Origin of the sequence: Mesorhizobium sp. AA22 (assembly GCF_001672375.2) — a bacterium.
In the GTDB taxonomy this organism is placed as follows: Bacteria; Pseudomonadota; Alphaproteobacteria; order Rhizobiales; family Rhizobiaceae; genus Mesorhizobium; species Mesorhizobium wenxiniae.
In genome coordinates, this window is the sequence record NZ_CP048406.1 from 4,327,270 (window position 1) to 4,383,572 (window position 56,303).

The 56,303-nt window shown below is 62.2% G+C and carries 56 protein-coding genes and 1 tRNA gene (2 of these 57 only partly in view); 24 read left to right on the plus strand and 33 right to left on the minus strand.

Annotation, left to right across the window (positions count from 1 at the left end; translation table 11 throughout):
• The 3 genes from A9K68_RS20950 to A9K68_RS20960 all read left to right on the plus strand — a co-directional run.
• Positions 1–1,653, plus strand: the 3' portion of a protein-coding gene (locus A9K68_RS20950) for a sugar ABC transporter substrate-binding protein (RefSeq protein WP_065008100.1). The gene continues 24 nt to the left of window position 1, outside the view; only the last 1,653 of its 1,677 coding nucleotides appear in the window; its start codon lies beyond the left edge, outside the window; it ends in the stop codon at positions 1,651–1,653.
• A gap of 100 nt (positions 1,654–1,753) precedes the next feature.
• Positions 1,754–2,875, plus strand: coding sequence for a sugar ABC transporter permease (locus A9K68_RS20955; RefSeq protein WP_065008281.1), 1,122 nt, complete (start codon positions 1,754–1,756; stop codon positions 2,873–2,875).
• A 13-nt stretch (positions 2,876–2,888) separates the two neighbouring features.
• Positions 2,889–3,806, plus strand: coding sequence for a carbohydrate ABC transporter permease (locus A9K68_RS20960; RefSeq protein ID WP_065008099.1), 918 nt, complete (start codon positions 2,889–2,891; stop codon positions 3,804–3,806).
• Positions 3,807–3,851: 45 nt separating this feature from the next.
• Here A9K68_RS20960 and A9K68_RS20965 read toward each other — a convergent pair whose 3' ends face one another.
• Positions 3,852–4,595, minus strand: a complete 744-nt coding sequence (locus tag A9K68_RS20965) for a creatininase family protein (protein ID WP_065008098.1) — start codon at positions 4,593–4,595, stop codon at positions 3,852–3,854.
• Between the two features lie 5 nt (positions 4,596–4,600).
• Positions 4,601–4,741, minus strand: coding sequence for a hypothetical protein (locus A9K68_RS20970; protein ID WP_156768305.1), 141 nt, complete (start codon positions 4,739–4,741; stop codon positions 4,601–4,603).
• A gap of 133 nt (positions 4,742–4,874) precedes the next feature.
• Between A9K68_RS20970 and A9K68_RS20975 the strand changes: the two genes are divergently transcribed.
• Positions 4,875–5,897, plus strand: coding sequence for an aldo/keto reductase (locus A9K68_RS20975; protein ID WP_065008097.1), 1,023 nt, complete (start codon positions 4,875–4,877; stop codon positions 5,895–5,897).
• Positions 5,898–5,984: 87 nt separating this feature from the next.
• On the opposite strand, the gene A9K68_RS20980 is transcribed toward A9K68_RS20975, so the two are convergent.
• From A9K68_RS20980 to clpP, 4 genes are all read right to left on the minus strand, one after another.
• Complete coding sequence (locus tag A9K68_RS20980) at positions 5,985–6,257, minus strand: HU family DNA-binding protein (RefSeq protein WP_023798342.1); 273 nt, start codon at positions 6,255–6,257, stop codon at positions 5,985–5,987.
• Between the two features lie 195 nt (positions 6,258–6,452).
• A complete protein-coding gene (gene lon, locus A9K68_RS20985) occupies positions 6,453–8,864 on the minus strand; it encodes an endopeptidase La (RefSeq protein WP_065008096.1) in 2,412 nt (803 codons plus the stop codon).
• A gap of 282 nt (positions 8,865–9,146) precedes the next feature.
• Entirely contained in the window at positions 9,147–10,421 is a 1,275-nt protein-coding gene (gene clpX, locus A9K68_RS20990) for an ATP-dependent Clp protease ATP-binding subunit ClpX (protein WP_029353486.1), read from the minus strand.
• Positions 10,422–10,716: 295 nt separating this feature from the next.
• Complete coding sequence (gene clpP / locus A9K68_RS20995) at positions 10,717–11,346, minus strand: ATP-dependent Clp endopeptidase proteolytic subunit ClpP (RefSeq protein ID WP_065008095.1); 630 nt, start codon at positions 11,344–11,346, stop codon at positions 10,717–10,719.
• Between the two features lie 329 nt (positions 11,347–11,675).
• Here clpP and A9K68_RS21000 point away from each other — a divergent pair, with 329 nt between their 5' ends.
• A complete protein-coding gene (locus A9K68_RS21000; protein WP_065008094.1) occupies positions 11,676–12,266 on the plus strand; it encodes a hypothetical protein in 591 nt (196 codons plus the stop codon).
• A 1-nt stretch (position 12,267) separates the two neighbouring features.
• Here A9K68_RS21000 and A9K68_RS21005 read toward each other — a convergent pair whose 3' ends face one another.
• Entirely contained in the window at positions 12,268–13,371 is a 1,104-nt protein-coding gene (locus A9K68_RS21005; RefSeq protein ID WP_065008280.1) for an FAD-dependent oxidoreductase, read from the minus strand.
• A gap of 243 nt (positions 13,372–13,614) precedes the next feature.
• Here A9K68_RS21005 and A9K68_RS21010 point away from each other — a divergent pair, with 243 nt between their 5' ends.
• The gene (locus A9K68_RS21010; RefSeq protein WP_065008093.1) at positions 13,615–14,883 is read left to right on the plus strand and encodes a cytochrome P450; all 1,269 of its coding nucleotides are present in this window, start codon (positions 13,615–13,617) and stop codon (positions 14,881–14,883) included.
• Here the strand turns inward: A9K68_RS21010 and A9K68_RS21015 are convergent.
• The 6 genes from A9K68_RS21015 to A9K68_RS21040 form a co-directional block, all read right to left on the minus strand.
• Positions 14,873–15,223, minus strand: coding sequence for a cupin domain-containing protein (locus tag A9K68_RS21015; RefSeq protein WP_065008092.1), 351 nt, complete (start codon positions 15,221–15,223; stop codon positions 14,873–14,875). The two genes, A9K68_RS21010 and A9K68_RS21015, sit on opposite strands and share 11 nt — an antisense overlap.
• Positions 15,224–15,244: 21 nt before the next feature.
• Complete coding sequence (locus A9K68_RS21020; protein ID WP_065008279.1) at positions 15,245–16,525, minus strand: O-acetylhomoserine aminocarboxypropyltransferase; 1,281 nt, start codon at positions 16,523–16,525, stop codon at positions 15,245–15,247.
• Positions 16,526–16,704: 179 nt separating this feature from the next.
• Complete coding sequence (locus A9K68_RS21025; RefSeq protein ID WP_065008091.1) at positions 16,705–17,226, minus strand: CoA-binding protein; 522 nt, start codon at positions 17,224–17,226, stop codon at positions 16,705–16,707.
• Positions 17,223–17,999: an AAA family ATPase gene (locus A9K68_RS21030; protein ID WP_065008090.1), complete on the minus strand. Its 777-nt coding sequence runs from the start codon at positions 17,997–17,999 to the stop codon at positions 17,223–17,225. The genes A9K68_RS21025 and A9K68_RS21030 overlap by 4 nt, the downstream gene beginning before the upstream one ends.
• Positions 18,000–18,009: 10 nt before the next feature.
• A complete protein-coding gene (locus A9K68_RS21035; protein WP_065008089.1) occupies positions 18,010–18,432 on the minus strand; it encodes a VOC family protein in 423 nt (140 codons plus the stop codon).
• 2 nt (positions 18,433–18,434) lie between these two features.
• Complete coding sequence (locus A9K68_RS21040; protein WP_065008278.1) at positions 18,435–19,256, minus strand: enoyl-CoA hydratase; 822 nt, start codon at positions 19,254–19,256, stop codon at positions 18,435–18,437.
• 170 nt (positions 19,257–19,426) lie between these two features.
• Here A9K68_RS21040 and A9K68_RS21045 point away from each other — a divergent pair, with 170 nt between their 5' ends.
• The 4 genes from A9K68_RS21045 to rpsI all read left to right on the plus strand — a co-directional run bounded on the left by A9K68_RS21045 (position 19,427) and on the right by rpsI (position 21,851).
• Positions 19,427–19,891, plus strand: coding sequence for a PaaI family thioesterase (locus A9K68_RS21045; RefSeq protein ID WP_065008088.1), 465 nt, complete (start codon positions 19,427–19,429; stop codon positions 19,889–19,891).
• 18 nt (positions 19,892–19,909) lie between these two features.
• A complete protein-coding gene (locus A9K68_RS21050) occupies positions 19,910–20,638 on the plus strand; it encodes a LysE family translocator (RefSeq protein ID WP_246811206.1) in 729 nt (242 codons plus the stop codon).
• Between the two features lie 264 nt (positions 20,639–20,902).
• On the plus strand, positions 20,903–21,367 hold the full coding sequence (gene rplM, locus A9K68_RS21055; protein ID WP_023798353.1) for a 50S ribosomal protein L13: 465 nt from the start codon (positions 20,903–20,905) through the stop codon (positions 21,365–21,367).
• 1 nt (position 21,368) lies between these two features.
• On the plus strand, positions 21,369–21,851 hold the full coding sequence (gene rpsI, locus A9K68_RS21060; protein ID WP_023717316.1) for a 30S ribosomal protein S9: 483 nt from the start codon (positions 21,369–21,371) through the stop codon (positions 21,849–21,851).
• Between the two features lie 20 nt (positions 21,852–21,871).
• On the opposite strand, the gene A9K68_RS21065 is transcribed toward rpsI, so the two are convergent.
• Positions 21,872–22,831 (minus strand): LysR family transcriptional regulator, encoded by a 960-nt coding sequence (locus A9K68_RS21065; protein ID WP_065008086.1) that lies wholly within the window; start codon positions 22,829–22,831, stop codon positions 21,872–21,874.
• Positions 22,832–22,925: 94 nt separating this feature from the next.
• On the opposite strand from A9K68_RS21065, the gene A9K68_RS21070 reads away from it, so the two are divergent.
• Positions 22,926–23,798 (plus strand): aldo/keto reductase family oxidoreductase, encoded by an 873-nt coding sequence (locus A9K68_RS21070; protein WP_065008085.1) that lies wholly within the window; start codon positions 22,926–22,928, stop codon positions 23,796–23,798.
• A gap of 55 nt (positions 23,799–23,853) precedes the next feature.
• Here the strand turns inward: A9K68_RS21070 and A9K68_RS21075 are convergent, their stop codons facing one another.
• Positions 23,854–24,912: a glycerophosphodiester phosphodiesterase family protein gene (locus A9K68_RS21075; protein WP_065008084.1), complete on the minus strand. Its 1,059-nt coding sequence runs from the start codon at positions 24,910–24,912 to the stop codon at positions 23,854–23,856.
• Between the two features lie 402 nt (positions 24,913–25,314).
• Between A9K68_RS21075 and speB the strand changes: the two genes are divergently transcribed.
• The 3 genes from speB to A9K68_RS21090 are packed head-to-tail and all read left to right on the plus strand — an operon-like array spanning position 25,315 to position 28,125.
• Positions 25,315–26,322, plus strand: a complete 1,008-nt coding sequence (speB, locus tag A9K68_RS21080; protein WP_065008083.1) for an agmatinase — start codon at positions 25,315–25,317, stop codon at positions 26,320–26,322.
• A gap of 30 nt (positions 26,323–26,352) precedes the next feature.
• Positions 26,353–27,285 (plus strand): N-acetyl-gamma-glutamyl-phosphate reductase, encoded by a 933-nt coding sequence (gene argC / locus A9K68_RS21085; RefSeq protein ID WP_065008082.1) that lies wholly within the window; start codon positions 26,353–26,355, stop codon positions 27,283–27,285.
• Positions 27,286–28,125, plus strand: coding sequence for an aminoglycoside phosphotransferase family protein (locus tag A9K68_RS21090; RefSeq protein ID WP_065008081.1), 840 nt, complete (start codon positions 27,286–27,288; stop codon positions 28,123–28,125). It abuts the gene before it with no gap.
• Here A9K68_RS21090 and A9K68_RS21095 read toward each other — a convergent pair.
• Complete coding sequence (locus A9K68_RS21095) at positions 28,115–29,206, minus strand: COX15/CtaA family protein (RefSeq protein ID WP_082982347.1); 1,092 nt, start codon at positions 29,204–29,206, stop codon at positions 28,115–28,117. The two genes, A9K68_RS21090 and A9K68_RS21095, sit on opposite strands and share 11 nt — an antisense overlap.
• 152 nt (positions 29,207–29,358) lie before the next feature.
• Here A9K68_RS21095 and A9K68_RS21100 point away from each other — a divergent pair, with 152 nt between their 5' ends.
• A complete protein-coding gene (locus A9K68_RS21100; protein ID WP_065008079.1) occupies positions 29,359–29,577 on the plus strand; it encodes a DUF2842 domain-containing protein in 219 nt (72 codons plus the stop codon).
• 523 nt (positions 29,578–30,100) lie between these two features.
• Positions 30,101–31,846 (plus strand): adenylate/guanylate cyclase domain-containing protein, encoded by a 1,746-nt coding sequence (locus A9K68_RS21105; RefSeq protein ID WP_065008277.1) that lies wholly within the window; start codon positions 30,101–30,103, stop codon positions 31,844–31,846.
• 295 nt (positions 31,847–32,141) lie between these two features.
• Here A9K68_RS21105 and A9K68_RS21110 read toward each other — a convergent pair whose 3' ends face one another.
• The gene (locus A9K68_RS21110) at positions 32,142–33,197 is read right to left on the minus strand and encodes a polysaccharide deacetylase family protein (protein ID WP_065008078.1); all 1,056 of its coding nucleotides are present in this window, start codon (positions 33,195–33,197) and stop codon (positions 32,142–32,144) included.
• An 89-nt stretch (positions 33,198–33,286) separates the two neighbouring features.
• On the opposite strand from A9K68_RS21110, the gene A9K68_RS21115 reads away from it, so the two are divergent.
• Positions 33,287–34,516 (plus strand): GNAT family N-acetyltransferase, encoded by a 1,230-nt coding sequence (locus tag A9K68_RS21115; RefSeq protein ID WP_065008077.1) that lies wholly within the window; start codon positions 33,287–33,289, stop codon positions 34,514–34,516.
• A gap of 48 nt (positions 34,517–34,564) precedes the next feature.
• On the opposite strand, the gene A9K68_RS21120 is transcribed toward A9K68_RS21115, so the two are convergent.
• Complete coding sequence (locus tag A9K68_RS21120; protein ID WP_065008076.1) at positions 34,565–36,754, minus strand: exopolysaccharide transport family protein; 2,190 nt, start codon at positions 36,752–36,754, stop codon at positions 34,565–34,567.
• A gap of 346 nt (positions 36,755–37,100) precedes the next feature.
• Here A9K68_RS21120 and A9K68_RS21125 point away from each other — a divergent pair, with 346 nt between their 5' ends.
• The 4 genes from A9K68_RS21125 to A9K68_RS21140 all read left to right on the plus strand — a co-directional run bounded on the left by A9K68_RS21125 (position 37,101) and on the right by A9K68_RS21140 (position 41,693).
• Positions 37,101–37,664: a polysaccharide biosynthesis/export family protein gene (locus A9K68_RS21125; RefSeq protein WP_029353441.1), complete on the plus strand. Its 564-nt coding sequence runs from the start codon at positions 37,101–37,103 to the stop codon at positions 37,662–37,664.
• Positions 37,665–37,669: 5 nt separating this feature from the next.
• Complete coding sequence (locus tag A9K68_RS21130) at positions 37,670–38,800, plus strand: glycosyltransferase family 4 protein (protein WP_065008075.1); 1,131 nt, start codon at positions 37,670–37,672, stop codon at positions 38,798–38,800.
• Positions 38,801–38,907: 107 nt separating this feature from the next.
• Positions 38,908–40,443 (plus strand): undecaprenyl-phosphate glucose phosphotransferase, encoded by a 1,536-nt coding sequence (locus A9K68_RS21135; protein ID WP_065008074.1) that lies wholly within the window; start codon positions 38,908–38,910, stop codon positions 40,441–40,443.
• Positions 40,440–41,693 carry an O-antigen ligase family protein gene (locus tag A9K68_RS21140; RefSeq protein WP_065008073.1) on the plus strand — a complete coding sequence of 418 codons (1,254 nt, stop codon included), beginning with the start codon at positions 40,440–40,442 and terminating at the stop codon, positions 41,691–41,693. The genes A9K68_RS21135 and A9K68_RS21140 overlap by 4 nt, the downstream gene beginning before the upstream one ends.
• A gap of 136 nt (positions 41,694–41,829) precedes the next feature.
• Here the strand turns inward: A9K68_RS21140 and A9K68_RS21145 are convergent, their stop codons facing one another.
• Positions 41,830–41,982 carry a hypothetical protein gene (locus A9K68_RS21145; RefSeq protein WP_156768304.1) on the minus strand — a complete coding sequence of 51 codons (153 nt, stop codon included), beginning with the start codon at positions 41,980–41,982 and terminating at the stop codon, positions 41,830–41,832.
• 469 nt (positions 41,983–42,451) lie between these two features.
• Positions 42,452–42,775 (minus strand): hypothetical protein, encoded by a 324-nt coding sequence (locus A9K68_RS21150; RefSeq protein ID WP_065008071.1) that lies wholly within the window; start codon positions 42,773–42,775, stop codon positions 42,452–42,454.
• A gap of 903 nt (positions 42,776–43,678) precedes the next feature.
• Between A9K68_RS21150 and A9K68_RS21155 the strand changes: the two genes are divergently transcribed.
• On the plus strand, positions 43,679–44,059 hold the full coding sequence (locus A9K68_RS21155; protein ID WP_246811207.1) for a hypothetical protein: 381 nt from the start codon (positions 43,679–43,681) through the stop codon (positions 44,057–44,059).
• A 39-nt stretch (positions 44,060–44,098) separates the two neighbouring features.
• Here the strand turns inward: A9K68_RS21155 and A9K68_RS21160 are convergent.
• Both A9K68_RS21160 and A9K68_RS21165 read right to left on the minus strand, forming a co-directional pair.
• Positions 44,099–44,175, minus strand: a tRNA-Pro gene (locus A9K68_RS21160).
• A gap of 177 nt (positions 44,176–44,352) precedes the next feature.
• Complete coding sequence (locus tag A9K68_RS21165; protein ID WP_065008068.1) at positions 44,353–44,640, minus strand: helix-turn-helix transcriptional regulator; 288 nt, start codon at positions 44,638–44,640, stop codon at positions 44,353–44,355.
• Positions 44,641–45,091: 451 nt separating this feature from the next.
• Between A9K68_RS21165 and A9K68_RS21170 the strand changes: the two genes are divergently transcribed.
• On the plus strand, positions 45,092–45,370 hold the full coding sequence (locus tag A9K68_RS21170; protein WP_065008067.1) for a hypothetical protein: 279 nt from the start codon (positions 45,092–45,094) through the stop codon (positions 45,368–45,370).
• A gap of 52 nt (positions 45,371–45,422) precedes the next feature.
• Here the strand turns inward: A9K68_RS21170 and A9K68_RS21175 are convergent, their stop codons facing one another.
• The 7 genes from A9K68_RS21175 to A9K68_RS21205 form a co-directional block, all read right to left on the minus strand.
• Positions 45,423–45,761, minus strand: coding sequence for a hypothetical protein (locus A9K68_RS21175; RefSeq protein ID WP_065008066.1), 339 nt, complete (start codon positions 45,759–45,761; stop codon positions 45,423–45,425).
• A gap of 305 nt (positions 45,762–46,066) precedes the next feature.
• A complete protein-coding gene (locus tag A9K68_RS21180; protein WP_065008065.1) occupies positions 46,067–46,609 on the minus strand; it encodes a MerR family transcriptional regulator in 543 nt (180 codons plus the stop codon).
• A 196-nt stretch (positions 46,610–46,805) separates the two neighbouring features.
• Entirely contained in the window at positions 46,806–47,129 is a 324-nt protein-coding gene (locus A9K68_RS21185) for an integration host factor subunit alpha (RefSeq protein ID WP_065008064.1), read from the minus strand.
• 106 nt (positions 47,130–47,235) lie between these two features.
• On the minus strand, positions 47,236–48,207 hold the full coding sequence (locus tag A9K68_RS21190) for a beta-ketoacyl-ACP synthase III (RefSeq protein ID WP_065008063.1): 972 nt from the start codon (positions 48,205–48,207) through the stop codon (positions 47,236–47,238).
• Positions 48,208–48,216: 9 nt separating this feature from the next.
• A complete protein-coding gene (gene plsX, locus A9K68_RS21195) occupies positions 48,217–49,287 on the minus strand; it encodes a phosphate acyltransferase PlsX (protein WP_065008062.1) in 1,071 nt (356 codons plus the stop codon).
• Between the two features lie 130 nt (positions 49,288–49,417).
• Positions 49,418–49,981: a DUF177 domain-containing protein gene (locus A9K68_RS21200; RefSeq protein ID WP_065008061.1), complete on the minus strand. Its 564-nt coding sequence runs from the start codon at positions 49,979–49,981 to the stop codon at positions 49,418–49,420.
• Positions 49,982–49,987: 6 nt separating this feature from the next.
• A complete protein-coding gene (locus A9K68_RS21205) occupies positions 49,988–50,530 on the minus strand; it encodes a ubiquinol-cytochrome C chaperone family protein (RefSeq protein ID WP_065008060.1) in 543 nt (180 codons plus the stop codon).
• Between the two features lie 115 nt (positions 50,531–50,645).
• Between A9K68_RS21205 and A9K68_RS21210 the strand changes: the two genes are divergently transcribed.
• Positions 50,646–51,194: an outer membrane protein assembly factor BamE gene (locus A9K68_RS21210; protein ID WP_065008059.1), complete on the plus strand. Its 549-nt coding sequence runs from the start codon at positions 50,646–50,648 to the stop codon at positions 51,192–51,194.
• A gap of 279 nt (positions 51,195–51,473) precedes the next feature.
• Here the strand turns inward: A9K68_RS21210 and A9K68_RS21215 are convergent, their stop codons facing one another.
• From A9K68_RS21215 to A9K68_RS21230, 4 genes are all read right to left on the minus strand, one after another.
• Positions 51,474–53,615: a sodium-translocating pyrophosphatase gene (locus A9K68_RS21215; RefSeq protein ID WP_065008058.1), complete on the minus strand. Its 2,142-nt coding sequence runs from the start codon at positions 53,613–53,615 to the stop codon at positions 51,474–51,476.
• 268 nt (positions 53,616–53,883) lie between these two features.
• The gene (locus A9K68_RS21220) at positions 53,884–54,648 is read right to left on the minus strand and encodes an ABC transporter permease (protein WP_065008057.1); all 765 of its coding nucleotides are present in this window, start codon (positions 54,646–54,648) and stop codon (positions 53,884–53,886) included.
• On the minus strand, positions 54,645–55,583 hold the full coding sequence (locus tag A9K68_RS21225; RefSeq protein WP_065008056.1) for an ABC transporter ATP-binding protein: 939 nt from the start codon (positions 55,581–55,583) through the stop codon (positions 54,645–54,647). The genes A9K68_RS21220 and A9K68_RS21225 overlap by 4 nt, the downstream gene beginning before the upstream one ends.
• A protein-coding gene (locus A9K68_RS21230; RefSeq protein WP_065008276.1) for an ABC transporter permease crosses the window boundary here: on the minus strand, positions 55,580–56,303 show its 3' portion. The gene runs 440 nt beyond the window's last position; 724 of the gene's 1,164 nt are visible here — the last part of the coding sequence; its start codon lies beyond the right edge, outside the window; it ends in the stop codon at positions 55,580–55,582. The genes A9K68_RS21225 and A9K68_RS21230 overlap by 4 nt, the downstream gene beginning before the upstream one ends.

Here is a 56,303-nt window from a genome sequence, read left to right on the forward strand (position 1 = left end):
TTTATGCGCGCGGGTGCCACTCGCCGCGATGTCCTCAAAGGTGCGGCCAGCATGGCCGCGATCGCAGCGGCGTCCGGCGCCGGGCTCGGCGCGCTGACGCGCCCGGCTTCCGCCGCAAGCGAATTGCGGGCGCAGATCCTGCAAATCCCCGGTGTCGGCAAGGGCCAGCCGACCGATGCCGACTTTCAGCAGGTCGGCGAGCTCTGCCTGGAGGCGACCAAGGCCAATGTCAAGGAGGGCGAGTTCGCCGGCGTTGAGCTCAGTTTCATGGGACTCAACAACCAGAACCTGCACAATGTGCTGTTCCGCGGCTTCCTGAAGCCGTGGGAGGCCTATACCGGCGCCAAGATCAACTGGATCGACCTGGCGCAGGCCGACTACAATCCGCGTCTGCAACAAGCGATCGCAACCAACACCATCGACTTTGATATAGTCGAGATGGGCGCACCGTTCGAGGGCGATGTCTGCGGCAAGGGCCTGACCTCGGAAATGCCTGATTGGGTCAAGAAACAAATCGATATGGACGACTTGGTGGGCTATCTGAAGCCGCCGGTTGGCACCTGGGACGGCAAGCAGTACCGCGTCACCGTCGACGGCGACGCGCACAACTTCAACTTCCGCACCGACGTGTTCGCCGATGCCGGGCTGGCAGAAGCCTGGAAAGCTGACAGCGGTGACAAGGCGGGCCTGACGGAATGGGGTGTGCCGAAGACCTGGCAGCAGGTTCAGGCGGTGACCAAATTCCTCAAGGGCAAGCAGTTCCAGGGGCAGGACGTCTTTGGTTATCTCGACGCGCCCAAGCCCTGGGGCGGTTTCGGTTTCTATTTCCTCGGCAGCCGCGCTTCCGCCTATGCCAAGCATCCCGACGACAAGGCCTGGCTGTTCGATCCGGATACGATGAAACCGCGCGTCAACAACCCAGCCTGGGTGCGTGCGATCCAGGACGTGATCGATGCGCTGCCTTCCGAACCACCGGACCAGATCAATGCCGATCCGAACCAGACCTGTTTCTCGCAATTCCTGGGCGGCACCGGCTCGATGCTGGCCTGGTGGGGAGACGCCGGCTCGAATGCGAAGACCAACGACAGTTCGGTGGTCGGCGACGTCACCGGCTTCTCGATCTTGCCCGGCTCTGACGATGTCTACAATTCGAAGACAGGCGCCTGGGACAAGCTCGCCAGCGGTCCGAACTATGCACCGAACTGCGCCTATCTCGGCTGGGGCGTCTATGTCATGGCCCGCGTCGATTCCGACGAAAAGAAGAAAAAGGCGGCATGGTCCGCCGCCGCCCATCTCGGCGGTAAGGACCTGTCGCTCTGGTGCGCAGCGTACCCATCGGGCTTTCAACCCTACCGCAACTCGCATTTCGACATTCCGGAATGGGTGGCGGCCGGTTACGACGAGGCGTTCATCACCTCGTATCTGAAGTCGGAGGCCGACAGCTACAACCATCCGAACGCGGCGATCGAACCGCGCATCCCCGGCATCTTCCAGTATTACAGCGCCGCCGAGGACATTCTGGCCAACACGTTCGCCGGCAAGATGACGGCGCAGGAAGGCGCCGATGCCATCGCAGCCGCCTGGGAGAAGCTGACCGACCAGATCGGCCGCGAAAACCAGATCAAGCTCTACAAGGCCTCCCTCGGCATGTAGGCTGATACTATGGTGAACCTTGGTCCGGCGACGCAAAGCCGCCGGACTGCACCTTGACCGGCCAGCCGGTCATGAAGCCTTCAGTGAACGGACGAGACGCGTGGCTGAACAGACCTTGCCCACCGATGCGTGGCCGGCAAACGCCGCTCCATCCGATCTGATATCGCCGGGCCGTAAGCGGCTCGGCCGGGCGTTGATGGCCGCTGCGACGCTCGGCCTGCTGGCAGTGATCGCAGTTCAGATCCTCTACAAGACAGAAGTCGACACGATCGGCTTCGAGACCTGGAGGCCGGTCGTCTATGCCTATGTGCTGTGGGGTATAGCACTCGGCGTCGGCCAGGTGCTGACGCGCGGCGAAGACGGTCAGCGCGCGCTGTTCCTGCTACCGGCGCTTTTGTTCACCATTGCCATGGTGATCTTCCCGACACTGTTCGGCTTCTACATCGCGCTGACCGACTGGAATCTCTCTTCGTTCGCCGGCCGCAAGTTCAACGGGCTCGACAATTTCTGGCAGATGCTGGCCGACCCCTACTACCGCAACGCGCTGTTCAACATGGTGCTCTATGTGCTCGCGGTCTTTGTCGAATATGTCATCGCCTTCGGGCTGGCGCTGCTGCTCAACGCGCAAATCCGGGCGCGCAAATTCTTCCGCGTCGTCTTCCTGCTGCCGCTGATGCTGTCGCCGGTCGCGGTGTCGTGGATGATCGGCAAATCGCTGATGGAATACCGCTTCGGCCCGGCCGCAACGCTGGCGCGCTATCTCGGCTGGGACAATCCGACCTTCTTCTCGAATCCGATCACCGCCCGCATCTCGATCATGGTGCTCGATGCCTGGACCTTCATCCCTTTCATGATGATCATGCTGCTCGCCGGCCTGCAGGCGATGTCGCGCGAGGTGCTCGAGGCCGCCAGGGTAGACGGCGCCAATGCCTGGCAGACCTTCTGGCAGGTCACCTTCCCGCTAATGCTGCCGGTTTCGGTGACGGCGGTCATCCTGCGCATCATCTTCAAGCTGAAGCTTGCCGACATCATCATCACCGTCACCTCGGGCGGCCCAGGCGGCGCGACCGATTCCGTCTCGAGCTTCATCTATCGCGAGTATCGCGACCGCTCGAATGTCGGGTACGGCACCATGCTGGCGATGGCCTACCTCATCATCATCATCGTGTTCGTGACGTGGCTGTTGAAATTCGCCAACCGCTTCGTGCGCAACGTCAATTGAATGGGGCGGTGACATGAGCGTCCAGACCACCGAGTATGCCGCTTCCGAAATCCGCTCGCCGGCGAGCTTTTTCGCGAACCGCGTCTTCATCTATGGGGCGCTGGTCTTCTGGGCCTTCATCTGCCTGTTCCCGATCTACTGGACAATAACCACCTCGTTCAAAACCGCGGTCGACGTCACCCAGGGCCATCTCATCCCGTTCGTCGACTTCCGGCCGGACTGGAAGGGTTGGCGCTCGCTCGGCCTGTCGCCCGACTCGATCTTCCGAACCTCGACAGTGCGCGACGAATTCATCAAGCGCTTCATGAATTCGGTCATCACCTCGGTCGGCGCGTCGAGCCTCGCCATCGTCATCGGCAGTCTCGCCGCATACGGCCTCACCCGCTACCGCTATCACTTCGCCTGGTTCAAAAACGAGGACATCTCCTTCTTTTTCCTGTCGCAGCTGATCCTGCCGCCGGTCGTGCTCGCCCTGCCCTTTCTCGTGCTGTACCGGGAAGTCGGCATGCTCGACACGCGCATCGGGCTGATCCTGCTCTACACGCTGATGGTGCTGCCGATCGTCATCTGGATCATGCGCGACCAGTTCAACTCGATCCCGGTCGAACTGGAGGAAGCAGCCCTCGTCGACGGCCTGTCGATCTGGGGCGCCTTCTTCCGCATCGTCATGCCGATTGCGCTGCCGGGCATGGTTGCCGCATTCATCCTGGCGATGGTGCTGTGCTGGAACGAGTATTTCTTCGCCGCACTTCTGACCTCGACCGACGCCAAGACCGTTCCCGTGATGGTGGCGAGCCAGACCGGTTCGCAAGGCATCAACTGGTGGTCGATGGCGGCGCTGGCCACCGCCGCAATCACGCCGCTTGCCGTCATCGGCATCGCGCTGGAGCGCTATCTGATCATGGGCATGACCGCGGGCGCGGTGAAGTAGCGGCGCCTTCTTCCCTTCTCCCCTTTGGGAGAAGGCAGGGCCGCGTTAGGCCGACAATATCGCCCGCAAATGCTTGAGGATCATCGCGGCGCCCTTTTGCCCCAGTTCCGCCGAGGCGTCCGGGGCGGTCGCCGTGTACCATCCCGTATTGTCGGCGAAGCGGCCGGCGTCCACCGCTTCCGGACATAGCGCCAGCATCAGCGACGTCTCGCCGATGCCGGCATGATCGAACGGATACTGGCCGTTCATTGCTGCCGGCATCAGCGGATGCACCTGTATCCAGTTGAAAAAATTGGCGCCTTCGGCATGTTCGGCATAATAGCCTGCCATCGGCTCGGAGCCCCACCAGCCCTCGCCGCGCTCCTTCTCCAGAAAACGGAAGATCGCCTCGCGGCCGGCGGTCTTGAAGGCGAGATCGGTCGGCATGCCGGCAACAAAATTCTCGGTCTGGTGATGGATGATGGCGTGGATGTTGCGAAAGCCGATGCGCAGCAGGCTGTAGAACAGTTCATCTGCGAACGGCGCCAACGCATTTCCGCCGACCTGAACCGAGCCATTGCCCTCCGGCGGCGCCACAGCGTAGCTCGCCGCGCCATAATAGAACGGCGGCAGGATGACGATGTCGGCTTCTTTTTCGAACAGCTCCAGCATCTTGACGACTGCCAGCGTATCCATGCCGACGGCCATGTGCTCACCGTGGTATTCGAGCACGCCGAGCGGGAGCACGACCGGCCAGTTTTCGGCGGTCGCCTTGCGGATCTGGTGCGGCAGCATCAGCTCGTAGCGCATGACGCCTATTCCATGTTGGTTTGGCCGTCGGCGTCGATGCGGCTCTCGCCGATCCGAGCCACCACAGTGCCAAGCTCGTCGAGCGCAGCCCCGAACAGGTTTTTGCCAGCATTGGAACCGGAGACCTGCCTGAATCTTTGGGCCACGTTTTTCCCCGAACAGGTTGTTTTTGCTCATGCTATCACCGTGAAAATCCGTGTCCAATGGCTCGGAGTGCTTTTGCAGTGCCCCAGGCGTGATAGTGTCATGGCAATTGCGTAGGTGAGGAAACGGCAGGACATGAAGACACGGCATTTCGACCGCATCGGCAATGGCGGCATCGCGTTCACGGAACTCGGCTTCGGCACGGCGCCGCTGGGAAACCTCTATCGCGCTGTCTCCGACGAGGATGCCAACGCCACCTTGGAGACCGCCTGGCGAGTCGGCTGCCGTTACTACGACACCGCGCCACTCTACGGGCTTGGCCTGTCGGAAACGCGACTCAATCCGTTCCTGCGTTCGAAAAAGCGCGACGACTTGGTGCTGTCGAGCAAAGTCGGCCGCATCATGCGCGCCTGCCCGCCGGACCAACGCACCGGCATCGGCAAGTTCTTCGACACGCCGTCGCGCCGCGAGGTCTACGACTACAGCTATGACGGCGTCATGCGCTCCTTCGAAGCCTCGCTCGAGCGCCTCGGCGTCGACCGCATCGACATCCTTTTCGTGCATGATCTCGACATCTTCACCCATGGCAGCAAGGAGGCCTCGGACCAACGCATCGAGGAGTTCATGCGCTCAGGCTATTACGGGCTGCTGGCCTTGCGTGACCAGGGCGTCATCAAGGCATTCGGCGGCGGCATCAACGAATGGCAGGTTGCCCAGACACTTGCCGAGCGTGGCGACTTCGACCTTTTCCTGCTTGCCGGGCGCTATACGCTGCTGGAGCAGGAGGCGCTGCAATCCTTCCTGCCGCTATGCCAGAAGCGCGGTATCGGCATCGTTCTCGGCGGGCCGTATAATTCGGGCATCCTGGCAACCGGACCGAAGCCCGGCGCCTATTACAATTATTCCGAGGCGCCGCAGGACATCCTCGACCGCGTCGCGCGCATCGAGGCCATTTGCAAACGCCACGGCGTGCCCCTGATCGGGGCGGCATTGCAATTTCCGCTGCTGCACCCTTCGGTCGTGTCGGTGATCCCCGGCGGCCAGCGGCCGAGCGAGGTCGAAAGCAACCGGTCGCTGCTCGACGCGAAACTGCCATCAGCACTCTGGGCCGATCTCAAAAAGGAAGGGCTGATGCGCGCGGATGCGCCGACGACATAGAGCCGTCCGCTAGCCGCCAAAGCGGGTGCTAAGGAAAAGCCGGGGAATGCCCGGCTTTTCTGGTCTCTGAAAAGGGTAAGAAGGCGCTTAGTTGACTGCGTCCTTGAGGCCCTTGCCTGCCGAAAACTTCGGCACGGTGCGCGCCGGAATCTGCACTTCCGCGCCGGTCTGCGGATTGCGGCCGGTCGAGGCAGCGCGTTTTGACACTGTGAAATTTCCGAAGCCGACAAGCCGGACATCGCCGCCCTTCTTCAGTTCGCCGGTGATGACGGAGAACACCGCATCAACCGCCGACTGCGCGTCACCCTTCGAAATACTCGCGGCATCGGCGACAGCGGACACCAGTTCGTTCTTGTTCATAAAAATTCCCTTCCATGAGAAACCGGAACGTACGACTCATCCGGCAGGAAACGGACTTTAGAAAGAAGCGCTTCCGCAACCAAGTCGAAAAGCGTCAAACGAGTCGAAAAAACCCCGGAATTCCGGGGTTTTTTCACATGAAAAAGCCGGGCGCTAGGCCCGGCTCTCTCTTGTGCATTGCAACTTTAGCAGTACCTAATGGGCGAGTGACTTGCCGGCGTCGTCCCCGGCATCCCCCGCAGCCGGCGCATTGGCTGGTTCGACCCAGTCGATCGGCTCCGGCATACGCACCAGCGCATGGCGCAAGACCTCACCAACCCGCGCGACCGGAACGATCTCCATACCGTTCTTTACGTTGTCCGGAATCTCCGCCAGATCCTTGGCGTTGTCTTCCGGGATCAGCACCTTCTTGATGCCGCCGCGCAGCGCTGCAAGCAGCTTCTCCTTGAGCCCGCCGATCGGCAGCACCCTGCCGCGCAGCGTGATCTCGCCGGTCATCGCCACATCGGCCCTGACCGGGATGCCGGTCAGCACCGAGACGATCGCCGTCGCCATCGCCACACCCGCCGACGGTCCGTCCTTGGGCGTTGCGCCCTCGGGGACGTGGACGTGGATGTCGCGCTTGTCGAACAGCGGCGGCTCGACGCCGAAATCGATAGCCCGCGAGCGGACGTAGGAGGCCGCCGCCGAGATCGATTCCTTCATCACGTCGCGCAGATTGCCGGTCACGGTCATGCGGCCCTTGCCGGGCATCATGACACCTTCGATCGTCAGCAACTCGCCGCCGACTTCCGTCCAGGCAAGCCCGGTGACGACGCCAACCTGATCGTCGGCCTCGACCTGACCGAAGCGGAAGCGCGGAACACCAAGGTAATCGGCGAGATTGTCCGCCCTGATGTCAACCGTCTTCTTCTTGGTCTTCAGGATCTCTGTCACCGCCTTGCGGCCGAGCTTCATCAGCTCGCGCTCCAGGCTCCTGACGCCTGCTTCACGGGTGTAGGTCTGGATGATGCCGCGAATCGCGTCCTCGCCGACGGAGAACTCCTTCGGCTGCAGGGCGTGATCGCGGATCACCTTGGGCATCAGGTGACGCTTGGCGATCTCGATCTTCTCGTCCTCGGTGTAGCCGGCGATACGGATGATCTCCATGCGATCCATCAAGGGCGCAGGAATGTTCAGCGTGTTCGCCGTCGTCACGAACATCACACTCGACAGGTCGTATTCGACCTCGAGGTAGTGGTCCATGAACGTCGAGTTCTGCTCGGGATCGAGCACCTCAAGCAAGGCCGACGACGGGTCGCCGCGGAAATCCTGGCCCATCTTGTCGATCTCGTCGAGCAGGAAGAGCGGGTTGGACTTCTTCGCCTTCTTCATCGACTGGATGACCTTGCCGGGCATCGAGCCGATATAGGTGCGCCGGTGACCGCGGATCTCGGCCTCGTCGCGAACGCCGCCCAGCGCCATGCGGATAAACTCGCGGCCGGTCGCCTTGGCGATCGACTTGCCGAGCGAGGTCTTGCCGACGCCGGGAGGTCCGACGAGGCACAGGATCGGCCCCTTCAGCTTCTTCTGGCGGCTCTGCACGGCGAGATATTCGACGATACGGTCCTTGACCTTGTCGAGGCCGAAATGGTCGGTGTCGAGCACGTTCTGCGCGAAGGCAAGATCCTGCTTGACCTTGGAGTTCTTGCCCCACGGTATCGACAGGATCCAGTCGAGATAATTGCGCACGACAGTCGATTCAGCCGACATCGGCGACATCGTCCGCAACTTCTTCAGTTCGGCTTCCGCTTTTTCGCGGGCCTCCTTGGAGAGCTTGGTCTTCTTGATGCGCGCCTCGATCTCGGCGGCCTCGTCGCGGCCGTCCTCGCCCTCGCCGAGCTCCTTCTGGATCGCCTTCATCTGCTCGTTGAGGTAGTATTCGCGCTGGGTCTTCTCCATCTGGCGCTTGACGCGCGAACGGATGCGCTTCTCCACCTGCAGGACGGAGATTTCGGCTTCCATGAAGCCCATCGCCTTTTCCAGCCGCTCCTTGACCGAAAGCGTGGCCAGCATCTCCTGCTTCTCGGGGATCTTGATGGCAAGATGCGAGGCAACCGTATCGGCGAGCTTGGAATAGTCGTCGATCTGGCTGGCGGCACCCACCACTTCGGGCGAGATCTTCTTGTTCAGCTTGACGTAGTTCTCGAAGTCGGTGACGACGGAACGGGCCAGCGCCTCGACCTCGACCTCTTCCTCATCCGGTTCGACCAGCGCCGTGGCGCGGGCCTCGTGGAAGTCGGGACGGTCGGTGAACGAAACGATTTTCGCGCGCGAAGCGCCTTCCACCAGCACCTTCACGGTGCCGTCCGGCAGCTTCAGCAATTGCAGCACATTGGCGAGCGTGCCGATGTCGAAGATGGCATCGGCCTCGGGATCGTCATCGGCGGCATTCATCTGGGTCGCAAGCAAGATTTGCTTTTCCTGACCCATCACCTCCTCCAGCGCCTTGATCGACTTTTCACGCCCGACGAAGAGCGGAACGATCATGTGCGGGAACACCACGATGTCGCGCAGTGGGAGGACTGCGAAGACGCCGTCGCTGGGAGCCCTGGATATTTTGGCCATTGTCCAACCTTTCTTGTCGCGACTGCCAATCGGCCAACCGCGAATCTCATATTAACGACCGAGGATCGTTCCGCCTACCACCGTTTGTGACGGGAGTTTTACAGCACAGAATTCGGCACCCCGGCCTTCCTCAGTTAGTTGGAGGCACGGGGGGCAAAGATCAAGGGTCAACACGAAACCGTTCATCCAATCTGTCACAATCCGTTCATCAAAAGTCGGCCCGTCCGCAAAGCAAAACGGCGCCTCACGGCGCCGTTTGAAATTCCACTGCAGGGGCTCACGTCAGGCGCTGACGTTGCCCTTTTTTTCCTTCTGCTCGGAATAGATGTAGAGCGGCCTGGCGTTACCGGACACCACCTCTTCCGAAATAACCACTTCGCGCACGCCTTCCAGCGCCGGCAGTTCGAACATCGTGTCGAGCAGGATCGCTTCCATGATCGAGCGCAGGCCGCGCGCGCCGGTCTTGCGCTCGATGGCGCGCTTGGCGATCGCCGACAGCGCATTCTCATGGAAGGTCAGGTCGACATTCTCCATCTCGAACAGCCGCTGGTACTGCTTGACCAGCGCGTTCTTCGGCTCGGTCAGGATCTGGATCAGCGCCGGCTCGTCGAGGTCCTCCAGCGTCGCCAGGACTGGCAGACGGCCGACGAACTCGGGAATGAGGCCGAACTTCAACAGATCCTCAGGCTCGACCAGGCGGAAAACGTCTCCGGTGCGGCGATCCTCGGGCGAAGCTACGGTGGCGCCGAAGCCGATCGACGTCTTGCGGCCGCGATCCGAGATGATCTTGTCGAGGCCGGCGAAGGCGCCGCCGCAGATGAACAGGATGTTGGCGGTGTCAACCTGCAGGAATTCCTGCTGAGGATGCTTCCTGCCGCCCTGCGGCGGTACGGAAGCGACCGTACCTTCCATGATCTTCAACAGCGCCTGCTGGACGCCCTCGCCCGACACATCGCGGGTGATCGAAGGATTGTCCGACTTGCGCGAGATCTTGTCGATCTCGTCGATATAGACGATGCCGCGCTGGGCTCGCTCGACATTGTAGTCGGCCGACTGCAAGAGCTTCAGGATGATGTTCTCGACATCCTCGCCGACATAGCCGGCCTCGGTCAGCGTCGTCGCATCGGCCATGGTGAACGGCACGTCGATGATGCGGGCCAGCGTCTGCGCAAGCAGCGTCTTGCCGCAACCGGTCGGGCCGATCAGCAAAATGTTGGACTTCGCCAGCTCGACGTCATTGTTCTTGCCGGCATGAGCGAGGCGCTTGTAGTGGTTGTGGACGGCTACCGACAGCACGCGCTTGGCGTAGGGCTGGCCGATGACGTAGTCGTCGAGAACCTTGAGGATCTCCTGCGGGGTCGGCACGCCCTCGCGTGACTTCACCATGGAGGTCTTGTTCTCCTCGCGGATGATGTCCATGCAGAGCTCGACGCATTCGTCGCAGATGAACACCGTCGGGCCGGCGATCAGCTTGCGCACTTCGTGCTGGCTTTTGCCGCAAAACGAGCAATAAAGCGTGTTCTTGGAATCACCGCCGTTGTTGCCGACCTTGCTCATTTTCATGTCCTTTCATAGCCGCCCGCCGATGGTCTGGTTGAAAGGGCGCATATCTCAATCTATCGCGGGAAATCGCCGCCGCCAGTATTCCGGCTCCCGCAACGCATTCCGTACGAAACACATATCAGAAAACGTCGCAATGATTCGCACCAACCCCGCACAAAGCTAAGCCGTCGAAAATCAACATAGGCTTAACGTAGGCAATTGCTCCCGTCGAGGGAACAGCCAATTGTGGCCGAAATGCCGCAAGCGGCATCAAAAAGCGGGTTTTCCCACCGGCCAACTGCCACCGGTCTTATGTGGCAATACCTTCGAGCGGCTCACGCGACGAAATGACCTTGTCGATGAGGCCGAAATCCTTGGCCTCGTCGGCGGTCATGAAGTGGTCACGGTCGAGCGTCTTTTCGATCTCGTCGTAGCTCTTGCCGGTGTGCTTGACGTAGACCTCGTTGAGACGACGCTTCAGCTTGATGATATCCTGGGCGTGGCGCTCGATGTCGGAAGCCTGGCCCTGGAAGCCACCGGAAGGCTGATGGACCATGATGCGGGCATTCGGCGTAGCGAAGCGCATGCCATTCTCGCCTGCGGTGAGGAGCAGCGAGCCCATCGAGGCGGCCTGGCCGATGCACAGCGTCGCCACCGCCGGCTTGATGAACTGCATGGTGTCGTAGATCGCCATGCCCGAGGTGACGACGCCACCGGGCGAATTGATGTAGAGGTTGATTTCCTTCTTCGGATTCTCCGCTTCGAGGAACAGAAGCTGCGCGCAGACCAGCGTCGCCATGCCGTCCTCGACCGGACCGGTGATGAAAATGATGCGCTCTTTCAGGAGCCGCGAGAAAATGTCGTAGGCCCGCTCGCCGCGATTGGTCTGCTCGACCACCATCGGAACGAGGTTCATGTAGGTTTCGACGGGGTTCTTCATGGATTATCCCTTATTGCGAGATGGGATTCCGGCGCCGGGAGATTAGCAAATCGGGCAGAATCGGTTTGGATCGTTATCCTGTAAATAGGATGTCGGCTCACCCTAGCGCAAGGCCGCCCCTCCTAGCCATCCGGTTAAGTCGAATCAAGGTTTCTGCACAGGATTCGCCCGAGGCTGCGTCGGCGCTAAAGCGGTGTGGCTGCGCTGCCGAGTAGCACTTTCTTAACCGCGTCGCTTAACGAAATATCTCGAAACTGCTTTCCCGCGATGGCGCTTCCCCTACAATTCAACGTTGAGCTTGCGCTGAAGGTTCAAACAGGGGGAGTGCCATGATCAGGAAAACTGCTTCCTCGGCCATCGCCAGCCTTGCTGTTTTCGGCATGGTGTCCGAAACGGCTGCCGGCGGACGCGCCGTCGAATGCTACGAGCCGGTCAACAGGCCGCCCGTTTACGACACCGTCCACGAAAAGGTGCTGGTCAGCCCCGGTGGCCAGATCGTCGACTACGATCCGCCAATCTACGGCACGCGCGAGAGCCTGGAGCAGATCGCTCCGGCCCGCGTCACTTACGAGGTGGTGCCGGCCGCCACGCGCACCGTCTACCACACGGTCAAGGTAGACGACGGCGGCTATGCCTGGGAATGGCGCATAATCCACGGCCGCAAAGTGCTGTGCAAGGTGTGGCGCAAGCCCCGATATGCGCGGGTCGCCGAAACAGTGGTGGTTGAACCCGAACGCACAAGGCGCGTGGTCATCCCTGCCGAGTATGAAAGCGTGGCCCGAGAGGTGCTGGTACGGCCCGAGCAGCGGCGTGTCATCGAAATCTCCCCGTCCTACCAGACGGTGGCACGGCGAGTGCTGGTCAGGGAAGGTTCGTCGGGCTGGCGGCGCGTTCATATGCCAAGGCATTGCCGGTATTAGGTCACACCGCCTCCGCCCGCAGCCAGGCCTTCAAGCCGGCGACGTCGTCATTGCCGACCGTCGCCGCCACGCGCCTGCCGACCGCCGCGCCGAACTTGTAGCCGTGGCCGGAGCAGGCCGAGACAACAAGGCATCTGCCTTTTTCATGAGCCAGAAATTTCTCGTCGGCGGTGAAGGTGTAGGCGCAGGTGACGACCTCGGTGATCTTGTATTCTTCGACACGGGCGATCGGCGGCGAAAACAGATCGCGGATCGCCTCACCCTCGCCCGGCACCGGCTGGCGGTTCCAGTCGGCGTCGCTGGTCGGCACCCTGTGCAGCCCTGAGCCGAATTTCATGCCGGCGCCGCCGGACGGCGGGATCACGTAGCCGTCGACAGCGCCGCCGACATTCAGGATTACGGGGGCTGCCTGCCATGCCGCTTTCAGATCCACCGGTGGTTCGACATAGGCGAGCGCCGTGCGCCAGGTCTTCAGTTCGCCGTCCAGTTCAGGAAACAGTTTCAGCACCCAGGCGCCGGCGGCGACGACGATGCGGTCGGCCTGCATCGTCTCGCCGCTTTCAAGCACGATGCGGCCGGCCTCGGCGTCAACTTCCACCACCTTGCTGTTTTCGTAGACATTGGCGTGGTTCACGCGCAGCCATCTAGCGAGGCAGGTCGCAATCTTGCGACAATGCAGCGCACCGCCGTCCGGTGAAAAATACGCGTAGCGGAACGAGCCGGGCTCCAGGAACGGCCAGCGTTTAGCCGCGGCGTCCGGCTCGAACAGTTCGAATGGATAGTTCCCAGCTTCCATGCCTTCGCGGTATTCCTCGGCTTCGTCTCCCGGCTCCCGCGAAATGCAGATGAAGCCGCGCGGATCGAGATGGTTTTCGCCGAGATCGGCCCACATCTCGTCCCAGGCCTCATAGGCTTCGGTGATCAGCCTGCCATAGCCCGCCGCTGCGCCATAGGCGCGGCGGATGATGCGATGATGATCGCCCGAGGCAGCAAGCGGATTGGGAATCGGTCCCTGCTCGACGATCGAGACCCGGTGCCCAGCTTTGGCCAGCGACCACGCCGTCGACAGCCCTGCAATGCCTGCGCCAACCACGATCACATTCATCAAGTCAGTCTTCCGCAGCCGCTTCGGCCGGCTCAACGCGCTTTTGTGCATGTCATTGTCCCAAAACCGCTTCACACTTTTGGGCGACATGCATCGGATTGTCGTGCGCCAACATACGGTCTGGCGCCAAGCTGGCAAGCCTTGGAGCGCCGCGCGTCGATGGACGCGCAACACTTTGAATCCGCGCATGATCCTTGCCGAAAACCGATTCCGGTTTTCGGGGTCATGCGCTAATGATCCAGAATGACCGATTTGGTACCACCAACTTACCTGGCCTTCGATCCAGCCACCCGCCATGTGCGGCTCGATCCGCACGAGCCGGCTTTCTTCCAGAATCCCTGTGAGGCCTATGCCTTTATGCACGGCCGATCGAATGTCATCTTCTGGGAAGAGTTCGGCTTCTGGTGCTTTGGCGGCTTCGACGACGTCAACCGGCTGCTGCGCGATCGCCGCTTCGGCCGCCAGAACCCGGCCGGCATCCCTGACCGCCGGAGCATAGACCAGGACCGCACGCATCTCAGCGCCTTCGACGGCATCGAGGCCAATTCGATGCTGGAACTGGAACCGCCCGTTCACACCAGGCTCAGAACGCTGGTCAACCGCGCCTTCGTCTCGCGTCAGGTCGAGCGGCTCAGGCCGCGCGTAGAGGCGCTGGCCAACGAGCTGATCGACCGTTTCGAACTCGGCCAGGTCGACCTGCTGCCGGCTTTCGCATCGCCTTTGCCGATCACCATCATTGCCGAAATGCTCGGCGTGCCGGTCGAGATCGGGCCGCAACTGCTCGACTGGTCGCATCAGATGGTCGCCATGTACATGCATGGCCGCACACGTGAGACGGAAGAGACGGCCAATCGCGCGGCGCGGGATTTTTCGGATTTCCTGCGCGGCTATGTTGCCGAGCGGCGCAAAAACCCCGGCGACGATCTGTTGTCGCTGCTGATCTCGGCGCAGGACGATGGCCAAAAACTCTCCGAGGACGAACTGGTGTCCTCGGCTGTCCTGCTGCTCAATGCCGGCCACGAGGCGACCGTCCACCAGACCGGCAATGCGGTGCACGCGATCCTCGCGCAAGGCGGCGACCCCCGCCGCTTCTTCACCTCGCCACAAACGACAGCCGCCACGGTCGAGGAATGCCTGCGCTTCGACGCGCCGCTGCACATGTTCACGCGCTATGCCTATGAAAAGATCGAGGTGGGTGCCGGTGTCATCGTGCGGCCGGGCGAGACGATCGGCCTGCTGCTCGGTATGGCCAACCACGACCCGGCGGCGTTTGCCGAACCCTTCGCCTTCAGGCCGGATCGTGCGGACCAGAAGAACGTCTCGTTCGGCGCCGGCATTCATTTCTGCATCGGCGCGCCGCTCGCCCGGCTCGAATTGCAGGTATCGCTGAAAACCCTGTTCGACCGGCTACCGCGGCTCTATCTCGCCGAACAGCCGCGCTTTCGCGACACCTATCATTTCCATGGGCTGGAAACGCTCGCCGTGCACACCGGACAGGTGATCAAAGCTTGATCACATACTCCTTGCGAGTCGTTTCAAGCACTTCCCAGCTGCCCTTAAAGCCCGGCCTGAGCACGAAACTGTCGCCGGCCCTGACGGTGCGCGCCTCCCCGCCCTCCTCAGCGACCACTGAAACGCCCGACAGGATGTGGCAGAACTCCCACTCGTCATACTCGATGCGCCATTTGCCCGGGGTCGCCTCCCAGATGCCGGCATAGAGCCCGCCGTCGCGCTCCTCGACATTCCAGGTGCGAAATTTCGGATCGCCTGAAATCAGACGATCCGGCGCCGGCGCGCCAAGTTCCGGTTCGATGCTGTCGACATTGACGGAAAGAAATTTCGGCGCGGTCATGGAAGCTCCTTCCAAGCAGAATCAAACGTTGGCGAGAGCCTGTTCCAAATCGGCGACGATGTCGTTGACATCCTCGATGCCAATCGAGAGCCTGACCGTATCCGGCCCAGCGCCTGCCGCGACCTTCTGCTCGTCGGACAGCTGCCGATGCGTGGTCGATGCCGGATGGATGACCAGCGACTTGGTGTCGCCGACATTGGCAAGGTGCGAGAACAGTTCGAGCGCCTCTACGAGTTTGATGCCTGCCGTATAGCCGCCCTTCAGGCCGAAGGTGAACACGGCACCGGCGCCAAGCGGCGAGTACTTCTTCTGCAGCGCATTGTTCTTGTCACTGGGCAGGCCAGGATAGGACACCCAGGCGACCTTTGGGTGGTTAGACAGCCACCCGGCGACGGTGACCGCATTGTCGCAATGGCGCTGCATCCTGAGCGGCAGGGTTTCCAGCCCGGTCAGGATCAGGAATGCATTAAAGGGCGAGATCGCCGGGCCCATGTCGCGCAGGCCAAGCACGCGCGCGGCAATGGCGAAAGCGAAATTGCCGAAGGTTTCGTGCAAGACGAGGCCACCATATTCGGGGCGCGGCTCCGACAGCATCGGATATTTGCCGGATTTCGACCAGTCGAAGGTGCCGCCGTCGACAATGGCGCCGCCGATCGAATTGCCGTGGCCGCCGATGAACTTGGTCAGCGAATGCACGACAATGTCGGCGCCATGCTCGATTGGCCGCACCAGATAGGGCGAGGCCAGCGTGTTGTCGACGATCAGCGGCAGGCCGTGCTTGCGGGCGATATCGCCGATCTTCTCGATGTCGACGAAGACACCGCCCGGATTGGCCAGGCTCTCGATGAAGATCGCCTTGGTCTTTTCGTCGATCTGGCTTTCGAAGGTCGAGATGTCGTTGGTGTCGGCCCAGCGCACCTGCCAGCCGAAATTCTTGAAGGCGTGGCCGAACTGGTTGATCGAGCCGCCGTAAAGCCTTGTCGCGGATACGAAATTGTTGCCGGGCTGCATCAGATTATGGAAGACGAGCACCTGCGCGGCATGGCCCGACGCCACGGCCAACCCCGCCGTGCCGCCTTCGAGTGCCGCGATACGCTCTTCCAGCACCGCCTGCGTCGGGTTCATGATGCGGGTGTAGATGTTGCCGAAGGCCTTTAGCCCGAACAGCGACGCGGCATGGTCGGCATCATCGAAGACAAAGGAGGTCGTCTGGTAGATCGGCGTGGCACGCGCGCCGGTCGCCGGATCGGGCTTGGCACCCGCATGGACGGCGAGTGTGTTGAAACCGGGCGTGCGGGTCATCGAATACCTCCCCTGAATGCTGAATACTGAATGCTGAATGCTGAATGGTGAATGGTGAATGGTGAATGGTGAATGGTGAATGGTGATGGCAAAGTCGGCCAGCCTCATCCTGATTGCAAGCGGCTCATATGCCGCTTTGCCCGCCTTCCAGAAAAATCCTTCTATTCACCATTCACTACCTATTTCTGGCGAACGCCGAAGCTCTGGAATCCCGGCCGCATCAGCGGCTTCTTCGACGACAGCACGCCGGAATTAACGCCGGTCCAGCCGATTTCGCCCGACAGCTTGCCATATTCGATCTTGGGGCAGCGGTTCATCACCACCTTGATGCCGGCGGCCTCTGCGCGCGCCGCCGCCTCGTCATGGCGCACGCCAAGCTGCATCCAGATGACTTTCGGCAACGGATCGAGCCGCAAGACCTCGTCGACGACGCCCGGCACTGCCGTGGAGCCGCGAAAAACGTCGACCATGTCGATCGGCTCGGGGACATCGGCGAGCCTGGCATAGGTCATCCGGCCAAGGATTTCCTTGCCGGCCTGGCCGGGGTTGATCGGGAACACCGAAAATCCCTTGCCCAGCAGGTATTTGAGCACGAAGTAGCTCGGCCGGACATCGTTGGCGGACGCGCCGACCATGGCGATGGTCTTCACCGAATTGAGGATGCCGGCGATATAGGCATTGTCGTAGGCGTCGTGGTTCATGCCTCGTCCTCATACAGAGCTTCGGCGAGAAAACCATCCGGGTCGTTGCAGAAACTGCGCATCATGCGGAAATGATCGGTATCGTGAAAATCGGTCGGGTCGAGGCCGAAGCGGCTAATGCGGAACAGCCGCGCGCCGGGACAGGCCATCAGCAGCGGCGAATGCGTCGCCATGATCACTTGCGCCGTGCCTGATAGATCCATCCGCCGCAGCATCCTGATCAGCTCGATCTGACGCGTCGGCGACAAAGCGCTTTCGGGCTCGTCGAGGATGTAGATGCCTTGCCGGCGGCAGCGCTCCTCGAAGAAGCGGATGAAGCCCTCGCCATGCGACCAGGACAGGAAATCGGGCGGCGCCGCACCAGAATCCAGCGCCGCTTGGTCGAGATAGCGCGCCACGGAGTAAAAAGATTCGGCGCGAAAGAACCAGCCGGCGGTGACCTTTGGCAGCCAGTGGCCGCGCATCGTTGCGGCGAGCGCCGCGCCGCTCTTGTCGATGGCGCGGGAGTGGTCGATGGGCATGTAGCCCTTGCCGCCGCCGGCTTCATCGTATCCGGCCAGCGCGCCGATCGCCTCGAGCAGCGTCGATTTGCCGGTGCCGTTCTCGCCGACGATGATGGTGATCGGCGTGGTGAATTCGAGTTCGAAATCGTGGCTGCGGAAGATCGGCAGATTCCAGGGATATTTTTCCCAATCTGCGACACGGCTGGGCTCGATCAGGATGCGCTTGAGATAGGGCGCATTCAGCCGCGTCAGTTGCTTACGAGGAGCCATGCGGCGGCGGTCAGCCCGGCAGCGAGATGCTGCCGTCTTCCGCGATCGGAAAAGCCGGATTGTGCGCCACTTCCCAGACATGCCCTTCCGTGTCGGCGAAATAGCCATACCAGCCGCCCCAGAAGGCGCGACCGGCCGGTTTGACGATACGACCGCCGGCCTTCTCGGCCATTGCCAGCATGTGATCGACTTCCGTGTCGGAGCGGGTGTTGTAAGCGAGGTAGATCGCCGACGGCGCCGTGCCGAAGGTGATGCCTGAATCCTCTTCGGCGCTTTCGCGCGGAAACAGCCCGAGAATGACGCCGCCCATCTGGAAGAAGGCGACGCCATCGGTGATTCCAGCATGGCGGGTCAGGCCCATCGCCTCGTAGAAGCGTGTGGCGCGCTCCAGATCGTCGACGGCGATGGTGATAATGGAGATGCGGGGCTCCATGTCTATTCCTCCGTCCATTCCGGCTTGCGTTTGCCGATGAAGGCGCCGATGCCCTCTTCCGCGTCGCGCGCCAGCATGTTGTCGACCATGACGCGGCCGGTATAGGCATAAGCCGCGGCAAGCCCCATCTCGGCCTGCGCGTAGAAGGCTTCCTTGCCGGTCTTCACGACCAAAGATGATTTGGCGGCAATGGTTTGCGCGTATTTGGTGACAATCTGATTCAGATATTCGCGCGGCACGACCCGGTTGACGAGGCCGAATTCCTTGGCCGTCGCAGCATCGATCGTCTCGCCGGTCAAAAGCATCTCCATAGCGTGCTTTCGCGAGACATTGCGCGACAGCGCCACCATCGGCGTCGAGCAGAACAGGCCGATATTGACGCCGGGCGTGCAGAAGGTCGCCTCATGCGAGGCGATCGCCAGATCACAGCTCGCGACCAGTTGCGCCCCCGCGGCCGTCGCCAGACCATCGACCTCGGCGATCACCGGCCTGGGATGGCGCACGATCGCCTGCATCAGCGCCGCGCAAGCGGTAAACGTCTCCTCGAAGAACGCCTTGCCGCGGTCGGGATCGCCACGGTGCGCGGTCATTTCCTTGAGATCGTGGCCGGCGCAGAACACCTTTCCGGCGGCCGCCAGGATGATGACGCGGACGGATCTGTCTGATTTCGCGCGGTCGAGTTCCGCCGTCAGCGCCGCCATGACCGCCAGCGACAGGGCATTGGCCGGCGGATTGGCGAGCGTGAGGCGCAGGACGCCCTTGTCCAGCCTCGCCACGACAGGACCTTCGGCAACAGCCGGCTTGATCGCGACGATTTCAGCCATTTCTCCAACCTTTTCATCGGCCAGCGGCATCGCATGCGCGAGCCATGGAACAAAAGAACTAGCACGCTGCCGATTGAAGAACAGTCGTCAGACGTGTTTTCTCATGAGTAACAATTGGCCCAGCCGCCTTATTCGGCAAGCCGAGATCAGCACGATCAACGAGGAACATAATGGCCGAGCAGAGCAACCTCAAACCGGTGCTAACCGCGGCCGAAGTCAATGCCTTGATGGAAAGCGTCTATCCCCAGCTCAACAACCAGTTCACCTTCTACGAGGCGATCGACGTGTTTCCCGGCGGCTGCACGGTGCGGCTGAATGCCGGCGAGCGGCATTTGCGCCCTGGCGGAACGGTGTCGGGCTCGTCGCTGTTCACACTGGCCGACATAGTAGGCTATGTCTGCGTGCTTTCGCATGCCGGGCCCGATGCGCTTTCTGTCACCACCAATCTCAATATCAATTTTGTCCGCAAGGCCGAGGCCGGGCCGATCGACGGCCATTGCCGCATCCTGAAGCTGGGCAAGAGCCTGATGGTGTTCGATATCGACATCGTCGCCGGACCGGACGGACATACAGTGGCCCACGCCACGGGAACCTATTCGATCCCGCCGAGGAAGAGCTTTCAATCGCAAGCCTGATTTGCCGGCGAATACGTTTTGCGCTCGTTCCAAGCGAACCCAACGGAACGAAACGTCCGACAAAACGTTCGCAGCACCAGTCAGACCCGCAAAAACATGCCCGAACTTCCCACCTATCTGGCGTTCCTGGTCGCAGTGCTTGGCTATCAGCTGTCCGGCCCCGGACCGGACATGCTTCTGGTGATCAGCCGCGGTATCGGACAGGGCCGGCGGGCGGCACTGGCAACGGCGACCGGCTGCGTTTTCGCAGGCGTGATCCAGATTCCGTTGCTGGCAATGGGACTTGCATCGCTAATCACGTCCTCGCCTATCGCGTATGGCCTGCTGCAAGTGCTCGGAGCGGCGTACCTCATTGCAATCGGGACAAAGTTCTTGCTCGTGCGCAACGAAGCGGAAACAAACAGCATCGTCGCGGCCAAGGAGGGAGGCCTGGCGGGCGCCTTTTGGCAAGGCATGATCTGCAACCTGACCAACCCTACCGCACTCGTTTTCATGCTCGCAGTGCTGCCGCAGTTCGTCCATGCCTCCACAGGATCGTCGGCGATGCAGTTTGTCGTACTCGGGACCACCATGAAGGCTACGGGCCTTCTGGTCCTGGGGGCTGTAGCCTTCGCCTCAGGTGCGGTCGGCGCCTGGCTGGCACGCAACTCCGGTTTTCTTGTCTGGCAAGAGCGCCTGGCCGGTGCGATCATGATCGCCGTCGGCATCAAACTGCTGCTGGCCGCAATTATTCCGGGCCGGCGCTAAACCAAGTTTGATGGATTCGAATGCGGTATAATGATACCTCAACTACAACCTGTTAATTTTACACAATAATCCTTTTATGATGACGGGAAAAGCAGCTTGACTGCATAACTCTCCTCCCCTATAAGCCTTCACGAAGCAGCGGCCCCGCAAGGCCGCCGTTTTGTTATTGGCGGCGGGCAAGCGCTCACGGTCAATCCAAGCAACAAGAAACGCCTTTCCTTGTCGTTCGTCGATGGGGAAGGTCCGAACCGAAAGCAACAATTCATGGCAACCTTTTCGCAGAAGCCTGCGGATGTGGTGAAGAAGTGGGTGCTGATCGACGCCGAGGGTCTCGTCGTCGGCCGTCTCGCCACTGTCATCGCCAATCATCTTCGCGGCAAACACAAGCCCACCTTCACCCCACATGTCGACGACGGCGACAACGTCATCGTCATCAATGCCGACAAGGTGGTGTTCACCGGCAAGAAATTCACCGACAAGGTCTATTACTGGCACACCGGCCATCCCGGCGGCATCAAGGAGCGCACCGCGCGCCAGCTGCTCGAGGGCCGTTTTCCCGAGCGTGTCGTCGAGAAGGCCGTCGAACGCATGATCCCGCGTGGCCCGCTCGGCCGTCGCCAGATGAAGAATCTCCGCGTCTATGCAGGCACGGAACATCCGCATGTCGCCCAGCAGCCCGTCACGCTCGACGTGGCCAAGCTGAACGCCAAGAACAAGAAGGTTTCGTAAAATGGCTGAGCTTTCCTCGCTCGCAGAACTCGGAACTGCCACCGGCAACACCAACACGCAGCCGGCTGCACCCGTCCATGTCCAGAAGCTCGACAAGTCGGGCCGCGCCTATGCCACCGGCAAGCGCAAGAACGCCATCGCGCGCGTCTGGGTGAAGCCCGGCTCCGGCAAGATCGTCGTCAACGACAAGGTGTTCGCTGAATATTTCGCGCGTCCGGTCCTGCAGATGATCCTTAACCAGCCGATCATCGCCGCCAACCGCGCCGGCCAGTACGACATCGTCGCCACGGTCATCGGCGGCGGGCTTTCCGGCCAGGCCGGTGCCGTGCGCCACGGCATCTCCAAGGCGCTGACCTATTACGAGCCGGCGCTGCGCGCCGTGCTCAAGAAGGGCGGCTTCCTGACCCGCGACAGCCGCGTCGTCGAGCGCAAGAAGTACGGCAAGGCGAAGGCCCGCCGCTCCTTCCAGTTCTCCAAGCGCTAGGCTCTACGCAGCCGCATAGGTCAAAGGCCGCCTTCGGGTGGCCTTTTTCTTTGTGCCGACTTCGCTGAATGTCGGGATCGATCGGCCGATGCCTTGATGAAGTCGATAAACGCGCGCAGTGGAGCCGGCACGAGACGTTGGCCGGGATAATAAAGGAACGGCCCCGAGAAGCTCTGCCACCAGGGTTCGAGGACGGGTTCGAGCACACCGCTTTCGAAATGCGGGCGAAGCCAGTCCTCGAAGAGGCTGACAATGCCGGTACCGGCAATGGCTGCATCGACGGCGAGATCGGCCGCCCCGCCCAGGGTCACGAGAAGCGGCCCCGCCGGATCGACCTGCACCACCTCGCCGTCTCGCTCGAATTCCCAAAGCGGCATCGCGCCGCTGGCGAATCGGCCGCGCAGGCAGGCGTGCCCGAGAAGATCGCGCGGGTGCTCAGGCCGGCCTTGGCGATCAAGGTAGGCGGGGCTGGCAGCGGTGGCGAAGCGCTGCACGCGCGGCCCGATCGGCACCGCGATCATGTCTTGTTCCAGCCGCTCATCGTAACGGATCCCGGCATCGCACCCCGCCGCCAGTACGTCGACAAAGCTCTCCTCGGCGATCACCTCCAGCCGGATGCCGGGATAGGCAGCGAGAAACCCCGGGACGATGCTGGGCAGCACCAGCCGCGCCGCGCTGACCGGCACGTTGAGGCGCAACGTACCTGCCGGCCTGTCGCGGAAGCCATTCACAACGTCGAGGGCCGATTCCACCTCGGTCAAGGCTGGGCCGAGCCGGGCCAGCAAGCTCGCGCCCGCTTCGGTCAAGACGACGCTGCGGGTCGTCCTGTTGAGCAGCCTGACGCCGAGCTGCGTCTCGAGGCGGCGCACCGCCTCGCTCAAGCCCGACGCACTGCCGCCGCTGGCGCGGGCGCCATCGCGAAAACCCTTGGCCCGCGCTACGGCCACGAAGGCGTTCAGGTCTCCGAGGTCGATCTTCATTGTTCGATATTCCGTACAACCCGTGCGGAATGTACCCAATTATCGTGAGATCGGATAGCGCCTATCTCAGCGTCATCCTGAACGGAGACAGACTATGTCCAGAATTGACCTTTCCGGCATGTTCACTCTCGGCGACCGCACCGTGAAGCGGCTCGGCTACGGCGCCATGCAACTCGCAGGACCCGGCGTATTTGGTCCCCCCAAGAACCATGGCGCGGCATTGGCCGTGCTGCGCGAAGCTGTTGCGCGCGGGGTCAATCACATAGACACCAGCGATTTCTACGGGCCGCACGTCACCAATCTGCTTATCTGTGAAGCGCTCGCGCCCTACCCGGACGACCTCGTCATTGTCACCAAGATCGGCGCCCGGCGCGGCGAAGACGGATCATGGCTGCCGGCCTTCTCGGCCGAAGAGCTGACCCAGGCGGTGCACGACAATCTGCGCAATCTCGGGCTCGACGTGCTGGACGTGGTCAATCTCAGGATCATGTTCGACGCGCATGGCCCTGCCGAAGGGTCGATCGAGGCGCCGCTCACTGTGCTGGCCGAGCTGCAGCGACGCGGTTTTGTGCGCCACATCGGGCTAAGCAATGTCACGTCAGGACAGATCGAAGAGGCGCGACGGATCGCCGAGATCGTCTGCGTGCAGAACCAGTACAATGTTGCGCACAGGGGCGACGATGCTTTGATCGACAAACTCGCCCGCGACGGCATCGCTTATGTGCCGTTCTTTCCGCTCGGCGGCTTCAACCCGCTGCAGTCGTCTACCCTATCCGGCGTCGCTCAGCGCCTCGGCGCCACACCGATGCAGGTCGCGCTCGCCTGGCTACTCGGGCGCGCGCCCAATATCCTGCTCATTCCCGGCACCTCATCGGTCGCACATCTCATTGAGAACCTTGCCGCAGCCGAACTCCGTCTGCCGGAGGATGCCGCCAGGGAATTGGACGGAGTAGCGATGGCCGCCTGACAGCGGGCTGGCGACCATCCAGGGAAGCGGCTCCCTTGCCCCGCTCCGATCCAGTCTAGTTGATGCTTGCGGTGTTCGCCGGCTCCGCCGGCCGCGTCTCATCAGAATAAGGCACGCGGTAGCCGTTCGCTGCCAGCCAGTCGATCGCCGCTTTCGGCTCGTCGGTCTGGATGATGGTGGCGCCGCGCTCGGCCCAGAAGCCGTACGTCTCGCGCGGTAGACTGGCGAGCACCGCCAACTCGTCGCCGCGACCGCCGGCAAGGAAGCCGCCCGGCTTATTGACGATAGCGTAGGTATTGGCCCAGATGTGCCAGTCGCCCCTTATCGCGGCCGCGCGCATACGGGGGCTGAACAGCGGACCGCCGGTGTCGGTCAGCGTCTCCGATCCCGCGCGCCAATTGATCATCTCGACCGCGCGCGGCGAAAAGATCCCGCTGACTTTCTCGGCGAAACCGGCGTCGCGAACCGCGTCATCGGCGATAATCGGCATGAACTGGAAACCACTGCCGATCGCGCCCATGGCGGCTTTGACAGTGGTGATTCTGGCCGGATTCCACAGGTTCTCCTTGACGATCACCTGTTCGGCCATGCCCAGATCGCGCGCGACTGCGATCATGCCGGCCAGGCTGTCGACATCGAGCTTGTTGTCGATGTTGATGAGTATCCTGTCCTTGGTCGCCATCAGCATTTCGCGCAGCGTCGAAACCGGCTCATCGGTGACAGCGCCGGTGCCTTCGATCACCAGTCTGCAGGTTTTGAGCTCGGCCAGCGTGCGCTTGATCACCTCGCCATTGCAATTCGTCGTGCGGTCGAGCCAGCTGTCATGCATGACGACGAACTGGCCGTCCTTCGAGCGCCTGACGTCGACCTCGACGATTTCGGCACCCAGCGCGATCGATGCCTCGACGGCGGCGATCGAGTTCTCCGCATAGAGCGTCTTGCGGGCCTGCATACTGCCGGCGCGATGTGCCGCCACCATGACATGGTCGCGCCACTGGTTGGCGTGTTCGAAACGGTCGAGAATTTGTCTGGCGCGTGTTTCGCCTGCCGATGCCGTGCCTGTGAAGAGCACCGAGGCGGCGGCAAGCAGAAGGTTCAGCCAGGTCGTTCGCATGAGAATCGCTCCGTACCGGATGCAAACCCGGTTAAGCGAGACACGTGACAGCCTGGTGAACAAAGCCGGCTTCGCAAATGCCGGAAGTCCGGCCAATGCCGGCTGGAGCGGCCGTTCTGAAACCTCGAACCGGCAATCAGCAGGTCGCCGGCCATCAGCTTGCCGAGATGCTTGGCGCGCCCATATCTGTTCCGCTCCGCGGCCGACACCATTCCGCGGACACGGCTATCTACTCAAGGTTGCATTCATGCCTACCTACGCAATTTCCGGGTTGGCCAATACGGGCTCACCTGGCAAGCAAGAATTTGTGACCGGGCTCGAATGGCCCAGGCCTCGGAAGGGGTCGCATTTCTGAGAATTATATCCAATAAGGTTGCGCCTCGACGCACAGGAGATCGCTTCATGCCGAACAGCAACATCGACCACGCCTTCACCGCCCGGGCCAGGACGGGTGCGTCCTTCGAGCCGACCTATGCCGGCGCGCTGTCGTTCATGCGACGCAAATACACGAAGGACGTGAAGGGCGCGGACGCGGTGGTGTGGGGCATCCCCTTCGACGCCGCCGTCACCAACCGGCCGGGCGCGCGCTTCGGGCCGCAGGCGATTCGCCGCGCCTCGACCATCCTCGACAACGATCCGCAGTATCCGTTTTCGCGCGATCTGTTCGAATATCTCGCCGTGGTCGACTATGGCGATTGCCTGCTCGACAGCGGCAATCACCAGAAGACTCCGGGGACGATCGAGCGCGAGGCAGCAAAGATCCTGAAATCCGGCGCCTTCCTGCTATCGCTCGGCGGCGACCATTTCGTCACCTGGCCGCTGCTCAAGGCGCATGCCGCCATCCACGGCCCACTTGCCCTCGTGCAGTTCGACGCCCACCAGGACACTTGGCCGGACGACGGCAAGCGCATCGACCACGGCTCCTTCGTCGGCCGCGCGGTCAAGGACGGCATTGTCGACCCCGACCGTTCGATCCAGATCGGCATCCGCACCCATGCGCCCGAAACCTTCGGCATCAAGATCCTGTACGGCCACGAAGTTGAGGAAATGCGTGCGTCCGATATCGCTTATGCCATCGTCGATCGTACCGGCGGCAAAAAAGCCTACGTCACCTTCGATATCGATTGCCTGGACCCGGCCTTCGCGCCCGGCACCGGCACCCCGGTCGCCGGCGGGCCGTCCTCGGCAAAAATCCTGTCGGTGCTGCGCCAGATCAATCAGGTCGATATCGTCGGCGCCGATGTCGTGGAGGTTGCGCCGGCCTATGATCACGCCGATATAACGGCAATTGCCGGGTCGACAGTCGCCATGCATTATCTCGGGCTCCTGGCGGAACGAAAGGCTCGACTCGAAGAGCTGAACAGCGGCAATCAGGCCGTCGCCGCATTGAATCAGGCAAGTGGCATATAACTTCGAAATATCAGGGAATTCAGGCAGGCAATGAAACCGAAAATCTTCATCGACGGCGAGCACGGCACCACCGGTCTGCAGATCAGGGCGCTGCTTGCCGAACGCGGCGACCTGGAGATCATCTCCATCCCGACCGAGCGCCGCAAGGAACCGGCAGCTAGAGCCGAGTTCCTCAACGCCGCCGACGTCGCGATCCTGTGCCTGCCGGATGCAGCCGCAAAAGAAAGCGTTTCGCTGATCACCAACGACACCACAAGGGTCATCGACGCCTCGACCGCGCATCGCGTCGCCGAAGGTTGGGAATACGGCTTCGCCGAAATGGACAAGGATCAGGCGCGGAAAATCGCTTCGGCGAAGCGCGTCGCCAATCCGGGCTGCTGGCCGCAAGGCCCGATCGCGACGCTCAGGCCGCTGGTGGCAGCCGGGCTGTTGCCGCCGGATTTTCCGGTCACCGTCAATGGCATTTCGGGCTATTCGGGCGGCGGCCGACCGATGATCGAGGACTATGTCGCCAAGGGCGAGGATGCCTCGGAATTCCTGCCCTACGGGCTGACCCTGCAGCACAAGCATGTGCCGGAGCTCAGGACCTATGCGAAGCTGTCGCATGACCCGATCATGCAGCCGGCGGTCGGCAATTTCGCGCAAGGCATGATCACGGTGGTGCCGTTGCAGCTCGGCGGCCTCGACTATGTACCGACGGGCGCCGAGCTTCATGCGGCGATTGCCGACCATTTCGCCGCGATAGATGGCGGCGTGGTCGAGGTGGCGCCCTATGTGCATCTTGAACGCGTGCCGGAGATCGATCCCGAAATCTACAACGGCACCAACCGGATGAAGCTCTATGTCTTCGCCAATGACGACAGGGCCCAGGCGCTGCTGTTCGCCGTCTACGACAACCTCGGCAAGGGCGCCTCGGGTGCTGCCGTGCAGAACATGGATCTGATGCTCGGCCTCAAGCCCTGAATGGACGCTCCGACATTTCCAGAACGCTGGAAGGTCAGCGCGCCAGAACTGATTGCCGAGACGTTCAGCAGCCGCATCTGGAAGGTTGTTCGCGCGGACGGCGCGCCGGCGATCGTCAAGGCCCTCAAACCCTTCGACGATGTCGAAGACGAGTTGCGCGGCGAGCATTTTCTCGCCTGGCGGCGTGGCGAAGGCGCAGTGCAGCTGCTCGGCAGCGACGGCCACTGCATGCTGCTCGAATATGCCGGTGACAGGATGCTGTCGCAGGTTCTCGCGGAGCAGGGAGACAATGCCGCCACAGCAATCGCGGCCGAGGTGATGGCAAACCTGTTCTCGCCATCCGACCACCCTGCCCCACCGGATCTGCAGCCGCTGCGGGTACGGTTTTCCAGTCTGTTCAAGAAGGCGAAGATCGATCGCGACGCCGGCGAAAAAAACCTCTACGTCGAAGCGGCTGCGACCACGGAACGGCTGTTGGCCGATCCTGTCGACGTGCTGCCGCTGCATGGCGACCTGCATCACGACAATATCATGCAGGGACCGCGCGGCTGGTTGGCGATCGACCCAAAGGGCGTTCTCGGCGATCCCGGCTTCGATGCGGCGAACATGTTCTACAACCCGCTCGACCGCGACGACCTTTGCAGCGATCCCCGGCGGATTGCCCACATGGCTGAGATCTTCGCCAGAACGCTCGGCCAAACGCCGCCAGCCATCCTGGATCATGCCATCGCCTATGGCTGCCTGTCGGCGTCGTGGCACCATGAGGACGGCAACGCGATCGAGGAAAGCCGCGAATTGTCCATTGCCACGGCGATCAGGACGGTGCGGCTCAGCCCCTGACGGCGATCTGGTTGGGCAGCGGATAAGCGCCCTTGGTGCCGCGCCAATGCGCTGCAGCAAACCCTAGCAGGACAAGCGCGAATGCCTGATGCGTCAGCGCCATGTGCAGCGGCACGTGCATCAGCAGCGTGCCGATGCCGATCAACCCCTGCGCCAGCACCAGGAGAAACAACAACGTCGCGCGGTGCGCATGCGTCGTGCCTGGCTGGCGGCGGTGTGTCGCGATCATGTGCCAAAGTGCTGCGGCGAAGATCGCGTAGGCGCCGAGCCGGTGGATGAACTGAACCGTCTTCGGGCTCTCGAAGAAGTTGCGCCATGCCGGCTCGAGGATCATCAGATCGCCGGGGATGAGCTTGCCGTCCATCAGCGGCCAGGTGTTGTAGCTCAGGCCGGCGTCGAGCCCGGCGACCAGCCCGCCGAGATAGATCTGGATCAGCGCCAAAAGCACCAGAAAGCCGGCCAGACGCTGCGTCGAACGGTCGGCGGCCGGTTCGGAATGAGGCGCGAGCCCGCGCGCCACCACCATGGTCGCGGTGAAGATCAGCGCGGCCAGCGTCAGATGCGTTGCCAGCCGGTATTGGCTGACGGAGACCCGGTCGACCAGTCCGGACGCCACCATCCACCAGCCGATCGCGCCCTGCAGGCCGCCGAGAAGAAGAATGCCTGATAGTTTCGGCCGAAGGCCGCGTTCGATGCGGCGCGTCGCCCAGAAAAACACCAGCGGCACGGCGAAAACCACGCCGACACCGCGCGCCAGGATCCGGTGCACCCATTCCCACCAGAAGATCGACTTGAACGCTTCGATGCTCATGCCCTTGTTGAGCTCGGCATATTGCGGGATCTGCTGGTAGCGCTGGAATTCCTCCTGCCATTCGGCGTCGTTGAGCGGCGGGATGATGCCGTGGATCGGCTTCCATTCGGTGATCGACAGGCCGGACTCGGTGAGCCTGGTGGCGCCGCCGACCAGCACCAGTACAAACAGCACCAGAAGCACGACGTAGAGCCAGCCACGCACCAGCGCCCGGTTGCGCAGGTCGCGGTCGCGGGCCACGAAAGGCGCGGCAGCTGATATGGCAGCCATAGGCTTGTCCCGGCAGGTTGCAGTCGCGGATTGGTGGACCATCGCAATCCCGCTGGCAAGACCGGACAGCGCGGCAAGCCGTCGCGCCGCTTCTTGCGGGTTGCGTGCCTCTTCCGTTGGGCCTAAGCGATAGGGATCAACGGGATCGCGAAATGCCAATTCGCCTGAAAAAGCTGATCGGAACCTTCCTGCTGGTGGCGCTGGTCATCGTCTACGCACTGGTCGCATCGATCGTGGCGGTTGCCCAGCTGGCAGAATCGGGACCGTTGGCGCATTTTCTGTTCTTCCTGCTCAGCGGCATGCTGTGGGTGCTGCCGGCTATGGGCATCATCAAGTGGCTGATCCTGGAGCCGCCGCGGCCGAAGAATTGAGGCTCGCCCGCCGCCGCTAGATGGTGAAAGCCTGACGCTTGCCACCCGACGTGTAGGGTAGCTCAGGGTGGTTTTCTGCCTTCCGTGTCGCCGATCGGAACGCGCAGGCAGCGCCGCTTTCCGACCTCAGCACCTCTAAGCGCGAACGTTCGTGTGATGTCCGATGCGCGCGTTCGTAGGGCATCTCGCTGTTACATCGCGGTGACAAAAGCACCGCCACGGTGGCGTCACCCGGTTACCAAGGGCAGCAAATATCTCCGGCCTTCTGGGAGTGCGTGTCAGGGTCCCCAGAGGCTGCGTGGGCGTGTCGCCGGTTGGCTGTTAGCGCGGCGACTGGATCGCTCCACGCCTCGCAAGCGGGATAGCGAAATCTCGTGAAGGCAAGGTCAAGCTGCGTTCTCCGTTCTGAATCGGCGACGGGCGGCGGCTGGGAAAGATGGATGCCATGCACGTTGAGCGTCTGGAAGTTGGCGGGGCATTGGCGCGAGGCAGCCCGCGTGCACGCGCCTGGCCGGGCGGTGCAATGACCGCGCAGCGCCGCCTCGCAGCGATCCTGGCTTGCGACGTGGTCGGCTATTCGCGCCTGATGGAGCGCGACGAGCGCGGCACGCTCGAGCGGCTCAAGACATACCGCAAAGACCTCCTCGAACCGCTGGTCTCCGAGCATCAGGGCCGGATCGTCAAGCTCACCGGCGACGGCATGCTGTGCGAGTTCGCGAGCATCGTCAACGCGGTGACCTCGGCGATGGCGATCCAGCAGGCTTTGGCAGAACACGAGGCGGAGACGCCCGAGGAAGAGCGGATTCGCTTCCGCATCGGCGTCAATCTCGGCGACGTGGTCTGCGAGGAGGATGGCGACCTCTACGGCGACGGTGTCAACATCGCCGCCCGCCTCGAAAGCATCGCCGATGCCGGCGCCGTGGTCGTCTCGGGCACCGCCTACGACCACCTTCAGGGCAAGCTCGACGGCGGCTTCACGCTGCTCGGCGACCTGCGCCTCAAGAACATCGAGCGGCCTGTGCGCGCCTATCGCGTCGAGACCGACCCCAGCGCCTCGGTGGCTGCACCGCCTCCCCTGCCCGCGAAACCCTCGATCGCGGTTCTGCCTTTCACCAACATGAGCGGCGACCCCGACCAGGAATACTTCGCCGACGGACTGGTGGAGGACATCATCACGGGATTGAGCCGGGTGAACTCCTTCTTCGTGATCGCCCGCAACTCGTCCTTCACCTACAAGGGCCGAGCGGTGGACCTGCGCCAGGTCGGGCGCGAACTGGGCGTCCGCTACGTGCTCGAAGGCAGCATCCGCAGAGCAGGATCGCGCGTGCGCATCAGTGGGCAGTTGGTGGACGCGATCAGCGGACACCATGTCTGGGCCGACCGCTTCGAGGGCGACGTGAGCGACATCTTCGACCTGCAGGACAAGGTAACCGAGAGCGTCGTGGGCGCCGTCGAGCCGAGCATCCGGCTGGAGGAGATCAAGCAGGCGCGCATGAAGCCGACCGTCTACATCGGTGCCTACGACCTCTACCTTCGCGCGCTGCCGCGCTTCTACAGCATGACGCGCGAAGGCTTTGCCGACGTGCGCCGGCTCACCAACGAGGCGCTCAGCATCGACCCAGGCTTCACCCTGGCGAAGGCACTCGGTGCCTATATCCGCAGCCTGTCCGTGAGTCAGTGCTGGCACGAGCCCGACGATATTCGCGTCGCCGTGCGCATGGCCCGCGAGGTGCTGGCGGACGCGCGAGACGACCCGACAAGCTTGCGTTTCGCTTCGCAGGTGATCGCCTACAGCGCCAAGGATTACGAGACGGCGCTGGACACGATCGAACGGTCCCTGCTCCTCAACCCCAATTCGGCGCAGGGCTATACGGGCAGCGGCTGGGTGAACGCCCATTCCGGCCGCCCACTCGTCGCGATCGAGCACTTCCACAGGGCAATGCGGCTGAGCCCGGTCGACCCAGAGAAGGGCATCGCGCTCTCCGGCATCGGGATGAGCTACCTGATGCTCGAACGCTACGAGGAAGCGCTGGCTTGGGGAGAACGAGCGCTGCGCGAGATGCCGAATTACGGCTCCTCGCACCGGGTGGTGATCATGGCGCTGGTCAAACTCAATCGGCCGGACGAAGCGCAGGCGGCGGCGCGGCGGCTGATGGAGGCGTTCCCGACCTACACGCTCGGCCTGCAGAGGCAGATCAACCCGTGGCGGGACAAGGTGTTCGCCGAGCGCTACGTCGAGGCGTTGGGTATTGCCGGCGTGCCGGAGTGATCGTCGCGTTTGCAAAGATGCCCTCTCCTGCGCGTCACGTCCGGCCAGGCGACGTCCCTTGCTCCCGCGTCGCTTCTGGAAGGATAGTTCTCTGGCCGGGTTGTCCGAGGACTGTGCGCGTAGAGCAGCTGTGAACAGCCGGCGAGCTCTCTGTTGGGTTCGCGTCGAACTTCCGGTTTCACCCTGACGAGACCTACCGACGGTCCAGACATATGTCGCCTTCGGGTCACGACGTTCCCTTGACCTCCCATCAGAGATGGTCCTCAAGGGGTCGGTTCTTGCCGGACTTTCACCACTAGATGGTGACAAGCATCTTGCCGGCATTGGCCAGCGGCGTCGTCACACCCGACAGCATCGTGCGGATATGGGCAACGCTCTGATAGCGACCGTTGACCGAAATGCGCGGCAGCGCTTGCAGGAAATCGGCATGTTCGGCGCGCAGCACGCCGTGGCGTGTCGTCACCGCCGAGGCATAGCCGGCGTCGCGGGCAATGCCGACTTCGCGGTCGCCAACGGCACTGGGATAGCCATAAGGATAGGCGAAATGGCGCGGCGCCTCGCCGAGTTCGGCCTGCAATATGCGCCTGACGTCCTCGACCTCGTGCCGCGCATCGGCTTCGGAAAGCCGCTTCAGATTGCGATGATTGACGGTGTGCGCGCCGATCGTCACCAGCGAATGCCCTGCCATGGCGCGGATCTCGTCCCAGTTCATCAACATGCTCTGGCGCGCGCCCAACTCGATACCGTTCGACCGCGTCAATTCGCGCAGCACCGCGCGCTGGTCCTCCTCGCGGACGTCCAGCGTCAGATAGTCGTGCAGGCGCGCGAAGGCCTGCAGTTTCCTGCCCGGGGTCGAGCAGTCGATCGTCACCGGACCGTTCGGTGTTGTCAGAATCAACCGGTCCCGCGCGCTGACGATGTCCTCGACCACCTCCCACCATAGATCGGCGGCGCCGTTTATCAGCCCTGGCGCGACATAGATTGTGACCGGCGCCCCGTGCTTTTCCAGCACCGGCAGCGCCTCGGTCATGTTGTCGCGGTAGGCGTCGTCGGCGGTGATCGCCGCGAACTGGCCACCCTTGCCGCCGGCCTTGATGCGCTCGATCGCCTCGTCCAGCGTGACGAACGTATAGCCGTGCGCCTTCATGTCGGCGATCACGGCGTCGAGGAACTCAGGCGCGATGTTGAGATGCCGGTTGACGCCATCAGGCTTTTCCGGCGTGGCGGTGACCCGATGCAGCATCAGGATGGCGCCGATGCCGCCGACGAACGGCTTGGCCAGCGGAGCAAGACCGGTATAACGGACGACGTTGAGCGCCAGTTTCCGGATTGCCTCGCCCCCGTCGATCATTCATTCACCTTTTGCGCCTAGGCTCATCCAAGCACGGAATGCCTATGCGAGCCCCCAATCGCGGTGAATACGCCCTAAAGGATTGAGGTATGGTTGACGCCACCGCGTCATTTGACGGCAATCGGCTCGAAGCAATGGAGGCGGCGCCGCGCGCGTTGCCAGCGGATCATCCTGGCCTGTCGGTCTCGGTCGCCGACGGTGCGGCACTTGCGGCCTATGCCGAGTTCTGCCGTTCGGCGCTGTTCGCGCCGGCACAGAGCCCGGCCTGGATCCTGAACTGGGCCAAATATGCCGAAGCGGATACTGTTTTGGCGACGCTGAACGCTGAAGGCCGACCGGTTTTTTCGTTGGCGCTGGAAGTCACCAGCAGCGGCCGGTTCCGCGTCGCCCGTTTCATGGGCGGTCGCCATGCCAACGGCAATTTCGCCGCCGCCGACCCGCATTGGCTGACCAGGGCGGATGGCGCGGCAATCCGCTCGATGCTGGCGGCGCTCGCCAGGGCGCGGCCGGACATCGACCTCGTCGCACTGGAACGGCTGCTGCCCGATCTCGACGGCGTTGCCAATCCGCTTGTCTCGCTTCCGCATTTTCCAAGCCCCAACCTGTCGCTGGCCGTCGACTTGGCGGGAGGCTTTGATGCACTGCTCTCCCGCGCGAGCGGCAAGCGCAGGCGTAAGAGGCACCGCTCGCAGGCGCGCAAGTTAGAAGCCGTCGGCAGCCACCGCCGCATCGAGGCCCAGACAGCGGACGAGGCGAACAGACTGCTTGATGCGTTTTTCGAGATGAAGGAGTTCCGCTTCCGCAAGATGGGCATCGCCAACGTCTTCGGTGAGCCGGAGGTTCGTGCTTTCTTCAGCGCGTTGTTCGTCGAAGCGCTTTCCGACGACAAGCCGTCCTTCGTGTTGCACGGGCTCGAAGTCGCCGGCAAGCTTCGCGCCGTCACCGGATCGAGCCGCTCGGGAAAACGCCTGATCTGCGAGTTCGGAGCGATCGCCGACGACGACCTCGCCCATGCCAGCCCCGGCGACTTTCTGTTCTTCGACAACATCGAGGAAGCCTGCGAGACGGGATTCGATGTCTATGATTTCTCGGTCGGCGACGAACCCTACAAGCGACTGTGGTGCGATATCGAGACCCAGCATTTCGAGGTCCTGATTCCGCTGACGATGAAGGGCCGCGCGCTGGTGTTTGTCCTGCGGCAAGGCGCGCGCCTGAAAGCCTTCGTCAAGAACAGCCCGACGATCTGGAAGCTGACCAAGATGCTGCGCCGCAAGACGGCCGGACAGGCAGCACGTGCCGCGGGCGAAGACGACAGCTGACCGCTGCCGAGATTTCCGGAGCGTTCGAGCAGAATTATCCAACCCGTCTCAGGCGGCGGAGCGTCGCCCGGGTACCGGCGTCCCTGGCGTTTCATAGCCGACCGGCGTCACCAGCGTCAGGTCGGGATAGCCGCTCTCGATCAGCTCGACTGCGGCCTGCGCCACCTCGTCGTTCGGCTCCAGCAGCGACAGGAAGACCTCGGTGCCCTCGCCGACAAGGCGGTTGATGCCTTGCGCGTCGGCGGGTCCGCATTCGACCACGACCAGATCGTAGGCGGTGGTCAGGGACTGCATGATGATCGGCAGCCGGTCGGCGGCGCGCATGGCGCGGACCGGATCGGCAGTGCCGACGGGAATGACGTGGCAGTCCGAATAGAGATCGGGGTGGATCACGTCGCTGAACTGCGCTTCGGAGGCGAGCAGATTGGTAATGCCCGGGAACAGCCCGCTGTCCAGCATCGGCCGTGAGGCGGCGCCCGAGGCGGTGAGATCGAGCAGGAGCACACGCAGACCGGCGTCGGAGACCTCACGCGCCACTAGCACCGACGAGGCGGCCGCTTCGTCGCCTTCCGGCGACACGAATATGGCTCGCGCCGCCCCGGTTGTGATCAGTTTTTCCACCGCCTTGTCGATTTCCACCTCGCCAAGGGTGGGGCGCGCCCGCTCGACGTCCTCGCCAGTTGCTGCGGCAGTTGCTTGCGCCGCGGCAGCCGCTTCCGGCTCTGCCTGCGCTTCCGCGGCCCGATCCTCGACGTCCTCGATATCGGCCGGTTCGTGATTGGAGGGTTCGTGGGCAACAGGCATCGCAACCTGTTCGATCCGTTCGAAACGGGCGCCGGCGGCCGGCCGCATGGCGCGACCCGAAAACAGCTCTTGCAGAAGGGTCACGATCGCCATGACCAGCAACGAACCGACGAAGGCAGCACCAATGATCGGCAGGATTTTTGGGAAATAGGGCTCGGACGGCGCCACCGCGCGGGAAAAGACACGGGCGTCGACCGGCAGATAATTGCTGTCCTTGCGCGAAGACGCCTCACGGTAACGGGTCAGGTAGGATTCGAGCAGCTGCCGCTGGGCGGTCGCTTCGCGCTGCAGCGCATCCAGTTCGACCTGCTGGTCGCCGGCGCGCGCCGATGCAGCCTTCAGCGTATTGACGTCGGCGACAAGCTGGTTTTCGCGGGCCTGGGCGGTCTGCGCCTGCGTCATCAGCCCTTTCATGATCTTTTCCGCCTCGTTGCGGATCTGGCGGTCGAGATCGGCAAGCTGCGATCTCAGCGCCCGGATGCGCGGATGATTGTCGAGCAAGGAGGTGGAAAGGTCGGCGATGTTGGTCTTGAGCTCGACCTGCCGCTCGCGCAGCCGCTGGATGAGTTCGGAAGACAGCACTTCTGGTACCGCATCCAGCGAGCCGCCATTCTGCAGCGCCCTGCGCACGCTGTCGGCCGTCGCTTCTGCCGATGCGCGATTGGCCCGCACCCGCGACAGTTCGCTGGACAGTTCGGAAAGCTGTTGGGTGGCGAGCACCGAATTGTTGCCGCCCATCAAAAGATCGGACTGGGCGCGGTAGCTTGCTACCTTGGCCTCGGCGTCCTTAACCCGCTTCGACAGGTCGGCGATCTCAGGCGCCAGCCAGTCGGTTGCGGCGGAATTCGATTCGATGTTGGCATTGCCCTGGACGGAGATGTAGGCGTCGGCGATGGCGTTCGGAATTTCGGCGGCGAGCCTGGGATTTTCCGAGGAGAATTCGATGACGATTACCCGTGATTTTTCAACGCGATAAACGTTGAGTTTCTCGCGCATCTTCGTCAGCACGCGTTCTTCAGGCGGAATCTCGTTGGGGTCGCTTTTCAGGCCGGCGATGACGAGCAGACGGCTCAACATCGGCATGTCCGCCGTCTCGTCGAATTCGGGAAGCTGAGACAGATTGAGCTTCTGCGCCACCTGCTTGAGGATGTCGGTCGAAGACACAACCTCGACCTGGCTGGTCACGCCTTCCTCGTCGAGAATCGGCTTGTCGTTGTCATTGGTGCCGTCGGGGCGCGTGTAAACCGATTCGCGCGTCTCGATCAAAAGCCGTGTTTCGGCCCTGTAATGCGGCGTCGCAAGCCAGGTGAGCGCGAACGCCAGGCCGGTTATGACCAGCGCCACGACAAGAATGCGCAGCCAATTCCTCGCAAGGCTTGCGAAGAGCTGCCTGAGATCGACGTCGACATCTGCGGCCACGGATTTAACGGACATGCATCCTGCTCCGGTACTTAAAGCACGTCGCGTTTGAACAGATTCATACGACCCGCTTTAAGCTCTTGTTTTCATGCATGTCGGTGTCCCAAAACCGCTGCGCACTTTTGGGCGACATGCATTGGTCAGAATGCACCGTAAACAACTATGGTAACTCAGCCGTTAATATCGCGGTAAGTATCTGTTAGGTTTTACTCGCAAGCGGCAACAAAAGCATTAAACCGGCCGTGTTTTGTCGGTTGCCGCCGCCTTTACCGGCCATTAACCCTAACGGGATGATAACGGGCCTCGATCCCCAGAGTTTGCCGCGGTGTAACAGCGGCCAATCGAAGGTACGTGTCCGGCCATGAAAAGCACTGCTTCCCTCTTCCGCGCGCTGCTCGCCGTGTCGTTGCTTGCCGGCTGCTCCAGCTACCGGCCGGCGCCGGCCGCCTTCCATAAAATGCTCGACCAGCCCTATCGCCTCGGTGCCGGCGACCGGGTCCGCGTCACCGTGTTCGAGCAGGAAGGATTGACCAACGTCTACAGCGTCGACCAATCCGGTTACCTGTCCATCCCGCTCGTCGGCGCCGTACCGGCGCGCGGCCACACCGCACAGCAACTCGAAGGCGAGATCGCCGACAAATTGCGCCAGGGCTACCTGCGCGATCCGGACGTTTCGGTCGAGATAGACCGCTACCGGCCGATCTTCATCATGGGCGAAGTCGGCGCCGCGGGCCAGTACTCCTATGTTCCCGGCCTGACCGTGCAAAAGGCGATTGCCATCGCCGGCGGTTTCAGCCCGCGCGCCAACCAGGAAAGCGTCGACATCACCCGCGACATCAATGGCAAGGTCATGACCGGTCGCGTGGCCACCTCCGATCCACTCCTGCCCGGCGACACGGTCTACGTTCGCGAACGCCTGTTCTAGACCACGTGGCGGACACACTCAGGATCGTCCACTGCTTTCGCTCACCTGTCGGAGGGATTTTTCGTCACGTGCGCGACCTGACCGAGGCGCAGGTCGCCGCCGGGCATGCCGTCGGCATCGTCTGCGATTCGACGACGGGTGGCGATTTTGAGGAACATTTGTTCGAACAAATGAAGGGCAAAATGGCGCTCGGCATCCATCGGACGCCAATGCAGCGGCATGTCGGACCGGGCGATCTCGCCTCGGCCTGGCGCACCTTCGGGCTTATCAAGGGATTGCGGCCGGACGTGCTCCACGGGCACGGCGCCAAGGGTGGCGCCTATGCCCGCCTGTTCGGCTCGTTGTTGCGGGTATCAAGCTCTCGCGTAGCCCGCCTTTATTCGCCTCACGGCGGCTCTCTTCACTATGACGAGACTACCGCCACGGGGAAGCTGTTTTTCGCGCTCGAACGGTTCATGGCGCGCTTCACCGACTATCTTCTGTTTGTCTCCGATTATGAAAGGCAGACATATCACAGGAAGGTCGGCGAACCGCCCATCCCGAACAACCTTGTCTACAACGGCTTGAGCGCCGCCGAGTTCGAGCCGGTGCGAACCGAGCAGAATGCGGCCGATGTCCTCTATATCGGCATGATGCGCGACCTCAAGGGACCGGACATCTTCATCGATGCGCTCGTCCTTGCCGGAACGCGGCTCGGCCGCCCGGTGAAAGCGGTGATGGTCGGCGACGGCGACGACCTGCCGCGCTACCATGCGCAAGTGAAGCGCCTCGGTCTCGAAGGCCATACGCGCTTCCTGCCGCCGATGCCGGCGCGCAAAGCCTTCGCGCTGGCCGAACTGGTTATCGTTCCCTCGCGTGCGGAAGCCATGCCTTACATCGTTCTGGAAACGCTCGCCGCCGGCAAATCGATGATCGCCACCGCCGTCGGCGGCATCCCGGAAATCATTGGCGCCGGCTCCCCTGCCCTGATCCGGCCTGACCCGCGCGAACTCAGCAACAAGATGAGCGCGGCGCTGGCCGACCTCAATGCCTACGGCAGCCTGATGCCCGACAGCGCCGACCTCAAGACGCGATTCGGCGCCGACGTGATGGCCGCCGCGATCGAGACGGCCTATTTCGCCGCGCTCAAGCGGTAACCCCAAAAGGGCGCTAACCCCAAAGCTTCTCTAAAGCCACCTGTTGTTTCAAGGGTTTCTTAGCTCTCTTTTGCTATTCACCTGAGGGAAGCTTTGCGGATGCACCCATGAACGAGATCGATCCCGCACGCCGCTTTTCGATAGACGCGGTGCGTAAATTCGACGGCCCGGCCAGCGGCGATAACCTTGGCGGGATGAACGACGTCGCCCGTCAGGTCGCGTCGCAATACCGGCGCGATACCATGTCGCCGATCATGGTCAGCGGCGTCTTGCGCATGGTCGAATTCGCGCTGCTGTTCCTGTCGGGCCTCTGCGTCTATTTCTACTATGTCGGCTTCTTCAGCCATCTCGCCTGGCAATACCCGCTGACGATTGCCGCCGCCTCGTTCCTCGCAGTGGTGCTGCTCGACGTCACCGATTGCTACCAGGTCGTCTCGTTGATGCGGCCGCTCGCCAATTTCGGCCGTCTCCTGCTGGTCTGGGCCGGCACCTTCGCCTTGATGGCGCTGACGGCATTCGCCATGAAGATGTCGGAAGACTATTCGCGCCTGTTTTTCGGCACCTGGTTCGTCGTCGGCTTCATGCTGATCTTCGGCCTGAGGCTGCTGATGTCGAAGCTGATCCGGCGCTGGGCGCGCGACGGGCGCATGGAGCGCCGCGCCGTCATCGTCGGCGGCGGCACGGCGGCGGAAGTCCTGATCCGCTCCGTCGAAAAGCAGCCCTACAACGACATTCGTATCTGCGGCATCTTCGACGACCGCGGCGACAAGCGCTCGCCACCCATCGTCGCCGGCTATCCGAAGCTCGGCACCGTTTCCGAGCTCATCGAGTTCGCCCGCATCGCCCGCATCGACATGCTGATCGTGTCGCTGCCGCTGACCGCCGAATCGCGCGTCCTGCAGCTTTTGAAGAAGCTGTGGGTGCTGCCGGTCGATATCCGGCTCTCGGCGCATTCGAACGCGCTGCAATTTCGGCCGCGCGCCTATTCCTACATCGGCTCGGTGCCGATGCTCGATATCTTCGACAAGCCGATCAACGACTGGGATTCGGTCGCCAAGCGCGCCTTCGACATCGTCTTCTCGATCGTCGGCATCGTCGTGTTCTTGCCAGTCATGCTGGTGACCGCGATCGCCATCAAGCTCGACAGCAAGGGACCGGTGCTGTTCCACCAGAAGCGGCATGGCTTCAACAACGAGATCATCGAGGTCTATAAGTTCCGTTCGATGTACACGGACAAGGCGGATCCGACGGCCAAGCAGACGGTGACCAAGAACGACCCGCGCGTCACCCGCGTCGGCCGCTTCATCCGCAAGACTTCGATCGACGAGTTGCCGCAGTTCTTCAATTCGCTTTTCGGTTCGCTGTCGCTGGTTGGGCCGCGTCCGCATGCCATTGCCGCGCAGTCGCACAACCTCCTCTACAATGAGGTGGTCGACGGCTATTTCGCACGCCACAAGGTCAAGCCCGGCGTCACCGGTTGGGCCCAGATCAATGGCTGGCGCGGCGAGATGGACACCAACGAGAAGATACGCATGCGGACGGAATACGACCTCTATTATATCGAGAACTGGTCGCTGCTGTTCGATCTGAGAATCCTGTTCCTGACACCGATCCGGCTGCTCAATACGGAAAATGCCTATTGAGCGCCGTCGCGCATGAGCTGCCGCCGGCTGCAGTCAACGCCAAGCTGATCGCGCTGATTGCGTCGAGCGCGGTTTTCCTCGGCGCCTTCCTGTCCGGCTTCGTCATCGCCGAGCCGGCGCCATACGATCTCTACATGGTCGGGCTGATGGCAGTGTGGGCCTTGTTCGGCCTGCGCATATCGCGCGCGGCGGCGCCGCTGCTGGTGCTGCTGGTGGTCATGAACATCGGCGGCATGATCTCGATGACCCAGATGTCGGATATTGCCGGCACCCCGCTCTATCTCTCTGTGTCGCTGTTCCTCGCCTTCACCGCGGTGTTCTTTGCCTCGGTGACATCGGTCCAGCCAAACCTCTACCGGGTTATCTTCCTGGCCTATGTGATGTCGGCGGTGCTGACCTCGCTGCTCGGCATAGCAGGCTATTTCCATGCCTTTCCCGGGGCGGAGAACTTCACCAAATACGACCGCGCGACCGGCGCCTTTCAGGATCCGAACGTGTTCGGGCCGTTCCTGGTGCTGCCCGGCATTTACCTGCTCTATCTCTTGCTGACAGGCCCTATCTCACGCATGCCGTTGCTAGCGGTGCCACTGCTGATCATCACGGCCGGCATTTTCTTCTCCTTCTCGCGCGGCGCGTGGGGCATGTTCGGCGTTTCGGCGATCCTGCTTACCGGCGCCCTGTTCCTGCAGAGCGCCAGCGGCAAGTTTCGACTGCGTGTCGCCGTCATGACCATCGCCGCCGTCTCGCTGCTGGTCATTGCGATGCTCGTCATCCTGCAGCTGCCGGGCGTCTCGGAGATGTTTTCCAGCCGTGCCCAGCTGGAACAGAGCTACGATACCGCCCGCCTCGGCCGTTTCGCCCGCTACACGATCGGTTTCCAGATGGCGCTGGAGCATCCGCTCGGCATCGGCCCGCTCGTCTTCGGCACGATTTTCGGCGAGGACACGCACGACATCTGGCTGAAGATGCTGATGGATTATGGCTGGCTCGGCTTCGTGTCGTTCCTGACGCTGACCTGCTGGACGATAGCGGCCGGTTTCCGCATTCTCCTGCGCGACAGGCCGTGGCAGCCCTATCTTCTGTGCGCCTATGTCGCCTTCGTCGGCAATATCGGGCTGGGCACCTTCATCGACATAGATCACTGGCGCCACGTCTATCTGCTGCTCGGCCTGATCTGGGGCGCCATCGGGCTGGAATACCGCCATCAGCGGCAGTTCCGGCCGGTGGCGCTGGCTGCGCCGGCGGCATGACGGATTTCTGGGGGCAAGTCTAAGTTTTGAAATGGTCGGAGTGGCCGGATTCGAACCGACGACCCCTTGACCCCGAGGAAATTGGGCGCAACGCGGATTTCTATTGAAAATCACCGCGTTATGCGGTTTCCCCTTCCTAGTTCTGGACTTTTTTCGGGACTTCGCGTGCGTTTTGTAGCAACTCCATCGCTGCGGCCACCTCTTCGTCCAGCACGTGGGCGTAGCGAGTGGTGGTCTTCCATTGCCGTCGAATATGGCGGGAACTCGCTGCAGGGTTGGTGATGGACATAGCATAGCTGTCGGCATGGCGCAGGCCGGATGAACTTAGGCGAGCGTCGCGCAATCCAACGTATAGGCAGCAACGCCATCACTACGACCGCGGCAGCGGCCGTATCCGGGGCGAAACGTTGATCATCATCTAAGCATCCACCAAACGATGGCTGCACACAGCGAAAACACGAGCGCGGCGCCCGCGATCAACATACCTCTTCGCGTTCGCCACCTTGGCGGCTCAGCCGGCATAAGCCTGAACCGCTGGGCATGCTCCGTTGCGAGTTTCAGTAAGGCTGCAGCCGTTTCGCGCGGCGTCCACCCCTTCGCTTCCGAGGCGGTCACCAAGGCTGCAAATGCGACTTCCAAGGCGACTTCACAGTTGACGTCCCGATCTGGGCTGCCCTTTGGCAATATGGGTGGTTGCACGGCTTGGGACATGCACACAAAGCGGCTCGCGGATGAAAGGTTCCCGCGTTTCGAGCCCTTCACTTTCGAAGGTGGCCGCGCAGGTCGAATTCCCCGACAGTGTAGCATTTCGTCTTCAGCCAGCTGGTCGACGGGCCGCTGCGAAAGTTAGTGTCTCCACGCCTGGACACCATTCGCTCAAGGCCGGCGTGGTCGATCAGGTGTAGATCGCATTGGCGGGAGCGCCTGGCTGAACTGGATGCGAATGTCAGGCGGGAGATGCCGGCAAGGATGTCGCGGCGCTCTTGGAGCGCCATGTCGCGCAGGTCGTGGCCGTTGAGGTGCAGCAGATCGAAGGCAACAAAGTAGAGATCGTGCTGGCGCCGCGTGATGGCCTTGCGCAAGCCGTGAAATCCGACAGACCGGCATCATTGAGCACGATGCTCTCACCGTCGATGATGGCGCTGTCCACAGCCAGTGACTTCGATGCCGCTTTCTTCAACGATTATTTGCGACCGGTAGCCGTCGAATTTGACCTCATGAAGCCACACGCTACCCTCGGGAGGCTTCTCAACCGAGGTCGGCAGCAGTGGAGGGACAAACTTCAAACGCATGCATTGACTCGCAAAACCGCGATTCATTTAGCATGCTCTTAATTAGTTCCGAGAATTTTAACGAATCGTTGACCGCGCTGTCCCAGAATAGGACGGCGCGGTCAAACCCCCAAACTGGCTGCGCTGGCGGCTCCGGCAATTCGCCTTCCCGCGCCACTGTCGGAGCCGCTACCACACTCCTCCAAAATACCAGCAACGGTTGAATCAACTGTTACCGCACATGCTTTACAGTGCGCTTTCCCAGTCGTTAGACTTTGATGGAACAGGGCCTCGCCTTCACGGTTGACACTGAGACAGTCCATCTCAGCGAGGAACCATGGAAGCCCAAGAGAACATCGGCAACGCCTGGGCCGCACTCAAATCGAGGTGAGAAGGTCGCGCATCTTTTTCCGCCCGAAGACGGTGACTGGGTGAGGGATCGACCGTCTGGCGACCGAAGAAGTCGCAGCCCATAGACTCGGATGTCGGCGTCAGCTCCGCGTCGAACCTAGCGACGCATGGAAATCGCCCGTCACCCGCATGGGTGGCAGGCTCAATAGAAAGGATACGCATTTCGGGTTCCTAGAGAGTTACGCAGGCTAGATTCGGAGTAGCCGAGGCGCACGAATGCAGAACATTCGGGCTTTCACTTCGGGACTTTTTCGGGACTCCGGGTTCCGAAAACGGGCGATTTGACCGTCTTTCGTTGCGAAAATGGAAAAGGCGCCAGAAGGCGCCTTCAATAAAACTAGGGATCTCAATGAGCGGCCGCACCAAGCGCTCGGCATGGACTGTCCGGCACAGCACTACGCGCCGTCACCGCACACCTACACTGGCCTGCCTGACCTCGATTATCCGTTCCACGACAAGGCCGTCACCGTCACCACCTGCGGGCGCATCTGCTATAATCGCAAAAAGATCAACCTCAGCCAGGTCTTCGCCGGCCAGACCGTCGGCATCAAACAGGTCGAGGACCATATCTGGCTGGTCAGCTTCGTGGACTATGATCTGGGATATTTCGACGATGAGACATGCAGGCTCGAACCACTCCAAAACCCTTTCGGGCCAAAAGTGTTACCCATGTCTCCGGTATAAACCGTAACCTATGTGTCCAGAATGGACCCTTGATTAAAATGGTCGGAGTGGCCGGATTCGAACCGACGACCCCTTGACCCCCAGTCAAGTGCGCTACCGGGCTGCGCTACACTCCGGACCGGTCGCGATGTATCGTGATAACCCGGTTCGGGTCAACCGAATTCGGCGGCCGTCGTGCCGATGCCCGGCATTGTGGATTTGAAGTTCCTGCTCCGTTGGACGTCGTCAGCCATTCAGGAACTTCAAATCCAGAATCACACTCGTTTGTCAGGCTTGATCCTCTGGCGTCGCTGTTATGAGACGGGCCGTCGATTTTCCACGGATTGTGTCAGCACGGCTGTATTGATCAGCGCTTCTTCCGGAAGCCGGAGCGCGGAGGCTATTCGCCGAAGCTTCGATAAATCTGCATTCTTGCCGTTCTCGATGTCCGCGATTTCATCGACCGCCAGGCCGCACGTCAGAGACAGCTCTTCCATGCTGTATCCCCTGGTTTCTCGGATGGCCTTGAGGGCGCTGTGGTCGGGGGCAGCTTCGGTCGCCGACAGTTCGGAAAAAGCTTCGCTTGTTGCTATTTGGGGCATTTGGCAACTCCGTGGATTTAAAGAGTTTGATCAAATCAAGAAGTTGCCTGAGACGGCGCAGAGAATGCCCTCTCGATGGTGATTTGCCAAGCGCCAAAAATGCCGTCACGGCATCGTGATTCCGATCGGCGCAGCCTGGCACAGGCGGCAGCGGCACGGGACCGTCTTCCCGATCGGGTTCTTTGACTGGCCGATCGCCGAATTGTTCGACGGTTCTGAGCCGCTCCCTTGTTAAGCGGCTGTCGCTGGCCCGTCAGCCGTTTTGAACGGATCGAATCAGCGGCGGGAGCCTGATGCAGGCAGAACGCGTTAGGGGGCTGCGAACATTTTGAACCGACGCGTGAACCTTTCCTCTCCGGGCCGCACCAAGACGGTATGGACGCCACAAAGGCAGTCCCCAACCAGAAGGTCGCCCTGGCGGCGATCCTCGATCCAGAGAAGGAAATGCTCAATGACTGATATTTCGAACTTCAAGCGCCTGTCGCTCGCCGCTGCCACCGTCGTCTCGGCCTTCGGCTCGATTTCCGTTCCGAGCTCGGCCTTCGCCAACGGCGCGCATCCCACCGGCGACGGCGGCGCGGTTTGTAAGGGCGCGGGTCACTGTCTGGTGCTGCAGCTCGACTGCAAGGGTACATACACGGATGCTATCGACCCCAGCGGCACCGTCTATGGCAAATGCAGCCAGACCGCGCAGGTCAGCCCGAAGAACAGGCTCAAGCTCGCGCGTTGATCAACTTGTTATCAACGAAGATGGCGGCCGTCAGCGCCGCCATTTTCTTGTCTCAACGTGCCGATCTCGATCTCGTTCGCGACGTTTTCTGCTGGCGGCTGAGGAACAGGCTTGCGACCAGCCCGACCACAACCAGCCCGACAGCAGCCGCTGTCGCCGGGTGATCGCGGGCTGTCTTTTCTATCACCCTGCTATGCCTCCTGATCGCAGGCAGAGCCTCACTGAAGCGCTCGGCAAGATCCGAATAGTAGTCCGAGGCGGTGTCACGCCCGTCCTCGTAATAGGCGCTGCCGCGCCTGGACACGGCTTTTCTCAGCGCCGCCAGTTCCCTGGAGAGGGCTGCGACCTGCTTTTCAAGGTCAATGTCGGAGAGGGTCGAAAATGATACCATGATATGCTTCCTTCCTTTGCGAAAAGGAACGCATGATTTCGGAAGCAGTTCCGGTTTCTGACGGCAATCGGTCGGCCCTTAAAGCGCGTCGCGTCTGAAGGGGTTCATGCGACCCGCTTTAAGTTCTTTTATCCATGTCGTTATCCCAGACCGCTGCGCGCCCTCGTGTCAGGCCTGAGGGTATGCCTTTGGGCGACATGGACTACAGCGCCGCGCGTCCTATTGGACGCGCAAAGGACGCTGTAGCACTTTAATTTTGCGTATGATCCTTTCCGAAAATCGATTCCGATTTTTGGGATTATGCGCTAGCGCACCTGATCGAGCAGGCGCTTGCATTCCAGCAGGTCGAACAGCGCTTCCTGCAGCAAGGCGCGATTGTCGCGCGAGAGTTTCGACGTGCCTGGCTGCACCGGGCCTTCGTCGTCGGTCTTGCCCAGGCCGAAAAAGCGCCGGCTGGGTTTCACCTTGGGCTCGCCGACCAGCATCTCGTCATCGGCGCCGCGCGGCTGGGCCGCCGGCGTCAGCGGCACCGCATCGGCCTGTCGACGTTGCGAGATCGCCTCGACGGCCGCCATGTCGCCACTGCCGATGGCGACCAGGAAATGGTTGCCGTTCTCGCGCAGCAGCTTCTGCACGCCCTTGATCGTATAGCCCTGGTCGTAGAGCATGTGGCGGATGCCCTTGATCAGTTCGACATCCTGCGGCCGGTAGTAGCGGCGGCCGCCGCCGCGCTTCATCGGTTTGATCTGGTTGAAACGCGTTTCCCAGAAACGCAGCACATGCTGCGGCAGGTCGAGATCTTCTGCGACCTCACTGATGGTGCGGAAAGCATCGGGGCTCTTGTCCATGGGCGAAATCCTCACGCTGGAGCATGATCCCGAAAAGTGGGAATCGGTTTTCGGCCTAGATCACGCTCAACAAAGAGTCATTCCGATCCGGCTTGTTCTGCCGAATCGGGCCTTATTTCAGCGGTTTATAAAGCAATATTCAAGCCCGGCGTCAAAGGGGGCAACCGTTTTCAACCGGGCTTTTGAAGCGCAGGCGCTATTTGCTGCCCTTGGCCTTGCTGTTCTGGTGGGCGCGCAGGATGCGGTTCTTCAGCACATTCGATGATTTGAAGGTCATCACGCGGCGCGGCAGGATCGGCACTTCCTCGCCGGTTTTCGGATTGCGCCCGATGCGCTCGTTCTTGGAGCGGACATGGAACGTCGCGAACGACGACAATTTCACCGTCTCACCGCGAATGATAGCTTCGCAAATCTCGTCCAGAACCGCTTCGACGAGCTCGGCCGATTCAGTGCGCGACAAGCCAACCTTGCGATAAACGGCTTCAGCAAGATCGGCGCGCGTAAGTGTCTTTCCCCCCATGCGAACCGTCCCCATCAGCGCTCAAAAACATAACTCTATATAAGCAAAGATAGAGCCTAAGTAATTGATCCGGCAAGGTCAAGGACCGAACCTGTCAGTTCGGCACTTACCAGCGAACCAAAACCGCGCCCCAGGTGAAGCCCCCGCCCATCGCCTCGATCAGCACCAGATCACCCTTCTTGATACGGCCGTCGGCGACCGCCACCGAAAGAGCCAGCGGCACGGAAGCCGCCGAGGTGTTGCCGTGCAAATCGACCGTAACCACTACCTTTTGCTCTGCTATCCCGAGCTTTTTGGCTGAAGCGTCGATAATCCGTTTATTGGCCTGATGCGGCACGAACCAGTCGAGATCCTCAGCGGTGATGCCGGCAGCTGAGAACGTCGCCTCGATGACGTCGGTGATCATGCCGACCGCGTGCTTGAACACTTCGCGGCCTTCCATCCTGAGATGCCCCACCGTTCCGGTGGTCGACGGTCCACCATCGACGAACAGCTTGTCCTTGTGGGCCCCGTCGGAGCGCAGGCTGGCCGCCAGCACGCCGTGGTCGGCAATGCTGCCCGCCCCCTCTCCTGCTTCCAGCACCATCGCCCCGGCGCCGTCGCCAAACAGGACGCAGGTCGAGCGGTCGCTCCAGTCGAGGATGCGCGAGAAGGTTTCCGAGCCGATCACCAGCACGCGTTTGGCCAGACCGCCGCGGATATAGAGGTCGGCTGTCGTAACCGCATAGACGAAGCCCGAGCACACTGCCTGCAGATCGAAGGCGAAGCCGTGATGCATGCCGAGCCGGTTCTGGATGTCGACGGCGGTCGCCGGAAAGGTGTTGTTGGGCGTCGACGTCGCCAGCACGATCAGGTCGATATCGGCAGGCGTCAGGCCGGCATTGTCGAGGGCTGCGCGCGCCGCCGCCTCGCCGAGCGAAGCCGTGGTCTCGTCGTCGGCCGCGATATGGCGTTGGCGGATGCCGGTGCGCTGGGCGATCCATTCGTCGGAGGTCTCGACCATGCCTTCGAAATCGGCATTCTTCATGATGCGGCGGGGCAGCGCGGCGCCTGTGCCGCGCACGACTGATCTGATCAAGGCTCTTTCCTATTCCTCTGCGTCGGCAACGACGTCGGATTTCCTGGATGTCTGGGCATGCGGATTGCGCGCATGGAACAGGTCGAGATCGGCTTCGATGCGATCGAGCAGGTTGTTGCGCACCATGTCGTAGCCAAGTTCGATCGCGGCCGCGAAGCCGTCCGAATCAGCCCCGCCATGGCTTTTCACCACGATGCCGTTCAGACCCAGGAAAACACCGCCATTGGAGCGGCCGACGTCCATCTTTTCGCGCAGGCGATCGAAGGCGCCCTTGGCAAATATATAGCCGACCCTGGCCATCAGCGTCCGGTCCATCGCGGCGCGCAGGTAACCGGCGATCTGTCTTACCGTGCCTTCCGCCGTCTTCAGCGCGATGTTGCCGGCAAATCCTTCGGTGACGACCACGTCGACCGTGCCCTTGCCGATGTCGTCGCCCTCGACGAAACCATGATAGTTCATCGAGGCCATGTTGGCCTCGCGCAACATGCGGCCCGCTTCCTTGACCTCTTCCTGGCCCTTGATCTCCTCGACGCCAACGTTGAGCAGACCGATGCTCGGCCGTTCGATGCCGAACACCGAGCGCGCCATGCCGGTGCCCAAAATGGCGAAATCAACCAGTTGATGCGCATCCGCGCCGATGGTGGCGCCGACGTCCAGCACCACGCTTTCGCCGCGCAACGTCGGCCAGAGCGCCGCGATCGCCGGACGGTCGATGGTCGCCATGGTGCGAAGGCAGAATCTCGACATCGCCATCAGCGCGCCGGTGTTGCCGGCCGAGATGCAGGCGTCGGCAGTGCCTGCCTTGACCGCCTCGACCGCTTTCCACATCGACGACTTCCAGCGGCCATGGCGCAGCGCCTGGCTCGGCTTGTCGTCCATCCTGACTGCTATGTCGCAGTGGATGAACTCGCTCACTTCCGCCAGCTTGGGGAGTTTTGCGAGTTCGGGGCGCACCGCCTCCTCGCGACCATAGATGACGAAGCGGATGTCGGGACGCCGGGTCGCGACCGTCATGAGCGCCGGGATGACCACGCTTGGTCCGTGATCGCCCCCCATGGCATCGATGGAAATCCTGATCACGCGGTGTTCATCTCACAGTTTGCTTGAGCGAGCGCCTGGCGCTGGCAACGGTTTGGGGCTCGCGAAGGTTCGGCGAAAATAGCGTTTTTGGGCTGCCGCACAACCGGCTTTCTCCGATTGGGTCGGGTTTTCAGGATTTTCCGAGCAGGGAACGCAGCTGTTGCTGGAATTCGCTTTCCGCAGTCCCGGCATCGTCGGCAGCCTCCATCGAAACGCCTTGCTTGCGCGGATAGGGATCGATCGCCAACCCAAAGAACTGTTCGGCGAGCGCGCCGACGTCAATCGAATTGCCGGAAAACGTTTCAGGACTGTCCGGCCCTTCGGCATCGAGCATTATCTCGCCGCCGCCCTCGAAACCCTGCCGCCCGAGTTTGGAATGCTCCGGCAGAAACAGTGCGTCGACCGCCTCGTCGATATGCGCCTCGACCGGGTCGAGGGTAACGACGCAGGCTTGGGTGATATCGGCCTCGACGCGGCCGCTGACCTTGACGCCGTTGCGCTTCCATGGCGCCACCAGCAGTTCGGCGCGGTAGTTCTCGACCGAGAGCAACTCGTGCTCGCCCGCTAGCGCGGCGCACTGCGCGGCGTCGGCCTCGATCACCACCGGCAGTCCCTTTTGCGGCAGCTTGGCGACATTGGCCACGAAGGACACGGGGCTCTGGTGATCGGGGCTCTGGGAATCGGCGTGTTTCATCTTTCCTTAGATAGTCTTAGCCACGGGGAATGCCACCGTGCCGGAAACAATCGATTCGGTCGCCTGTTCCGCGAGTCGCTTGGAGACATCGGCGACGTAGCCGGCCAGATGCGTTGCTTGCGGCCAAGCGCCGGTATCGGGCCGGACATTGCGGGCAAGGGCAGCGACGAGTGCATCATGGTCGTTTCGTTCCAGCGCATCGTCATAGGCGGCGGTCCGGCCATAGAACATCTTCGCCAGTTTCTTCATGCGCTTCGGCACACCGACGTCGCCGATGCCCAGTTCCCGCAGTGAATGCTCGACATCCATGAAGAATTCGTCGATCAGCACCTGCGCAACCTCCCCGGCAACACCGCCCTCGCCGCGCAGCCGGTGCTGGAACAGGAACATGTGCAGCGACAGCATCTCGAAGCGGCCGAGCGGCGTGTCCGGTACATTCCAGTCGGAATAAAACACAGTTTGCCGCGCCGCTGCCACGATTTGTGCGTAAAGCGCCTCGGTGATAGCGCGGTTGGCGTGACGTTCGCGACCAAAAAGGCGCTGGAACATTGAGGGTGGTCTCCTGGGGACCGTTTGTTTGATTTGGCCTTGTTGCATCGGCGACCAAGCTGGTTTACCGGTTTTGCGGCCCAGCGCAAGTTGCGGCCAGCTAATGGAGTTGTAGTTGCGCGCGCTGAAATTCAAGTCGACTTTTCTGTCCAGGTCCGCTTTGTCCAGGTCCACCCGCGCGGTCTCGCTGCTGGTGGTTGCATCGGCGCTGTCCGCCTGCAACTCGTCGAAAATGATCGGCGATCTCAATCCGAGCGAGACGCTGACGCAGGGCTACGTCATCGACCAGCAGGCGATCGACCTGGTGCCGGTCGGCTCGAGCCGCGAACAGGTGCTTCTGGCGCTCGGCACCCCGTCGACTAAGGCGACTTTCGACAACGAGGCCTTCTACTACATCTCGCAGACGCGCAAGCGTTACGTCGCCTTCGACAAGCCGAGGTTGGTCGACCAGAAGGTGCTGGCGGTCTATTTCGGCGAGGACGGGCGCGTTACCCAGATCGCCAATTACGGCCTGAAGGACGGCAAGGTGTTCGACTTCATCTCAAGGACCACGCCGACCGGCGGCAAGGACCAGAACTTCCTCAGTCAGATCATCAACGGCGCCAGCAAGCTGGCGCCCGGCCTCCCCGGCGGCGGCGGCGGCAGCTCGCTCGGCGGCACCTGATCCATCCCGACAGAATCGGCTTCTCATCCTTTCCTTTTGCCTCCCTGGAAGCAGCAACATCTCAGGCGACCAAAAACCCGCGGGAGCGATCCTGCGGGTTTTTGATTTGAGACAGCAAGCCATCATTGCAGGCTGCGGCCGCGGACGACTTGAACGCGAGCTTTGGAGCCGTCACGGGCATCAATGCCCTGATGCTCTGTACGTCCAAAATAGAAGAACCCGCGGGATAGCTCCCGCGGGTTCGGTTCTGGATTTCGGGCCCGGGAGGGCCGAGCGGCCTCAGCCGTGCGCGAGCACGGCCAACAGCAGCAGGGCGACGATGTTGGTGATCTTGATCGCCGGGTTGACAGCCGGACCGGCGGTGTCCTTGTAGGGATCGCCGACCGTGTCGCCGGTCACCGAGGCCTTGTGCGCCTCGGAACCCTTGAGGTGCTTGATGCCGTCCTTGTCGGTGAAGCCGTCCTCGAACGATTTTTTCGCGTTGTCCCAGGCGCCGCCGCCAGAGGTCATCGAGATGGCGACGAACAGGCCGTTGACGATGACGCCGAGCAGCGAGGCACCAAGTGCTGCAAAGGCGGACGCCTTTGAGCCCGAGAGCAGCAGCACGCCGAAATAGACGACCAACGGCGCCAGCACCGGCAGCAGCGACGGAATGATCATTTCCCGGATCGCCGCCTTGGTCAGAAGATCGACCGCACGCGCATAGTTCGGCTTCGACGTGCCGGCCATGATGCCCGGATCCTCGCGGAACTGCTTGCGCACCTCTTGGACGATTGCGCCCGCCGCACGGCCGACGGCGGTCATGGCGATGCCGCCGAACAGATACGGAATCAGACCGCCGAAGATCAGGCCGGCGACGACGTAAGGGTTAGAGAGGTCGAAAGAGACTTCGCTCATACCCTGGAAGTAAGGATATTTGTCGCTATTGGCGGCAAAGAACTTCAGGTCGTTGGAGTAGGCCGCAAACAGCACCAGCGCGCCGAGACCGGCCGAACCGATGGCGTAACCCTTTGTCACCGCCTTGGTGGTGTTGCCGACGGCGTCGAGCGCATCGGTGGACTGGCGCACTTCCTTGGGCAAGCCGGCCATTTCGGCAATGCCGCCGGCATTGTCGGTGACCGGGCCGAAGGCGTCGAGCGCAACGATCATGCCGGCAAGGCCGAGCATCGTGGTGACTGCGATCGCGGTGCCGTAGAGGCCGGCGAGCTGGTAGGTCGATATGATGCCGCCGACGATGACGATCGCCGGAAGTGCCGTCGATTCCAGCGAGACCGCAAGACCCTGGATAACATTGGTGCCGTGACCGGTGACCGAAGCCTGGGCGATGGAGTTCACCGGGCGCTTGCCGGTGCCGGTATAATATTCGGTGATCACCACGATGAGGCCGGTCACCGCGAGACCGATCAGGCCGCAGATGAACAGGTTCGTGCCGGTGATGGCCATGCCGGCGACCGTTCCGATCTCGCCCCAGCCCAGCGTTGCCGAGGTGGCGATGCCGAGGCCGACGATCGACAGCAGGCCGGTGACGATCAGGCCCTTATAGAGCGCGCCCATGATCGAGCCGTTGGAGCCGAGCTTGACGAAGAAAGTGCCGACGATCGAGGTCAGGATGCAGGCGCCGCAGATGGCCAGCGGATAGAGCATCGTGGCACTGAGAACGGCGGTGCCGCCGAAGAAGATGGCGGCGAGGACCATGGTGGCGACCACGGTCACCGCATATGTCTCGAACAGGTCGGCGGCCATGCCGGCGCAGTCGCCGACATTGTCGCCGACATTGTCGGCGATGGTGGCTGGATTGCGCGGATCGTCTTCCGGAATGCCGGCTTCGACCTTGCCGACGAGATCGCCGCCGACGTCGGCGCCCTTGGTGAAGATGCCGCCGCCGAGACGGGCGAAGATCGAGATCAGCGAGGCGCCAAAGCCGAGCGAAACCAGCGAGTCGATGACGACACGGTCGTTTGGCTGAAGGCCCATGAATTGGGTGAGGATAAGGTAGTAGATCGAGACGCCGAGCAGGGCCAGGCCAGCGACCAGCATGCCGGTGATGGCGCCCGACTTGAAGGCGATCTCGAGGCCGGCAGCGAGGCTGTTGGAAGCGGCCTGCGCGGTGCGGACATTGGCGCGCACCGAGACGTGCATGCCGATGAAGCCGGCAGCGCCCGACAGAACGGCGCCGATCAGGAAGCCGATGGCGGCGGTGATCGAAAGCAGCCACCAGGCGAGCAGCAGGACCACGACGCCGACGATGGCGATGGTGGTGTACTGGCGCGCCAGATAGGCCTGCGCGCCTTCGCGGATGGCCGCGGAAATTTCCTGCATGCGTGCATTGCCCTGATCGGCCGCGAGGACCGAACGTGTCGCCCAGATGGCGTAAAGGACTGAAAGCAGACCGCAGGCGATGACAGCTGAAATTATGGTCATTGCCGGATTTTCCTCGCTTGATGACCCAAAAGAACCCCTCCCTGGGCCGTTGAGACAGGGGAGCGGATTCCGCGCGCGGAATCCGCTCCCTTCGCACCGGCTTATGCGAAACAGGGTTGCGAACGTCAAGATATTGTTCGGTTTTTGCCCGGCTTTCGCCTAAACCCTCTCGTAGAGCCGCTATCTTTCACTTCAGAACCCGGTCGGGTCATGGAAATCACTGTTTCCCGTCGAGATAAGCAAGGCGATATCTGAGCTGATTTGTCGGCTACGCCGTCTCCTGCCCCATGCGGCGCGCGGTGTAGCGCTCGATCGCCGACAGCCCGTCATAGATCATCACGGCAAGGGCGGCAACGATCAGGCCGCCCTGCAGGACGAAGGCGAGGTTGTTCGACAATAGACCGGCGATAATCACCTCGCCCAGCGTCCTGGCCGCAACGGTCGAGCCAATCGTCGCGGTGGCGAGGCTGATGACCACCGACAGCCGGATACCGCCGAGGATGATCGGTGCGCTGAGCGGCAGCTCGACCTTGACCAGCCTTTGCCAGCCGGTCATGCCGGCGCCGCGCGCCGCCTCGACCACATTGGCCGGCAGCGTCGTCAGCCCAGTCAGCGCGTTCTCGAAGATCGGCAGAAGGCCGTAGAGAAACAGCGCGATCAGTGTCGGCTTCTCGCCAAAGCCGACCGCCGGCACGGCCAGCGCCAACACCGCCACCGGCGGAAAGGTCTGGCCGATATTGACCAGGCTGCGCGACAGCGGCAGGAATTCGACGCCGGCCGGTCGGGTGACCAGGATGGCGAGCGCCACGGCAACGATGGTCGCCGCCACCGTCGCGATCAGCACGGTCCGCAGATGCAGCAGCGTCAACGTCAAAAGGCTGCCCTGATTGTAGATTGCCGGCGCGTTGTTCTCGGTCAGCGGCTTCAGCAGCGGTTCGAACAAGCCGGGATTGGTCACGAACGCAACCAGCAACACCACCAGGACAAGCCTGAGCAGCGACGGAAGCCAGGCTTTAACACCGGCCTCTTTCACGCCGGCCTCGCCGCGCGTTTCACCAGCCCGTCCACGGTCACGCGGCCGAGCGGCTTGCCGTCGGCGCCTTTTACCGGCAGCGCCGGGCGTCCCGACCAGAGGAGTTCAGCCAGCGCATCTCGCTGGCTGGCGTCGTCGGGGATCGCCTCGCCTTCGGCGGTGCCCGTCTCCACCGCCTCGCGCACGCGGCCGAGCGACAGCAGTCTGAACGGTTTTTCGCTGGCGCCGACCAGTGTCTCGACGAAGGCGCTGGCCGGCTTCGCCAGGATCTCGGCGGGCTTGGCATATTGCACGAGCTTGCCGGCATCCATCACCGCGATCTTGTCGCCCATATGCACCGCCTCCTCCATGTCATGGGTGACGAGGATGATGGTGGTGCCAAAGCGCTTCTGGATCGCCAGAAGATCCTCCTGCGCCTTATTGCGGATGATCGGGTCGAGGGCGCCGAACGGCTCGTCCATCAGAAGCACGTTCGGCTCGGCGGCAAGCGCGCGGGCAACGCCGACGCGCTGCTGCTGGCCGCCGGAAAGCTCGTGCGGATAGCGCGGCCCGAACGCCTCGGGGTCGAGCTGATAGAGCGTCATTAACTCTTCGACGCGGGCCTTGATGCGAGCCTTGTCCCAGCCGAGCAGCACTGGCACGGTGGCGATGTTCTGCGCCACCGTGCGGTGCGGAAACAGGCCGTGGCCCTGGATGGCGTAGCCGATGCTGCGGCGCAGTTCGTAGCCGGGCAGCGAACGGTTGTCGGCGCCGTCTAGCTTGATGACGCCCGAGGTCGGCTCGACCAGCCGGTTGATCATGCGTAGCAGCGTCGTTTTGCCGGAGCCGGAAGTGCCGACAATCACGGCGATGGTGCGTGGTTCTATCAGCATCGACACGTCGTCGACGACGGTCGTCGCGCCATAGCGCTTGGTAATGCCTTCGATCTCGATCATGCCGTTTCAACCCTGCGCTTGGTGGCGGTCATTTCGATCACTGCGTCGAGGATGATGGCGGCGGCAAAGGCCATCGCCACCGTCGGCACGGCGCCGAGCAGCACCAGGTCCATCGCCGTCTGGCCGACGCCCTGGAACACGAACACGCCGAAGCCGCCGCCGCCGATCAGCGCGGCAATGGTGGCGAGGCCGATGTTCTGCACCAGCACGATGCGGATGCCAGTGAGGATGACCGGAAAAGCCAGCGGAAACTCGACGCCGAACAGGCGCTGGCGATCGGTCATGCCCATGCCGCGGGCGGCGTCGTTGGCGGCGCGCGGCACGCCGGCAAGGCCGACCACGGTGTTGGCCACCACCGGCAGCAGCGAATAGAGGAACAGCGCGAGGAAGGCGGGGGCGGTGCCGATGCCGCGAATGCCAAGCGCCGCCGCTCCCGGCACATGCGTGGCGACCCAGCCGAGCGGCGCGATCAGCAGGCCGAACAGCGCGATGGAAGGAATGGTCTGGATGATGTTGAGCACATTCAGCATGCCGGCGCGAATTTTGTCGACGCGGTGGCAGAGGATGCCGAGCGGCAGACCAACGACCACCGCCGCCGCCAGCGAGCCCAGCGCCAGCGTCACATGCTTGGAGCCCTCCGCCCAGAAACTGTCGGCGCGATTGGCATATTCCTTGAGGATCGACAGGCTGTTCCAACTTCCCGAAGCCAAAAGCAGGCCG

Excerpts from the sequence above, each read along its gene's own strand:
- A9K68_RS20960 (WP_065008099.1), top strand. The coding sequence starts at position 2,889 with ATGAGCGTCCAGACCACCGAGTATGCCGCTTCCGAAATCCGCTCGCCG.
- A9K68_RS20965 (WP_065008098.1), bottom strand. The coding sequence starts at position 4,595 with ATGCGCTACGAGCTGATGCTGCCGCACCAGATCCGCAAGGCGACCGCC.
- A9K68_RS20975 (WP_065008097.1), top strand. The coding sequence starts at position 4,875 with ATGAAGACACGGCATTTCGACCGCATCGGCAATGGCGGCATCGCGTTC.
- A9K68_RS20980 (WP_023798342.1), bottom strand. The coding sequence starts at position 6,257 with ATGAACAAGAACGAACTGGTGTCCGCTGTCGCCGATGCCGCGAGTATT.
- lon (WP_065008096.1), bottom strand. The coding sequence starts at position 8,864 with ATGGCCAAAATATCCAGGGCTCCCAGCGACGGCGTCTTCGCAGTCCTC.
- clpX (WP_029353486.1), bottom strand. The coding sequence starts at position 10,421 with ATGAGCAAGGTCGGCAACAACGGCGGTGATTCCAAGAACACGCTTTAT.
- clpP (WP_065008095.1), bottom strand. The coding sequence starts at position 11,346 with ATGAAGAACCCCGTCGAAACCTACATGAACCTCGTTCCGATGGTGGTC.
- A9K68_RS21000 (WP_065008094.1), top strand. The coding sequence starts at position 11,676 with ATGATCAGGAAAACTGCTTCCTCGGCCATCGCCAGCCTTGCTGTTTTC.
- A9K68_RS21005 (WP_065008280.1), bottom strand. The coding sequence starts at position 13,371 with ATGAATGTGATCGTGGTTGGCGCAGGCATTGCAGGGCTGTCGACGGCG.
- A9K68_RS21010 (WP_065008093.1), top strand. The coding sequence starts at position 13,615 with ATGACCGATTTGGTACCACCAACTTACCTGGCCTTCGATCCAGCCACC.
- A9K68_RS21015 (WP_065008092.1), bottom strand. The coding sequence starts at position 15,223 with ATGACCGCGCCGAAATTTCTTTCCGTCAATGTCGACAGCATCGAACCG.
- A9K68_RS21020 (WP_065008279.1), bottom strand. The coding sequence starts at position 16,525 with ATGACCCGCACGCCCGGTTTCAACACACTCGCCGTCCATGCGGGTGCC.
- A9K68_RS21025 (WP_065008091.1), bottom strand. The coding sequence starts at position 17,226 with ATGAACCACGACGCCTACGACAATGCCTATATCGCCGGCATCCTCAAT.
- A9K68_RS21030 (WP_065008090.1), bottom strand. The coding sequence starts at position 17,999 with ATGGCTCCTCGTAAGCAACTGACGCGGCTGAATGCGCCCTATCTCAAG.
- A9K68_RS21035 (WP_065008089.1), bottom strand. The coding sequence starts at position 18,432 with ATGGAGCCCCGCATCTCCATTATCACCATCGCCGTCGACGATCTGGAG.
- A9K68_RS21040 (WP_065008278.1), bottom strand. The coding sequence starts at position 19,256 with ATGGCTGAAATCGTCGCGATCAAGCCGGCTGTTGCCGAAGGTCCTGTC.
- A9K68_RS21045 (WP_065008088.1), top strand. The coding sequence starts at position 19,427 with ATGGCCGAGCAGAGCAACCTCAAACCGGTGCTAACCGCGGCCGAAGTC.
- rplM (WP_023798353.1), top strand. The coding sequence starts at position 20,903 with ATGGCAACCTTTTCGCAGAAGCCTGCGGATGTGGTGAAGAAGTGGGTG.
- rpsI (WP_023717316.1), top strand. The coding sequence starts at position 21,369 with ATGGCTGAGCTTTCCTCGCTCGCAGAACTCGGAACTGCCACCGGCAAC.
- A9K68_RS21065 (WP_065008086.1), bottom strand. The coding sequence starts at position 22,831 with ATGAAGATCGACCTCGGAGACCTGAACGCCTTCGTGGCCGTAGCGCGG.
- A9K68_RS21070 (WP_065008085.1), top strand. The coding sequence starts at position 22,926 with ATGTCCAGAATTGACCTTTCCGGCATGTTCACTCTCGGCGACCGCACC.
- A9K68_RS21075 (WP_065008084.1), bottom strand. The coding sequence starts at position 24,912 with ATGCGAACGACCTGGCTGAACCTTCTGCTTGCCGCCGCCTCGGTGCTC.
- speB (WP_065008083.1), top strand. The coding sequence starts at position 25,315 with ATGCCGAACAGCAACATCGACCACGCCTTCACCGCCCGGGCCAGGACG.
- argC (WP_065008082.1), top strand. The coding sequence starts at position 26,353 with ATGAAACCGAAAATCTTCATCGACGGCGAGCACGGCACCACCGGTCTG.
- A9K68_RS21090 (WP_065008081.1), top strand. The coding sequence starts at position 27,286 with ATGGACGCTCCGACATTTCCAGAACGCTGGAAGGTCAGCGCGCCAGAA.
- A9K68_RS21095 (WP_082982347.1), bottom strand. The coding sequence starts at position 29,206 with ATGGCTGCCATATCAGCTGCCGCGCCTTTCGTGGCCCGCGACCGCGAC.
- A9K68_RS21100 (WP_065008079.1), top strand. The coding sequence starts at position 29,359 with ATGCCAATTCGCCTGAAAAAGCTGATCGGAACCTTCCTGCTGGTGGCG.
- A9K68_RS21105 (WP_065008277.1), top strand. The coding sequence starts at position 30,101 with ATGACCGCGCAGCGCCGCCTCGCAGCGATCCTGGCTTGCGACGTGGTC.
- A9K68_RS21110 (WP_065008078.1), bottom strand. The coding sequence starts at position 33,197 with ATGATCGACGGGGGCGAGGCAATCCGGAAACTGGCGCTCAACGTCGTC.
- A9K68_RS21115 (WP_065008077.1), top strand. The coding sequence starts at position 33,287 with ATGGTTGACGCCACCGCGTCATTTGACGGCAATCGGCTCGAAGCAATG.
- A9K68_RS21120 (WP_065008076.1), bottom strand. The coding sequence starts at position 36,754 with ATGTCCGTTAAATCCGTGGCCGCAGATGTCGACGTCGATCTCAGGCAG.
- A9K68_RS21125 (WP_029353441.1), top strand. The coding sequence starts at position 37,101 with ATGAAAAGCACTGCTTCCCTCTTCCGCGCGCTGCTCGCCGTGTCGTTG.
- A9K68_RS21135 (WP_065008074.1), top strand. The coding sequence starts at position 38,908 with ATGAACGAGATCGATCCCGCACGCCGCTTTTCGATAGACGCGGTGCGT.
- A9K68_RS21145 (WP_156768304.1), bottom strand. The coding sequence starts at position 41,982 with ATGTCCATCACCAACCCTGCAGCGAGTTCCCGCCATATTCGACGGCAA.
- A9K68_RS21155 (WP_246811207.1), top strand. The coding sequence starts at position 43,679 with ATGGAAAAGGCGCCAGAAGGCGCCTTCAATAAAACTAGGGATCTCAAT.
- A9K68_RS21165 (WP_065008068.1), bottom strand. The coding sequence starts at position 44,640 with ATGCCCCAAATAGCAACAAGCGAAGCTTTTTCCGAACTGTCGGCGACC.
- A9K68_RS21170 (WP_065008067.1), top strand. The coding sequence starts at position 45,092 with ATGACTGATATTTCGAACTTCAAGCGCCTGTCGCTCGCCGCTGCCACC.
- A9K68_RS21175 (WP_065008066.1), bottom strand. The coding sequence starts at position 45,761 with ATGGTATCATTTTCGACCCTCTCCGACATTGACCTTGAAAAGCAGGTC.
- A9K68_RS21180 (WP_065008065.1), bottom strand. The coding sequence starts at position 46,609 with ATGGACAAGAGCCCCGATGCTTTCCGCACCATCAGTGAGGTCGCAGAA.
- A9K68_RS21185 (WP_065008064.1), bottom strand. The coding sequence starts at position 47,129 with ATGGGGGGAAAGACACTTACGCGCGCCGATCTTGCTGAAGCCGTTTAT.
- A9K68_RS21200 (WP_065008061.1), bottom strand. The coding sequence starts at position 49,981 with ATGAAACACGCCGATTCCCAGAGCCCCGATCACCAGAGCCCCGTGTCC.
- A9K68_RS21205 (WP_065008060.1), bottom strand. The coding sequence starts at position 50,530 with ATGTTCCAGCGCCTTTTTGGTCGCGAACGTCACGCCAACCGCGCTATC.
- A9K68_RS21215 (WP_065008058.1), bottom strand. The coding sequence starts at position 53,615 with ATGACCATAATTTCAGCTGTCATCGCCTGCGGTCTGCTTTCAGTCCTT.
- A9K68_RS21225 (WP_065008056.1), bottom strand. The coding sequence starts at position 55,583 with ATGATCGAGATCGAAGGCATTACCAAGCGCTATGGCGCGACGACCGTC.